This is a genomic window from Paenibacillus sp. Marseille-Q4541 (assembly GCF_018310695.1).
GTDB lineage: Bacteria > Bacillota > Bacilli > Paenibacillales > Paenibacillaceae > Paenibacillus.
Genome location: NZ_JAGXCY010000004.1, coordinates 228,148 through 285,818, shown reverse-complemented (window position 1 = coordinate 285,818; position 57,671 = coordinate 228,148). Strand labels below are relative to the sequence as shown.

55 protein-coding genes, 1 riboswitch and 1 other annotated feature (1 of these 57 running past the window's edge) are annotated in these 57,671 nt (G+C 42.7%); of the genes, 37 read left to right on the top strand and 18 right to left on the bottom strand.

Features of this window, described 5'->3' with window-relative positions; all coding sequences use genetic code 11:
- Both gnd and yunB read left to right on the top strand, forming a co-directional pair.
- A protein-coding gene (gene gnd / locus KFT32_RS07755) for a phosphogluconate dehydrogenase (NAD(+)-dependent, decarboxylating) (RefSeq protein WP_211746567.1) crosses the window boundary here: on the top strand, nucleotides 1-277 show its end. It extends 617 nt beyond the left edge of the window; the window shows 277 of its 894 coding nt (coding positions 618-894); its start codon lies off the left edge, out of view; the stop codon is at nucleotides 275-277.
- Nucleotides 278-432: 155 nt separating this feature from the next.
- On the top strand, nucleotides 433-1,284 hold the full coding sequence (gene yunB / locus KFT32_RS07750; protein ID WP_211746566.1) for a sporulation protein YunB: 852 nt from the start codon (nucleotides 433-435) through the stop codon (nucleotides 1,282-1,284).
- Nucleotides 1,285-1,376: 92 nt separating this feature from the next.
- Here yunB and KFT32_RS07745 read toward each other — a convergent pair whose 3' ends face one another.
- A complete protein-coding gene (locus KFT32_RS07745) occupies nucleotides 1,377-2,444 on the bottom strand; it encodes a M23 family metallopeptidase (protein ID WP_249435717.1) in 1,068 nt (355 codons plus the stop codon).
- Nucleotides 2,445-2,649: 205 nt separating this feature from the next.
- Between KFT32_RS07745 and lipA the strand changes: the two genes are divergently transcribed.
- Together lipA and KFT32_RS07735 are read left to right on the top strand one after the other, a co-directional pair.
- Nucleotides 2,650-3,537, top strand: coding sequence for a lipoyl synthase (gene lipA / locus KFT32_RS07740; RefSeq protein ID WP_211746565.1), 888 nt, complete (start codon nucleotides 2,650-2,652; stop codon nucleotides 3,535-3,537).
- A 58-nt stretch (nucleotides 3,538-3,595) separates the two neighbouring features.
- Nucleotides 3,596-4,087 (top strand): YutD family protein, encoded by a 492-nt coding sequence (locus KFT32_RS07735; protein ID WP_211746564.1) that lies wholly within the window; start codon nucleotides 3,596-3,598, stop codon nucleotides 4,085-4,087.
- A gap of 24 nt (nucleotides 4,088-4,111) precedes the next feature.
- On the opposite strand, the gene KFT32_RS07730 is transcribed toward KFT32_RS07735, so the two are convergent.
- Both KFT32_RS07730 and ylbJ read right to left on the bottom strand, forming a co-directional pair.
- Nucleotides 4,112-4,918 carry an NAD kinase gene (locus tag KFT32_RS07730; RefSeq protein WP_211746563.1) on the bottom strand — a complete coding sequence of 269 codons (807 nt, stop codon included), beginning with the start codon at nucleotides 4,916-4,918 and terminating at the stop codon, nucleotides 4,112-4,114.
- Between the two features lie 91 nt (nucleotides 4,919-5,009).
- Nucleotides 5,010-6,236 (bottom strand): sporulation integral membrane protein YlbJ, encoded by a 1,227-nt coding sequence (ylbJ, locus tag KFT32_RS07725; protein WP_211746562.1) that lies wholly within the window; start codon nucleotides 6,234-6,236, stop codon nucleotides 5,010-5,012.
- Between the two features lie 442 nt (nucleotides 6,237-6,678).
- Here ylbJ and KFT32_RS07720 point away from each other — a divergent pair, with 442 nt between their 5' ends.
- Nucleotides 6,679-7,059, top strand: a complete 381-nt coding sequence (locus tag KFT32_RS07720) for a globin domain-containing protein (protein ID WP_211746561.1) — start codon at nucleotides 6,679-6,681, stop codon at nucleotides 7,057-7,059.
- A gap of 61 nt (nucleotides 7,060-7,120) precedes the next feature.
- Here KFT32_RS07720 and KFT32_RS07715 read toward each other — a convergent pair whose 3' ends face one another.
- Entirely contained in the window at nucleotides 7,121-7,354 is a 234-nt protein-coding gene (locus KFT32_RS07715; protein ID WP_211746560.1) for a hypothetical protein, read from the bottom strand.
- Nucleotides 7,351-7,548: a YycC family protein gene (locus tag KFT32_RS07710; RefSeq protein WP_211746559.1), complete on the bottom strand. Its 198-nt coding sequence runs from the start codon at nucleotides 7,546-7,548 to the stop codon at nucleotides 7,351-7,353. The genes KFT32_RS07715 and KFT32_RS07710 overlap by 4 nt, the downstream gene beginning before the upstream one ends.
- Before the next feature lie 161 nt (nucleotides 7,549-7,709).
- On the opposite strand from KFT32_RS07710, the gene KFT32_RS07705 reads away from it, so the two are divergent.
- Together KFT32_RS07705 and KFT32_RS07700 are read left to right on the top strand one after the other, a co-directional pair.
- Nucleotides 7,710-9,506 carry a M3 family oligoendopeptidase gene (locus KFT32_RS07705; protein WP_211746558.1) on the top strand — a complete coding sequence of 599 codons (1,797 nt, stop codon included), beginning with the start codon at nucleotides 7,710-7,712 and terminating at the stop codon, nucleotides 9,504-9,506.
- A gap of 244 nt (nucleotides 9,507-9,750) precedes the next feature.
- A complete protein-coding gene (locus tag KFT32_RS07700) occupies nucleotides 9,751-10,155 on the top strand; it encodes an O-methyltransferase (protein ID WP_211746557.1) in 405 nt (134 codons plus the stop codon).
- Nucleotides 10,156-10,254: 99 nt separating this feature from the next.
- Here the strand turns inward: KFT32_RS07700 and KFT32_RS07695 are convergent, their stop codons facing one another.
- A complete protein-coding gene (locus KFT32_RS07695; RefSeq protein ID WP_211746556.1) occupies nucleotides 10,255-10,467 on the bottom strand; it encodes an alpha/beta-type small acid-soluble spore protein in 213 nt (70 codons plus the stop codon).
- 184 nt (nucleotides 10,468-10,651) lie between these two features.
- Nucleotides 10,652-11,632 (bottom strand): aldose 1-epimerase, encoded by a 981-nt coding sequence (locus KFT32_RS07690; RefSeq protein WP_211746555.1) that lies wholly within the window; start codon nucleotides 11,630-11,632, stop codon nucleotides 10,652-10,654.
- A gap of 186 nt (nucleotides 11,633-11,818) precedes the next feature.
- Nucleotides 11,819-12,067, top strand: a binding site (T-box leader).
- 64 nt (nucleotides 12,068-12,131) lie between these two features.
- Between KFT32_RS07690 and trpS the strand changes: the two genes are divergently transcribed.
- Nucleotides 12,132-13,112 (top strand): tryptophan--tRNA ligase, encoded by a 981-nt coding sequence (trpS, locus tag KFT32_RS07685; protein ID WP_211746554.1) that lies wholly within the window; start codon nucleotides 12,132-12,134, stop codon nucleotides 13,110-13,112.
- Nucleotides 13,113-13,115: 3 nt separating this feature from the next.
- Here trpS and KFT32_RS07680 read toward each other — a convergent pair whose 3' ends face one another.
- Entirely contained in the window at nucleotides 13,116-13,298 is a 183-nt protein-coding gene (locus KFT32_RS07680; RefSeq protein WP_211746553.1) for a hypothetical protein, read from the bottom strand.
- A gap of 123 nt (nucleotides 13,299-13,421) precedes the next feature.
- Here KFT32_RS07680 and KFT32_RS07675 point away from each other — a divergent pair, with 123 nt between their 5' ends.
- On the top strand, nucleotides 13,422-13,640 hold the full coding sequence (locus KFT32_RS07675) for an alpha/beta-type small acid-soluble spore protein (protein WP_211746552.1): 219 nt from the start codon (nucleotides 13,422-13,424) through the stop codon (nucleotides 13,638-13,640).
- Between the two features lie 146 nt (nucleotides 13,641-13,786).
- Here the strand turns inward: KFT32_RS07675 and KFT32_RS07670 are convergent, their stop codons facing one another.
- Nucleotides 13,787-14,776, bottom strand: coding sequence for a metal-dependent hydrolase (locus tag KFT32_RS07670; RefSeq protein ID WP_211746551.1), 990 nt, complete (start codon nucleotides 14,774-14,776; stop codon nucleotides 13,787-13,789).
- Between the two features lie 310 nt (nucleotides 14,777-15,086).
- On the opposite strand from KFT32_RS07670, the gene cyoE reads away from it, so the two are divergent.
- A complete protein-coding gene (gene cyoE / locus KFT32_RS07665) occupies nucleotides 15,087-16,019 on the top strand; it encodes a heme o synthase (RefSeq protein ID WP_349304879.1) in 933 nt (310 codons plus the stop codon).
- A gap of 225 nt (nucleotides 16,020-16,244) precedes the next feature.
- Nucleotides 16,245-16,859: an SCO family protein gene (locus KFT32_RS07660; RefSeq protein ID WP_349304878.1), complete on the top strand. Its 615-nt coding sequence runs from the start codon at nucleotides 16,245-16,247 to the stop codon at nucleotides 16,857-16,859.
- Nucleotides 16,860-16,915: 56 nt separating this feature from the next.
- Here the strand turns inward: KFT32_RS07660 and KFT32_RS07655 are convergent, their stop codons facing one another.
- Together KFT32_RS07655 and KFT32_RS07650 are read right to left on the bottom strand one after the other, a co-directional pair.
- Entirely contained in the window at nucleotides 16,916-17,275 is a 360-nt protein-coding gene (locus KFT32_RS07655; protein ID WP_211746602.1) for a toprim domain-containing protein, read from the bottom strand.
- A 129-nt stretch (nucleotides 17,276-17,404) separates the two neighbouring features.
- On the bottom strand, nucleotides 17,405-18,556 hold the full coding sequence (locus tag KFT32_RS07650; protein WP_211746549.1) for an MFS transporter: 1,152 nt from the start codon (nucleotides 18,554-18,556) through the stop codon (nucleotides 17,405-17,407).
- 181 nt (nucleotides 18,557-18,737) lie between these two features.
- Between KFT32_RS07650 and KFT32_RS07645 the strand changes: the two genes are divergently transcribed.
- The 12 genes from KFT32_RS07645 (at nucleotide 18,738) to KFT32_RS07590 (ending at nucleotide 33,880) form a co-directional block, all read left to right on the top strand.
- Nucleotides 18,738-19,172: a hypothetical protein gene (locus KFT32_RS07645; RefSeq protein ID WP_211746548.1), complete on the top strand. Its 435-nt coding sequence runs from the start codon at nucleotides 18,738-18,740 to the stop codon at nucleotides 19,170-19,172.
- A 42-nt stretch (nucleotides 19,173-19,214) separates the two neighbouring features.
- Nucleotides 19,215-20,366, top strand: coding sequence for a transglutaminase domain-containing protein (locus tag KFT32_RS07640; RefSeq protein ID WP_211746547.1), 1,152 nt, complete (start codon nucleotides 19,215-19,217; stop codon nucleotides 20,364-20,366).
- A gap of 39 nt (nucleotides 20,367-20,405) precedes the next feature.
- Nucleotides 20,406-22,454 carry a peptidoglycan D,D-transpeptidase FtsI family protein gene (locus KFT32_RS07635; RefSeq protein ID WP_211746546.1) on the top strand — a complete coding sequence of 683 codons (2,049 nt, stop codon included), beginning with the start codon at nucleotides 20,406-20,408 and terminating at the stop codon, nucleotides 22,452-22,454.
- Nucleotides 22,455-22,639: 185 nt separating this feature from the next.
- Nucleotides 22,640-24,682 carry a peptidoglycan D,D-transpeptidase FtsI family protein gene (locus KFT32_RS07630; RefSeq protein ID WP_211746545.1) on the top strand — a complete coding sequence of 681 codons (2,043 nt, stop codon included), beginning with the start codon at nucleotides 22,640-22,642 and terminating at the stop codon, nucleotides 24,680-24,682.
- 126 nt (nucleotides 24,683-24,808) lie between these two features.
- Complete coding sequence (locus KFT32_RS07625; RefSeq protein WP_211746544.1) at nucleotides 24,809-26,848, top strand: peptidoglycan D,D-transpeptidase FtsI family protein; 2,040 nt, start codon at nucleotides 24,809-24,811, stop codon at nucleotides 26,846-26,848.
- A gap of 275 nt (nucleotides 26,849-27,123) precedes the next feature.
- Nucleotides 27,124-28,074 carry a metal ABC transporter solute-binding protein, Zn/Mn family gene (locus KFT32_RS07620; protein ID WP_211746543.1) on the top strand — a complete coding sequence of 317 codons (951 nt, stop codon included), beginning with the start codon at nucleotides 27,124-27,126 and terminating at the stop codon, nucleotides 28,072-28,074.
- Between the two features lie 102 nt (nucleotides 28,075-28,176).
- The gene (locus KFT32_RS07615) at nucleotides 28,177-28,902 is read left to right on the top strand and encodes a metal ABC transporter ATP-binding protein (RefSeq protein WP_249435741.1); all 726 of its coding nucleotides are present in this window, start codon (nucleotides 28,177-28,179) and stop codon (nucleotides 28,900-28,902) included.
- 5 nt (nucleotides 28,903-28,907) lie between these two features.
- Complete coding sequence (locus KFT32_RS07610; protein ID WP_211746541.1) at nucleotides 28,908-29,837, top strand: metal ABC transporter permease; 930 nt, start codon at nucleotides 28,908-28,910, stop codon at nucleotides 29,835-29,837.
- Nucleotides 29,838-29,849: 12 nt separating this feature from the next.
- On the top strand, nucleotides 29,850-30,734 hold the full coding sequence (locus KFT32_RS07605) for a metal ABC transporter permease (protein ID WP_211746540.1): 885 nt from the start codon (nucleotides 29,850-29,852) through the stop codon (nucleotides 30,732-30,734).
- Nucleotides 30,735-30,951: 217 nt separating this feature from the next.
- Nucleotides 30,952-31,704: an HAD family hydrolase gene (locus tag KFT32_RS07600; protein ID WP_211746539.1), complete on the top strand. Its 753-nt coding sequence runs from the start codon at nucleotides 30,952-30,954 to the stop codon at nucleotides 31,702-31,704.
- Nucleotides 31,705-31,711: 7 nt separating this feature from the next.
- Nucleotides 31,712-32,197: a DUF456 domain-containing protein gene (locus KFT32_RS07595; protein WP_211746538.1), complete on the top strand. Its 486-nt coding sequence runs from the start codon at nucleotides 31,712-31,714 to the stop codon at nucleotides 32,195-32,197.
- 51 nt (nucleotides 32,198-32,248) lie between these two features.
- Nucleotides 32,249-33,880, top strand: a complete 1,632-nt coding sequence (locus tag KFT32_RS07590) for a putative polysaccharide biosynthesis protein (RefSeq protein ID WP_211746537.1) — start codon at nucleotides 32,249-32,251, stop codon at nucleotides 33,878-33,880.
- Nucleotides 33,881-33,929: 49 nt separating this feature from the next.
- Here the strand turns inward: KFT32_RS07590 and KFT32_RS07585 are convergent, their stop codons facing one another.
- Nucleotides 33,930-35,240, bottom strand: a complete 1,311-nt coding sequence (locus KFT32_RS07585) for a DUF2515 family protein (protein WP_349304877.1) — start codon at nucleotides 35,238-35,240, stop codon at nucleotides 33,930-33,932.
- A gap of 138 nt (nucleotides 35,241-35,378) precedes the next feature.
- Between KFT32_RS07585 and KFT32_RS07580 the strand changes: the two genes are divergently transcribed.
- The 8 genes from KFT32_RS07580 to KFT32_RS07545 all read left to right on the top strand — a co-directional run bounded on the left by KFT32_RS07580 (nucleotide 35,379) and on the right by KFT32_RS07545 (nucleotide 43,658).
- Nucleotides 35,379-35,723, top strand: coding sequence for a thioredoxin family protein (locus tag KFT32_RS07580; RefSeq protein WP_211746536.1), 345 nt, complete (start codon nucleotides 35,379-35,381; stop codon nucleotides 35,721-35,723).
- Nucleotides 35,724-35,967: 244 nt separating this feature from the next.
- Nucleotides 35,968-36,918: a COX15/CtaA family protein gene (locus KFT32_RS07575; RefSeq protein ID WP_349304876.1), complete on the top strand. Its 951-nt coding sequence runs from the start codon at nucleotides 35,968-35,970 to the stop codon at nucleotides 36,916-36,918.
- Nucleotides 36,919-37,122: 204 nt separating this feature from the next.
- A complete protein-coding gene (locus KFT32_RS07570) occupies nucleotides 37,123-38,889 on the top strand; it encodes a UbiD family decarboxylase (protein WP_211746535.1) in 1,767 nt (588 codons plus the stop codon).
- A 66-nt stretch (nucleotides 38,890-38,955) separates the two neighbouring features.
- A complete protein-coding gene (locus tag KFT32_RS07565; protein WP_211746534.1) occupies nucleotides 38,956-39,675 on the top strand; it encodes a Cthe_2314 family HEPN domain-containing protein in 720 nt (239 codons plus the stop codon).
- 179 nt (nucleotides 39,676-39,854) lie between these two features.
- Nucleotides 39,855-39,991, top strand: a riboswitch (SAM riboswitch).
- A 176-nt stretch (nucleotides 39,992-40,167) separates the two neighbouring features.
- Complete coding sequence (locus tag KFT32_RS07560; RefSeq protein ID WP_211746533.1) at nucleotides 40,168-41,184, top strand: methionine ABC transporter ATP-binding protein; 1,017 nt, start codon at nucleotides 40,168-40,170, stop codon at nucleotides 41,182-41,184.
- On the top strand, nucleotides 41,181-41,849 hold the full coding sequence (locus KFT32_RS07555) for a methionine ABC transporter permease (protein WP_211746532.1): 669 nt from the start codon (nucleotides 41,181-41,183) through the stop codon (nucleotides 41,847-41,849). The genes KFT32_RS07560 and KFT32_RS07555 overlap by 4 nt, the downstream gene beginning before the upstream one ends.
- 59 nt (nucleotides 41,850-41,908) lie before the next feature.
- Nucleotides 41,909-42,748: a MetQ/NlpA family ABC transporter substrate-binding protein gene (locus KFT32_RS07550; protein ID WP_211746531.1), complete on the top strand. Its 840-nt coding sequence runs from the start codon at nucleotides 41,909-41,911 to the stop codon at nucleotides 42,746-42,748.
- Between the two features lie 139 nt (nucleotides 42,749-42,887).
- Nucleotides 42,888-43,658 (top strand): SDR family oxidoreductase, encoded by a 771-nt coding sequence (locus KFT32_RS07545; RefSeq protein ID WP_211746599.1) that lies wholly within the window; start codon nucleotides 42,888-42,890, stop codon nucleotides 43,656-43,658.
- A 60-nt stretch (nucleotides 43,659-43,718) separates the two neighbouring features.
- Here KFT32_RS07545 and KFT32_RS07540 read toward each other — a convergent pair whose 3' ends face one another.
- Nucleotides 43,719-43,967 (bottom strand): NifU family protein, encoded by a 249-nt coding sequence (locus tag KFT32_RS07540; RefSeq protein ID WP_160034785.1) that lies wholly within the window; start codon nucleotides 43,965-43,967, stop codon nucleotides 43,719-43,721.
- Between the two features lie 81 nt (nucleotides 43,968-44,048).
- On the opposite strand from KFT32_RS07540, the gene KFT32_RS07535 reads away from it, so the two are divergent.
- Nucleotides 44,049-44,300 carry a YuzB family protein gene (locus KFT32_RS07535; protein ID WP_211746530.1) on the top strand — a complete coding sequence of 84 codons (252 nt, stop codon included), beginning with the start codon at nucleotides 44,049-44,051 and terminating at the stop codon, nucleotides 44,298-44,300.
- Nucleotides 44,301-44,316: 16 nt separating this feature from the next.
- Here the strand turns inward: KFT32_RS07535 and KFT32_RS07530 are convergent, their stop codons facing one another.
- Nucleotides 44,317-45,378, bottom strand: a complete 1,062-nt coding sequence (locus KFT32_RS07530; protein WP_211746529.1) for an NAD(P)/FAD-dependent oxidoreductase — start codon at nucleotides 45,376-45,378, stop codon at nucleotides 44,317-44,319.
- Nucleotides 45,379-45,575: 197 nt separating this feature from the next.
- A complete protein-coding gene (gene mqnE / locus KFT32_RS07525; protein WP_211746528.1) occupies nucleotides 45,576-46,682 on the bottom strand; it encodes an aminofutalosine synthase MqnE in 1,107 nt (368 codons plus the stop codon).
- 372 nt (nucleotides 46,683-47,054) lie between these two features.
- On the opposite strand from mqnE, the gene KFT32_RS07520 reads away from it, so the two are divergent.
- From KFT32_RS07520 to KFT32_RS07505, 4 genes are all read left to right on the top strand, one after another.
- Entirely contained in the window at nucleotides 47,055-47,414 is a 360-nt protein-coding gene (locus KFT32_RS07520; RefSeq protein ID WP_211746527.1) for a HesB/IscA family protein, read from the top strand.
- Between the two features lie 151 nt (nucleotides 47,415-47,565).
- Nucleotides 47,566-48,360, top strand: coding sequence for a hypothetical protein (locus KFT32_RS07515; RefSeq protein ID WP_211746526.1), 795 nt, complete (start codon nucleotides 47,566-47,568; stop codon nucleotides 48,358-48,360).
- A gap of 497 nt (nucleotides 48,361-48,857) precedes the next feature.
- A complete protein-coding gene (locus KFT32_RS07510) occupies nucleotides 48,858-52,526 on the top strand; it encodes a glycosyl hydrolase family 18 protein (RefSeq protein WP_211746525.1) in 3,669 nt (1,222 codons plus the stop codon).
- 248 nt (nucleotides 52,527-52,774) lie between these two features.
- On the top strand, nucleotides 52,775-53,161 hold the full coding sequence (locus tag KFT32_RS07505) for a VOC family protein (RefSeq protein ID WP_211746524.1): 387 nt from the start codon (nucleotides 52,775-52,777) through the stop codon (nucleotides 53,159-53,161).
- Between the two features lie 75 nt (nucleotides 53,162-53,236).
- Here the strand turns inward: KFT32_RS07505 and KFT32_RS07500 are convergent, their stop codons facing one another.
- Nucleotides 53,237-53,464: a hypothetical protein gene (locus KFT32_RS07500; protein WP_211746523.1), complete on the bottom strand. Its 228-nt coding sequence runs from the start codon at nucleotides 53,462-53,464 to the stop codon at nucleotides 53,237-53,239.
- Between the two features lie 290 nt (nucleotides 53,465-53,754).
- On the opposite strand from KFT32_RS07500, the gene ppk1 reads away from it, so the two are divergent.
- Nucleotides 53,755-55,848: a polyphosphate kinase 1 gene (ppk1, locus tag KFT32_RS07495; protein ID WP_211746522.1), complete on the top strand. Its 2,094-nt coding sequence runs from the start codon at nucleotides 53,755-53,757 to the stop codon at nucleotides 55,846-55,848.
- Here ppk1 and KFT32_RS07490 read toward each other — a convergent pair.
- Together KFT32_RS07490 and KFT32_RS07485 are read right to left on the bottom strand one after the other, a co-directional pair.
- Nucleotides 55,823-57,355, bottom strand: a complete 1,533-nt coding sequence (locus KFT32_RS07490; RefSeq protein WP_211746521.1) for a Ppx/GppA phosphatase family protein — start codon at nucleotides 57,353-57,355, stop codon at nucleotides 55,823-55,825. The genes ppk1 and KFT32_RS07490 overlap by 26 nt on opposite strands.
- Nucleotides 57,356-57,464: 109 nt before the next feature.
- Nucleotides 57,465-57,668 (bottom strand): hypothetical protein, encoded by a 204-nt coding sequence (locus tag KFT32_RS07485; protein ID WP_211746520.1) that lies wholly within the window; start codon nucleotides 57,666-57,668, stop codon nucleotides 57,465-57,467.
- Nucleotides 57,669-57,671: the final 3 nt, after the last annotated feature.

Sequence of the window (57,671 nt, the reverse complement as noted above, 5' to 3'; positions counted from 1 at the left end):
ATGGAACAATGGTTCTGTTATTCGTTCTTGGCTGATGGAACTTACAGAGCGTGCTTTCTCTAAAGATTCTAACCTGGATGAAATTCGCGGGGTTATGCATTCTTCTGGTGAAGGCAAATGGACAGTCGAGACTGCATTTGATTTGCAGGCGGCTACTCCGGTTATCGCGCTTTCTCTTCTTATGCGTTACCGTTCCCTTGAGAATGATACCTTTACAGGTAAAGTGGTAGCTGCACTACGTAACGAATTTGGCGGACACGCTGTTGAGAAGAAATAACAATAACAATTTTATTTGAGAAGAGAATTCCTTCGGGAGTTCTCTTTTTTTGTATATAGCATTCGAACCTGGATGACTTGAGGCTTGATCTTCTTTTTCTGGGTCAGGCTGCATACAGTAAAAAAGGAACCTCTCTCAAGGGAGGAATGCGAAGCATGGCATTCAAACGATCAAGGTGGAGAAAAAAACAGCGTCCGAAAACGGGGGGGCATTGGAAAAAGTGGGCCCTTATCATCGTGCTTGTCGTTGTGATTTTGACAGTGCAAACAGCTGCGTACATGGAGCGAAATCTGAAGCCGCCTATTATGCATCTTGCCAAGATTCGGGTCAAGCAGCTGGCTACAGAAGCGATTAACAAAGCGATAACGAGTCAAATTGCTGGAGGGAACCCATCTAATGATTTAATTGAGTGGAAAACCGATAGTAAGGGAAAAATCAGCGGTTTTATACTGAACTATGATGAGCACATGAGGATTACTTCGAATGCCTTGTCTGTCGTTCAGTCAACTTTGCAAGACATGAAAGCATTCAAGGACCATATTCCACTCGGGCAAGCACTGGGTAGTCCGTTATTATCTTCTTTTGGACCCCAAGTGCCCATTCGTATTGAGCCGCAAGGGGCTGTAAAAGTAGATCTCAGCACTAGGCAGCAAAACGCAGGGATCAATATGATTTTAGTAGAGGTGTACATTCATATCATTGCCGAGGTTGCAGTAGTCGTCCCACTCGATATGGAACCGGAAGTAGTGGATACGGAATTGCCGATCTCTTATCTGCTTGTTGTAGGGGATGTGCCTATGTATTATTACGATAATCAAGGGCGTCCTGTGGGAGAGAATGGTGCAAGTGCACCGAACATCGCCCTTCCATCTGTACCTTCTGGAACAGGATCACCTAATACAGGAGTAACGACACCCGATGTGGGTACAACCGTACCGAAGGAAGATGGAGGCAGTAATCTATACCTTGAAGAGCCAGCACCTCTTTTGCCTACAGGAAATGAGTGAGAATGTGTGTAGAGAACCTGATTCGTAGAAAAATGACTTGTACAGAGGACCACCATCAAACAGGGGTCTACCGTACAAGTCATTTGAAATAACTACGATGAAGTGTTCTTTTTCTTTTTAGATTTTAAAGCTTTACGTTCTTCATTCTCCCAATGCTTTAAAGAAGGATAGGGGTCAAAAGACCATTCTGTAAGGCCGGTATCCCGATAAATTCCGTAATGTAAATGAGGAGGGAATTTACCCTGAGTTCCCGGTTTACCATAGCCGGAGCTTCCTACCCAACCGATTGTTTGTCCGGGTGTAACAAGACTGCCTACATGCACGCCCTTATCGAAACCCGATAGATGTGCATAGTAGTGATAGTGGTTATCTAAGTCCCTAATCCCTACACGCCATCCTCCAAAAGGATTCCAGCCTTTGATCTCAATAATTCCATAGCAGGAACTTCTTACAGTCAGACCATGAGGAGCAAAAAGATCTGTCCCTTCATGAATTCGTCGGCCTCCCCAGCTGCGACTTGTTCCCCAAGTGCTGCGATAAGAGTAAACGGTGCCAAGGGGTAAAGGGAAAGCATGTTGGGTTAGATCAAGTTTATCAAAATGTTTGTAAATTCTTGCAAACTGCTGAATTCGCTGCACGGCTCTTGTGTTCTCGTAATAGTTCCACAATGAGATACCGATGTCATCTGCAGATAATCCATATTTGGAAGCAACATGAGCCATAGTGAAGAGTACATCCACATTGTTTTCGGGGTCTGCCATCTGATCGCCGGTTCCATCAAGACCAAGCCCTCCAAAGAGCGCAATAGATATAGGATCTTTATCCTGTTGATCCGGATTCAGAATTCCTGTCCAGCGACGGGGCTCAAAAAACACGCCAGTCAGTCGATCTTCGTGTGCCCGGTCCTTGGGATGAGCTGTTGTCATCGTTCGTTCGTACTGATCAATAGCTGCGAGATAATACCAGGGAACACCACTTACGGCACTAATTTGGTCATATAAGGTTCTGCGCTCTCTATAGATATCCTGTGCACTCGGCGGATTGACTGGTTTCTCTTCAGCCAGCGCAGTAACCGGTGCAAGAGAGGCAAAGAAAGAAAGTGTAAGTGTTACTTTCAAGCACAGAATGCGCCATTTTCGTTTTTTGTGTATCCGTATCAAGCGAGATCCTCCTCCTTTCTTCGTTTCAGCTCTAAGTTATATTTAGATTCACACAACAGCCTCTTTTTTATCCCTCTCTATAAAAAAAGAATCGTGTATTGGAAGAAGAAATGATAAGAAATGGAGGTTATTTCCATGACAAACGTGTTATAATGTGTCCGTGCGAATTTCCTAATACAACTCGATAAAGAAAGAAGGTACTTCCTTGGGAAGCAAAGTGAAAGAACCTAAACCAGAGTGGATTAAGATTAAATTGACCGCAGGCGAACATTATCAAGAAATTAAAACGATGATGCGCTCCAAAACGCTTCATACCGTCTGCGAGGAAGCACGTTGTCCTAATATTTATGAATGCTGGGCGAACCGCACAGCAACCTTTATGATTCTTGGAGATATATGTACGAGAGCCTGCCGGTTCTGCGCAGTAAATACCGGGTTACCTACAGAACTTGATTTAAAAGAACCAGAGCGTGTTGCAGAAGCTGCAGAACAAATGAATTTGCAGCACTGTGTAGTAACGAGTGTGGCGAGGGATGATCTCAAGGATGGAGGAGCATCTATCTTTGCAGAAACCATTAAAGCCATTCGTAGAAAGTTGCCCTTATGCAGTGTAGAGGTACTGATTCCCGACTTTATGGGCAATAAGGAAGCATTACAAATTGTAATGGATGCTAAACCGGATATTTTAAACCATAATATTGAAACGGTAGAACGTTTGTCTGACCAAGTTCGCGCCAAAGCAAAATACGAGCGATCCCTGGAGCTGTTACAAAGAGCGAAAGAAATGCAACCGGGTATTCCAACTAAATCCAGTATTATGCTTGGTCTTGGGGAAGAGTGGGAAGAGATTCTTCAAACGATGGATGATCTGAGAGCAGTGGATTGTAATATCATGACAATTGGTCAGTATCTACAGCCTTCGAACAAACATTTGTATGTTCAAAGGTATGTAACACCTGAAGAATTTGCGAAGCTTAAAGAGGAAGGCCTTGCGCATGGATTCAGCCATGTTGAGTCTGGACCGATGGTAAGAAGTTCATATCACGCACATGAGCAAGTAAAGTCTGCCGCGAATTCAAATTATGTAGTATAGTAGGTATAAGCCTTTGATACAGAAGAGGCGGTTCGGATAGAAGGGAAGGAAGACGGGTTTGATTCAGATCAGCGGCAAAACTTATGAAGTCTTGCAGGACTATAGAAACGGTTGGAATCCGGAAGCCTTTCGTGATCGGTATAGCGATGTCCTTGAACGATATGATTACATTATTGGGGATTGGGGCTATAATCAGCTGAGACTTAAAGGATTTTACCGAGAGAACCACCCGAAGGCGAATAAAGATACATCGATTACGGGAATGGTTGATTATATTAATGAATATTGTAACTTTGGTTGTGCGTATTTTGTGCTTCATAAGCAGAAGGAGCAAAAAGAATCGAAAGATTCTAAAGAGAAAGAATCCAGCGATTCTTCTCAGCCAAAGGAACTAAAAGAACCGAAAGAAGTAAAAGAACCAAAAGAATCAAAAGAAGTAAAAGAGGCTAAAGAGCCTAAAGAAGCTAGAGAACCTAGAGAACCTAGAGAACGCAAGCCTTCTAGGGAGAATAAAGAAAAAGAAGATACCATAACAAAAAGCGGATCCTGAAGAGGAGCCGCTTTTTGTTGTTTTTTAATCTAGAAAGGCTGTACGGACCCGATCCCAGAATGGGTAAGGGCGATATCTTGCAAAACTTACTTTCTGTCTGGAAACTTGACACCTTACAGATATAAGATCATCAATGGTCATATTGACATGATCAATGGTAAGTAGCAATCGTTGAGACTTTCTAGAAAATATATCACAATGATGGTGCTTAGGTAGTACTATGGGTGAACCGAGGGTACGATAAACCCGATTGTTAATTGAGGCGATTTCAGCAATTTGCATCGCTTCTATTGTAGGATGAACCATTGCGCCGCCTAAAGCTTTGTTGTAGGCCGTACTACCGGAAGGAGTGGATACACAAATTCCATCACCACGAAACATTTCAAAAGTAATGTCATTAATATCGACTTGTGCTACAACAGTACCATCGACACCTTTGAGGGTGAACTCATTCAGGGCAACCATAGAGGTTACACCTGACTTTCGGTGAATCTCAAGGTCTACTAGCGGGTACTCTACAATTCGTGGCTGCAATTGCTGGTTGGCATCTAGACCACTGCTCATAAGTCTAATGAGCTCATGAAGTTCATCAGCCTTCCAATCTGCGTAGAAACCGAGATGGCCCGTATGGACGCCGACAAAAGCAATATCTGGAATACGGTCTATAAACGTATGAAAAGCTTGAAGCATCGTTCCATCGCCGCCAATAGACACAACGATCTCAGGTGATTTGGCATCGAGTACAAAACCTTGCTCTTCTGCAAGCCTGTGAAACTGTTCAGCCAAATCCATAGATAAAGAGTCTCCTCTGTCCTGAACATAATATCTCAAGATGAAAGCTCCTTTGTAATGGGTATATCTTGATGATATCCAATTTTAGGACAGAAAACAATCGCAGCAACAGATCATGTTCATCTTTCCTTTAGCTACGAGGTCCTGTAGCAATATAACGCCGAATCCATACATAGGTAGTAGTCACCAGAACCAAAAATACGATGAAGACTAAGGCGAGTGCCAGTTGTAATGGGATCAGTTGTAGTCCGGTCAGGGGGAGAGAAGCAAGATCCGAAGGGTCAGATAGCTGCATCGAGCTCTGACTTTTCATAATTGGATTCCAGCATAAGAAAACAATTCCTGCTGCGAGCAAAGCGTGAACCGCTCTTGCCAACATAAAAGGGAGGTACCGAATAGGGGTGGAGTTCAAAATGCTCACAACCTGCGCATGAACAGATAGACCACCCCATGAAAGAATACATGCAGCAGCAGCGACTTTATACATAAGTGGCACCCCTTCTAGAGTTCCGGCATAGCGCGCGCCGAGCGTAACTTCAAATAACCCTCCGACCAGAGACTGAGACAATTCTTTAGGTAATCCGAAAAAATGAAGGACTTGTTCAAGGCTGGTATACATTCCGGTCATGAATCCTGCCTGCGTAAATAATTCAAGAATGACAGAAAAAAAGACGACAAGGCCGCCGACAACAATCATGAGCTGTAAAGAAGAGCTAATGGCTTGCTGGACAAGTTGTCCTAAGGAACGACCATCTTCCTCACGTGCGCGGTGCATTGCAAAAAATGCATTTTTTAAGCGATTACCTTCAGTATGCAATACCTCCGTTTCGGTGTCTTGGTGCTTCTTCTTACCATGAAAACGCATCATGAGTCCTACAATGAGTCCTGCTCCGTAATGAGCGATTGCCAGTATTCCTGCTACGGCAGGCAGTTGAAAGAAACCAACTGAGACTGCACCGATTAGAAAAATAGGATCAGACGTCGTTGTAAAGGCAACGAGGCGTTCCCCTTCTTCCCGTGTAATCTGTTTTTGTTCCCACAACTTGGCTGTCAGTTTAGCACCCACAGGATATCCTGAAGCATAACTAATGGCAGCCACAAAACCACCGGTTCCTGGAATACGAAATACGGGTCGCATAAATGGATGCAGGAGGGTGCCCATAAAATGAACAATACCCAGACCGAGCAAAAGTTCAGATATAACAAAGAAAGGAAATAAGGAAGGGAATAGTACTTCCCACCAAATGGATAGTCCGCGAACACCGGAATTCCATACGGATACAGGATAAATCACCATTAAAATGCATATACTAATCAGACCGAAGGTGATCATTAGAGGTAAGGCTAGACGTTTCATATGCAACCGTTCTCCCCTTTTTAGAAGCGTTCGCTTGATGTTGATAATATATGAGCCCAAGTGGACAAACAGGACAAAAAAATAAGTAAGCGTTTCCAAAAAAGCTGTAATTTAAGGAAATCTATGCTAATATAAATAGTAAATAAAGAAATAGATCAAAAGTCCTTTTTTGAAACGCCTAGTTTCTAAAATTTGATGGATGGAGTGGTGTCATGATGGGAGTAATTGCAGGGGTGCTCGTCTGCGCTATTGTGTATGTGATGCGGGAAGCTCATACCCATCCGGGTGAAGAAGACTGGCGCAGTTATTAATGGATAAGTGAAAGTATAGACCAAAATGTAAGAATAGCTGAAGTAAGACAAGAGTCCTAGAAAGGTAGGAGCTCTTGTCTTTTTTTGTTATACTATAGCGGTAACTTCAGCTTGAGAAAGAAGGCGAGAAAATGGATGCAAATAAAACGCTATATGAGAATTTAGGCGGGGCTGAGGGTGTGAGAGCACTAGTGGAGGCTTTTTATCCAAAGGTGCAAAAAAATGAACTTCTATCTCCGCTCTTCCCAGAGGATATAACGCCTGTTATGGATAAGCAGTATATGTTTTTGAGTCAGTTTTTTGGCGGTCCGTCCTTGTATTCTGATGCAAACGGTCACCCGATGATGAGAGCAAGGCATTTACCTTTTCCTGTCACAGAAGAGCGGGCTCAGGCGTGGTTGTCCTGTATGTATGAGGCATTAAAAGAAATGGATCTACCGGAATCTGTGGTTGATTTTACGATTCAAAGATTATCTGGTCCTGCATATCATTTTATAAATACACCTTCTTGAGCGACGGCGAGGGATAAGAAAAAATGCACTGGTATAAACACCGGTGCATTTCTTTTATAAATTAGGCTCTTAGCCGCTGATCGGCAAGTAGGTAATCCTGATCGTTATCGAGCAAGGTGACCTTGTTTTTGCAGCATGGAAAGACAAGCAGATGTTTCTTACCATCGTGTATTAAAGGCAATTCTTTGGGTTTTAAGGGGAGCAGAACATTCTCTGCCTGACAAAACGGACATTGCTGTACGTAAATATCACCCATTACAATATCATAGGGCCAGGTGTTTTCAAAAGGTATCATACGCTCTTATCCTTGTCCTTATCTGTGTTGGTAGTGGAGTTCTCCTCGGTACTTGGAGTTGACTCTTCTTTAGCAAGTTCAGCAAGCTTTTGCATGAGAATATGCTGCGGCATATGCATGAGATGCTCAATCGGAACACCCAGTTTTTTGGATAATGTAACTGCAGTCTCGGCGGAGATCTGTAAAGGTCTCATCTATGTTTCCTCCTGATCTGATATATAGGTTATAAGGTAATGAATGGAATCACATCTAACAAAAATTCTGATATAGTATTAGTTATACACCCTGAGCACTCGTTGTTCAAACCTGTTTCACAATGACTTTTCTTAAAATAAATAGAAGAGGTGGCGAATGTATGAATACAACACTGCGTCAAACATGGGATTTAGAATCAATTTTTAGCGGAGGCTCCTCATCGGAAACCTTTGCTGCTTATCTTAAACAACTAGAGCAGGACATTGCAACCCTAAATGCAGAAGTGACAGACGCAAAAGTTCCTGCAACACTCGAAGATACATATGCTTACGATGGGATTATTGAACAGCTTCAGGATACCATTGGACGTTTGTCGGAGGGTTCCGCCTTTGTATCATGTCTTGGAGCGGAAAATCAAGATGATAAAAAAGCGGTACAGCTTACAGGTAAAATTACTTCTTTACACGCTCAATTATCTAATGTAAAAACTCGATTTGATAGCTTGCTGCAACAAACGGAAGATAAGCTATGGGCCGAGTGGATTAAACGCGCAGAAGTAGAGCCGATTTCCTTTGTAATGAATGAGAGCCGTCAGAATGCTAAAGAGAAAATGGCCCCTGAATTGGAAAGTTTGGCGCTAGATCTTGCTGTGGACGGATATCATGGTTGGGGGGACTTTTACGATACGATCGTGAGTAAGGTGCGGGTCCCTTTTGAAGAGAACGGGGAAACGACTTATTTGTCCGCGGGTCAAGCAGCAAACAAAATGCAACATCCAGATCGTGCAGTACGTGAAGCTATGCTCGTGAATTGGGAAAAAGCTTGGAGCGATGCTGCAGATTACTGTGCAGATACCCTTAACCACTTAGGTGGTTTCCGCCTGAAACTGTATGAGAGAAGAGGATGGGACTCTGTACTCAAAGAGCCGCTTGGCATAAACCGCATGTCTGAGGACACGCTGGATGCAATGTGGAATGTGATTACCCGTGCGAAACCAGTGCTTGTAAAGTATCTTGAGCGCAAGGCAGAGCTTCTTGGAGTAGAACGTTTATCCTGGGCAGATGTATCCGCACCCATTGGACAATCTGCAGGAACGATTTCATATGATGCTGCTGCAGAAAGTATCGTTTCTCAGTTCCGTAAATTTAGCCCGCGTATGGCAGATTTTGCCCAAATGGCCTTTGACAAACATTGGATTGAGGTGGAAGATCGTCCAGGTAAACGTCCAGGTGGATTCTGTACTTCCCTTCCGGTTAGTAAAGAGACACGTATTTTTATGACATACGCCGGGACAGCATCTAACGTATCAACACTGGCGCACGAGCTAGGCCATGGTTACCACCAACATGTGATGGATGATATGGAAATACTGAATCAAAGCTATGCAATGAACGTAGCAGAAACGGCTTCCACCTTTGCTGAATTAATCGTGGCAGATGCCCTGATCAAAGAAGCAGACGAGAAAGAGAAGCTCGCCTTGCTGGAAGAGAAAATTCAAAATACGGTAGCTTTTTTCATGAATATCCATGCTCGGTTCCTATTTGAGACACGTTTCTATGAGAAACGTAAAGAAGGTCTCCTGAGTGGAGATGATCTGTCTGAACTCATGGAAGAAGCACAACGGGAAGCGTTCTGTGATTCTCTTGGATCGTATCATCCTACTTTCTGGGCATCTAAACTTCATTTTTATATTACGGGCGTTCCTTTTTACAACTTCCCTTATACTTTCGGCTTCATGTTCAGTACAGGAATTTATGCGCAGGCTCAAAAAGAAGGCGCGACTTTTGCTGAAAAATATGACAACTTATTGCGGGATACAGGGCGTATGACGGTGGAAGAACTTGCAGAGAAACATCTTGGTACAGATGTAACGAAACCAGAATTCTGGCAAGGGGCTGCCGATCTATGTATCGCGGATATTGAGCAATTTTTACGTATGACAGAAAGCCAGAAATAACAACATTTATATAGGACCTCGGCAATGATGCTGGGGTTCTTTTTTGTAGGTATTTGAAAATAAAAAGGTGTTTTAGGTGTCGAATTATGACAAAAATGAAGAGGAAAACAATAAAATATGCGCAAATGTTAGTAAATTTTACCTAATTTGAATTAATTTTGTTGTATATTAGAAAAATTTGTCATATACTGAGTCATAAGCCCTAAGTTTATGGGCTAAAAGTATAAGAGGATGGATGGTGTATATGGTCTCAATTGATCAACTTTCTCTACCTAGACAATTAGATATTGTCTTTAGAGAACTTGATGAAGAGCTCGCGGGGCTTGATTCAGGAATTGTTTTTGTACAAATCCGAAATAATGTAATAGGTAAATTCGGAATTAGACATTATCCTGTTCCTATGAAAAAAGGGATCGAAAGTTCCATAAACGGACTTACTGACTCCCAGAGATCTTCTTTCCGGCTGATGGCCTTAGAATCATTAAAGTTAAAAAGACACTGGACACATGGGGAGATCACATATGATTTCGCCGTTAGAAATGGAATGATTGTTGTAGATTCAACCTTAGAATCCAATTATAACTTAGCTAGCTTGATGATCCGTTATCCACGGAATACATACACCGATGTAAATGTAGGTCCATCTTAACAAGAACAAAGCGGTCCTCTCCAAGGAGAAGACCGCTTTGTTTAACCTGCTTAGGCTCCATTCTTGGAACCTAGCTAGATTTATGAGAAAATAACGACGTTATTGACGACCAGACAATTGTTGTTCAGCCAATTGTACCAGACGTTTTGTGATATAACCTCCGAGAGAACCAGTCTCACGGGAAGTGTAGTTACCGTAGTAACCATCTTGTGGGATTGTTACTCCAAGCTCTTGTGCTGCCTCCATTTTCAGTTGTTGGAGAGCTGCAGTTGCTTGAGGAACGACAAGGGTGTTAGAGCTTCTTCCTGCCATGTGTTGTCACCTCCTTTTCCTTTGTGAGTTTAGTATGGTTTTAGAGAGAGAAAATATACTCAAAAAAGAAGAAGGTAACAAGTGGAAAAAAGAGAGGGGGTAAATAGAGGTTCATTCCCGAAAAAAGGCCTTTTTAGATACAAAAAATAGACAGCTGAATCAGCTGTCTATTCGTTTCACCATATTATTCTTCTACCGAAGAAGGTTGCACAATTTCGATCTGAGTAAGAAGTTCAACGGTCTGACCTGGCTCCATATGAATTAAGCCGGTAAACTCAGCATCTTTCTCGATATTTGGCGCATCGGGTAACCAAGTGTAAGGTTCGATACATAGATAATCACTGCTCTCTCCTTTGGTAAACAACACCCAGTGCAGAAAAGTATCATTACTCGCTTTATATTTAATGGTGTAACCATCATTACGTTGTAGATAAGCGGTATCTTGTTCACGGTTTGATCTGAAAATTGTATCCAGATTCTGTCCAGCCATATTAATTCCATGTGGCAAATTAGATAATGTGCCTAGATTCTCAAACTCACCTGTTGGCAGTAAATCTTCGTTAATAGGATAAATCCCATTCACTGGAAGTGAAATATTCCAGCGTTCTGGCTCACCATCTAGCAGGAACCAAGTGTGATAACCCATTCCAAATGGGGCTGCATAATCTCCTTGGTGAGTAACACGAAGTTGCTGTGTCAAAGTAGAACCTTGCAGTCTAAACGTCATTGAAAAAGTCATAGGAACAGGGAAATGTTTCATCCAAAGTTCGTCTTCTTCTGTTTTCCATTCTGTTGTTACGGTGCACCCATCTTCATCTTCTTCAATGTCACTTACACACCAAGGCTGAGTACGATGGAGACCATGAATATGATTATTATTTACGGAATTTTGAGCAAATTGATACTCATGACCTTCATATTCAAAGTGACCCAGGTGAATACGCCCTGGTGGTATCAGCATCGGAACTCCAAAGTGGTACGGTTTCTGAAGGTAAAAGGCGAGATCTTGTTCGTCAGGTTTGCGAACGACTTCGCGATTTTGAATGCGATCATAAATGGATATAATGTTGTTACCGAGGCGGGGTAGCAGGGTGACTTCAAGATCACGGCTGTGTAAAGTATAGGTATCATAGCCGTTCCAAAGCCCTTTGGTCACTTGTTTCATTTTTTTTGCTCCTTTTCCCACGAAAGATCTTAAGCATGTTACACGTAAGTCTATCATAACAGATAATCGTCCTTGTGGTGGAAAAGCACGTGGATTTTTGAAATGAAAATAATGTAATCTTTGGATGTCGGATTTCATTGTTGACATTAGAACTTTAACCTGATTATGATAAGGCAATAATATAATTAATAATCGTTGATAGGGACAAGTAAGCTTAGTGATGGCAACTTTGCAGAAAGCCGGTGGTTGATGTGAACCGGTGTTGCGTACTTTGACTGAATGGACCCTGGAGAGCCCAGCCTAACGAGAAGTTCATTCTTCTTCAGTATGCTAGGACGAGTATTCCGCGTTAAGGAATATAAGGTTGCCCTTGTCTTTTTGTATTAAGAACATTGGCAGCGAATTAGGGTGGCACCACGGTCTCACGTCCCTTGCATGGGATGTGGGGCCTTTTTGTATTTTGTTTAAAGAATGAAGGAAACAATAGGAGGAATAAAGAATGAAAACAGTATTTTCGGGAATCCAACCCAGCGGAAAACTAACCCTCGGTAACTATATTGGGGCCATGAAAAATTTTGTGAAGTTACAGCATGAATATAACTGTAATTTTGTTGTAGTAGACCTACATGCGATCACCGTTACACAAGATCCAGCTGCACTACGTGAGCAATCCAAGGACGTAGCTGCCTTATATATCGCGGCGGGAATTGATCCAAGTAAAGCAAATGTATTCATACAGTCTCATGTTCCTCAGCACGCAGAGCTCGGATGGATGCTGACTACATTGACAGCGATGGGTGAACTTGAACGTATGACACAATTTAAAGATAAATCAGAAGGCAAAGATTCGGTTGGTGCGGGCCTTTTTGTATACCCTTCGCTGATGGCAGCTGATATTCTTCTCTACAACGCGGATCTTGTCCCGGTCGGAGATGACCAAAAGCAACACATTGAACTTACGAGAGATTTGGCACAGCGTTTTAACCATCGATATGGTGAATTCTTCACAATCCCAGAAATTTATACTCCGAAAGTGGGAGCACGGGTCATGTCACTGGATGACGCATCCAAAAAAATGAGTAAGAGTAATCCGAATCCAGGAAGTTACATCTCCCTTCTTGATTCTCCAAAAGATATTCGCAAAAAAATTAGCCGTGCGACCACGGACTCAGATAGTGTAGTCCGGTTCGATCCTGCGAACAAACCGGAAATCAGTAATTTGATGAGCATTTACAGCGAATGTTCCGGTCTCTCCCTGCAAGAGATTGAAAAGCAGTATGAAGGTCAAATGTACGGCGCTTTCAAAAAGGAACTTGCGGAAGTTGTTCTTTCTGTAATTGAACCGATGCAGGAGAGATTCCGTGAAATTCGTGAATCAGACGAACTCATGCGTATCCTGAATGAATCTGCAGAACGGGCGAGAGACACCGCTTCAGCTAATCTTTCAGAAGTGAAAAAGCGTATGGGATTTGTTCTATAATAATTAGTGCTGGTTTGCTCCAGAACGGTTGCGTTTCGCTTTAATAACGAATCCCCAGCCAATGTTGCCAATGGACAAGATACAAAATAAAAGAGCGAGCCATAGTGAGTGGGTAAGCATGATCGCTGTGACCATAAGAAGTAATATAGAAGAAGCGGCAAACCAAAGAGACAGACCTTTACTCATGTGAAAGTACCTCCAAAAAATATTTTTTTAAAAAGAGAATAGCTTTTCGAGAGAGAGCCATAATAATCTTGCAAGCTTGCAACAGCACATATAACGCGCGAGAAGCGAAAGGAGATTACACACATGGCATCAGGATCTCGTTCTAACAATTTGGTAGTTCCACAAGCGAACGCTGCACTTCAACAACTTAAAATGGAAGCTGCTCAAGAGCTGGGCGTAACAATTCCGGCAGACGGTTACTACGGTAACTACACTTCCCGTGAAACAGGTTCGCTGGGTGGTTATATCACAAAACGTCTCGTACAATTGGCTGAACAACAATTGGCTGGTCGCAGCAACTAGTTTCAAATAACAATCACATTAGTGGGCCTGACGGTATTTATACCGTTCAGGCTTTTTGCATTGTCTATGTAGCTGATTTTGCATGAAAGCGGTATATTCCGTCAAGCACGAAAAACGGCCCCAGAGGGCCGTTCATTATGGTGAGATTATATATGTGAGCCAAGAGAGAGCTTTTTCTCCATTTTGTCTTCACTAAGCCATCCGACATAAGTGCTGATAGGCTCATAATTTTTATCCATTACCATACAGGCAACAAACGGGTACTGTTTGCGGTGACGATATCTTACATCTCCCCATCTAACGATGTAGCCAAAACTTAATTCTTCTACCTCCGCAACTGCGAAGGAAGTGAAATAGAGGAATGCTTGAATGTCTGGATGGGATTTAGAAACTTCAACAGCCGGATGATCGGAAGAAACAGCATGCTTGCTCCAGACGAGTGTATGTCCATCCAGTTTTCCGATTTCATAACTTCCATCCTGATGTGCCTTAACTACATGCCAGCGATTTAAATGAATGGTAGGGATTACATAATATTTATCTTCGGGCACTTGAGAGGTATCCATCCTTCTTACCTGCTTTGTTCTAGTATAATGGACCAGAGTTCGCCAGATGTAATACAGAGCCAAGAACGAATACAAAACAATAAAGGTCGGAGCAGGATCAAAAATACCCAATAACCAAATCAAGATCGCTACTACATGAGTTACAAAAAGAACAGGGTCAAAAATATGAATGATGTTCCATGAGATCCACTTTTCTGTAAAAGGACGCATAGCCTGGGTTCCGTACGTGTTAAATACATCGGTAAATACGTGAACACATACGGCTATTCCTGTCCAAAGAGCGACATGTAGAATCGGTATGTCTCGAAACATCAAGCCAATAACCGCGGTAATCAACACAGTCCATATAAAGAGAAAGGGAATGGAGTGAGTAATGCCACGATGATTCCTTATATAGGAAGCATTATTCTTTTTTATTCGAAGTACCGTATCAATATCTGGGGCTTGTGAGCCCACAACGGTTCCAATCATGACGGCAATGGCCAGTTCCGGATTTGAGGCCACGACAGGATCTACGAAGCTAAGGCCTGCGAGACCGAAGCCCATAACAAAATGTGTAGCTGTATCCATGTAGGTACTCTCCTTTTTTATCTATACAAATAATGGAATTTATTCTAATGTTAAAGAAAGTTTCTAAATTATTTAATGCCCTAAACGGGAAAGCTGTATTCAATAGGTCAAATGGATTGTTCGTTATTTTGCCATAACTGAGCATGATATTCAAATAACTTACCTCACATGCGAAGAATTTGTCATATCCTATTCATATTTGAATGATCTTTGTCAAAGACTTTCGCATTTTGTTATGATAAAATTTATATCGGAGGCAATAATAACTTCCTCCACAAGAGACGTTTACCGTAAGGAGGATTTACAAAGCGTGAATAATAGATATCAGGCCTCTTCCGATACTGCAGCTATTCCTGCGCGGCAAACTCCGCCGCAAGAATCTGCGACATGGAAAGATTTTATTGTATTGACGAAACCGGGTATCCTGCGGACTAACCTTATTGCCGCTTTTGGTGGTTTTTGGCTTGGTTCACAATGGGATGTTGATTATTTGAAAATGATTATTACCATGATTGGAACGATGCTCGTAATGGCTTCTTCCTGCGTGTTTAATAACTATTTTGACCGTGAGCTAGATAAGAAAATGGAACGCACTCGTAATCGCGCACTACCCACTGGGAAACTTAGCCCGAAGGTAGTGCTTACGTATGCTGTCAGCTTAGGCATCCTTGGACTCGTTGTTTTATTTGCCTTTTCCGGCTGGCTAGCAGGAGTACTTGGCATTTTTGGAATGTTTATTTACGTCATTATCTACACATTATGGCTTAAACGTTCTTCTACTTGGAGTACATCCATAGGTGGGTTCTCCGGTGCGGTACCTCCCGTTATCGGATATGTAGCTGCATCGGGTTCACTTGACCTTGGTGCGTTACTTCTATGTGCCTTGTTATTTTTGTGGCAACCTCCACATTTCTGGGCACTCGCAATTCGCAAGGTAGAAGATTACCGAGCTGCTGGATATCCATTGCTTCCTGTAGTAAAAGGGATTGAAAGAACGAAAATTCAGATGATTCCTTATCTGATCCTGCTTGTTCCTGTACCGATACTCATGTATGTGTACAATTATACAGGCATCGTATTTATGGTAGTTACCCTCATTTTATCGTTGGTTTGGTTATTTTATGGCTTCCAGGGTTTCAAGGCAAAAGACACGGATGCTTGGGCCAAAAAAATGTTTTTCTTCTCCATTAATTATTTAACCATCAGCTTTATCCTTATGATCCTAGATACGGTTCATAAATAAGTCTGATACAATTCAAAAAGACGATATGCACTTAATTACACCAAGGAACTTTGGATTAATCATGAAATGAAAAGGAGACCCACTCCATCTCGGAAAGGGCCTCCTCCTTTTTTACCCTTTCAGCTTCAAAAATGTTACATAGTTTATGAATATTGTCAGTTACATACACTCAAATCATGGCCTCACTCATCACCATACACTTTTTAGGAGAGGGAGCGGATTTTCTTGATTTTCAAAAAATACATATGGACTTGGATTTTACTGTTGATAGCAGCAATTATGGCAGGTTATCTCATTTATAATGCGCTTGATTTTGGTACAGAGAAGTACCCGGAGTTAGGAAAAGTAGAATCGTTCACGATGGAGAATATTGATGGAAGTAATGTTTCTCTGGAAGACACCGAAGGAAAAACGCGTCTGTTTTATTTTTTCTTCACAAGTTGCCCTGATGTATGTCCGGTTACGACGTTTAGCATGTCTCAGATACAAGATTTATTAAAGGAAGATGGAACGTTTGGAAAGGATGCTTCCTTTGTCTCCATTACATTTGATCCAAAAGTAGATACGAAAGAAGCAATCAAAGAATTTGCAGATCGTTTCAAAGCGGATTATTCAGGCTGGTATTTCCTAAGAGGAGATGCGGAGGAGACGAAGCGACTAGCAAGAGAATCTTTCAAGATTCTCATTGAGGGAGATAAGGCGGATAATTTCGTACATGCTAATCTTATCGCGCTTGTAGATAAAGATAACAATATCCGCAAAATTTACAACGCCTCGGATGCAGAAGAAGCAGCACCAGATATTATTGCAAGAGATGTAAGAAACATTGTAAGAGAATAATTATTGTTGATCTCAAAATAAAAAGCTGTGTCCTTAGAGGGCACAGCTTTTTATTTTCACTCACTGATAAATAGGCTGCTCATGTTCGGATAAATAATGTAGTTAGAGAGGCCGGCTTTTTCTAGCTGAGCTATGAGATATTCATCCGGCGTACCTTCAACCCCTGCATAGCCACGTCTTGTATATATATGTTCTGCATCTGGAAAGGTGTCTCTGAGTACACCCCTGATGCGTTTGCCAGAGCTGTCGTTGTCCATAAACAGATAAACCTCATCAGATCTAATTTGCTTACGTAGAGTTTCCAGTTTAACGCTGTTTAGCGTACCATACGTACATAAAATAGAAATTTCGGGTTGTAACAGCCGGCGGAGTTTACTGCGATCATTTTTTCCTTCAACAATGACATGAATCGGCATCGTGTGCTTCACCTCTTGTTCATTTAGCATATGGACTCGAAATTCCCCGGGAAATGTTTATGTTCTATTTTATCGCATAGAAAGAATTTAATGCAAAATGGCCAGCCCGCTTTAGACTGACCATGTAGCCTAGATATGTTTTGGTTCACGTGTAATAGTTGAGGTACGAACTTGTTTGGAAAAAGGTAGAAATAGTAGACCAAGCATGAGAACAAGGAAAGCAAGGAAGTATGGGGACACACCCATACGAATTTGTGCGGCAACGATGGGACCCGCAAAAGAACCTAATGAAGTAGCGATAGATTGTATGGAGAAAATACGACCCAGTCTAACTCCACCGCTTAACTGTACAAACATGGAGGCAAGGGCCGGGAAAATAATCCCTTTAGATGTACCAAGGATATAAAGTACGAGCCACAAAGGCAGTTCGGGTACAGATGCAAGGAGAAAGAAACTAACTGCCATAAGTAAGACGCCTCCGGCAAGACGGAGTTTAGGCGAATACCGATTGAGGAATAGCAAACTTAATGTGCTGAGTGCGCCTAAACTAATGATGGAGAATAACAGCCCTGTTGATAATATGGAAGCAGAACCGCTACCACGAAGAGGAAGTTCGAAGAACAGAACCCCTTGTGCGCATGCGATCGTCAGTGGTAAAACAAAGTATCGCCAGGAGATGGGAAGGAAACGGCCTTCCATAACGGGAATCGCTTTTGTGTTCTGAATATCGGCCGCTTTTATGGACGGTATGGTGAAAAAGGCCATGAGTCCAGTCACAATCAGCAGAATGCCGAGACTCTGGAAAGCGCCTGAGAATCCGATGCCTGCAACAATGAAGGCCCCAGCTGCTGGAGAGACTACAGAAGCCAAGGTATGCACCACACCGTGACCAGACATATATTTCCCTTGAGTCGTCGGGTCGGAGGACAGCTGAGCCAGCAAGGTCATACAGGCTGGTGAAAGGAAGGCAAGAACAAATCCGCTGAGCGCGCGCAAGATTAGCAACTGCCAGGGGGTATCCACATACGCTTGAAGCAAGAGTAGAACTCCCGCGGTAGTCAGACTGAAAATAATATAACGTTTACTTCCATGCTTATCAATTTTTGTTCCAGCGATGAGATTCCCTGGAAGGTGGGTTAAAGAATAAATGCCCATCATCCACCCAATGAAGGTTGGGGCAGCACCTAAGGAAATGGCAAAAGGCGTGAGGATCGGATATTGCGCATGCAAATCAAAGAACGCTAAAAATAGAAACAAATAAAGCCAAATGGCCGTTTTCAAGGAAACAGCACCTCCTATTTCAATTCATAAGCGAGTGTATCGTATGATATACTTGTACGCCTGATTGGACAGTCTTATACCGTTTTTTTACGTGAACAGGGGCTTAGCTGACAGCGGTATCGGTAATCATGTATAATATTCGGGAACTCAAGTGAACTGAGTTCGGGAGGTGGTTGATCACATGGATTTGGAAGTATGGAAAGAGTTTGTGCAGCAAAATTGGTTAGTGATTATTGTGGCTTTAATTTTGTTGTTCATCGTCGTTAATGTGTTGAAGACGGTTCTCAAGTGGGCTATCGTTCTTATCATTGTGGCAGCACTGCTCATATACAGTGGCGTTTCATTGGATCAGATCAAAAACGTAGTGACTGATGTAGGCTCCTCTACGGTGGAAACGGTAAAAGTAGAAGTACAAGAATTGATGCAGAAAGAAGCAGAACAAGCAACGTATGTTCTTCATGAGGATGGATCTTTTACGATTACGAGTCCGAATGTAGAAGTTACAGGAACCCAAGGGAAAGACAAAGTGAAGGTGAGCCTGCGCGGTGTGTCTGTAGGTGAGTGGAGTGTAACTAATGCGGCTGTCAAACAATATATAGAAACGGCACGCAACTAAATCAAGATTAGCATAAGTAATGAGTAAAACAGGGGTGAATACATGTTCGAATCATGGATTGATAGCATATTGAACGGAAATGTGATCACACTTGTTCTGTTGGTCATTCTCCTTGTGTCACTGATACAGGGATTTACGAGAGGAGCCTCCCGCTCGGCGGGGACGCTTGTGAACTTAGTTACGGAAGGGATGTTTACCGTCATTGGTCTCGTTGGGGCCTTTCTTCTCTCGATGCGTTTGTCTCCGATCGTTCAAACTTGGCTATCACAATATAGCGAGAATATACCCAATCGCGATTTGAAAGTATGGGAACAAGTTTACTATACCGTCCTTACGGGGCTAACTGACTTTCCGCTGATGCGGTTTGCCGTACTCTTCATGATCAGTTATTCAGTTATACGTTTTGTACTTTCACTGCTTGGTGGTGTACTATCCGCATTGGGACTAGGTAAGCCAAATGCCAGATCTCGCAAGGAACCTGGGATTTTTAGTCGCTTGCTGGGTGCCGGATTTGGGGTTGTTGTCGGCGCTGCGAGAAGTATTTTGGTGATTGCACTGCTCTTTATAGTGGTGAGCCTGTATCCAGGCAGTTCTTTTAGCAATTATGTTGAATCTTCACCCATGTATCAGCAGGGCGCCAAAAAAGTAATTGAACCGATTTCGGGGAACCTGATCAAGGATCGACTTCCTGTCATTACTCAAGCTGCAAAGGACGAACTAACTGGCATCATGCAGCGAAGATATGAAGTCATTGATCGGAATATTCCGCAGGATATAGAGGGAGCAGCTGCCAAGGTAACAGAAAATGCGGGCACTGATGAAGAAAAGGCAAAGGCGCTCTATCAATGGATAGGTACCCGGGTTGAGTATGACTACGGAAAAGTAGATGATTATGAGCAAAGAGGCATCTGGAACGAACAGACACCTCAAGATACGTTCCTAACGATGAAAGGTGTATGTATTGATTATGCACGGCTGTATGCAGTCATGGCCCGATCGGAAGGTCTGGACGTAAGGGTTATAACAGGACTCGGATATAACGGACAAGGCGGATACGGTGCTCATGCATGGAATGAAGTGTATTTGAGTGAAAAAGATAAGTGGGTTCCTCTCGATCCGACCTGGGCAAATAGCGGGAATTGGTTTAATCCACCGAACTTCTATGATACCCATATCAAAGATCAGTCGGTGTAGTGCACTTGCTAGGCCGCAGTTAGAAAGGATAGTTGAGGAATGAGTAAAGAGGCAATAGATCCATATATGGAACAAGAGATTGCAAAGGAAAAAAGTTTTACTTTCCGATTAAATATCTTTTTTTTAGCTACATTTTTGATTTTTGGTGTACTGATCGTAAGACTCGCTTATTTGCAGTTGGTTCAAGGACCAACCTTGAAGAAAGAAGAAGCAAGCATCGCAACGAAAAGTGTATCAATTCCGCCGATTCGCGGTACGATATTTGACTCAACGGGTGAGAATCGGATTGCCTATTCGACCTCAACTCAGTCTTTGTATATGAGTCTAGATAAAAACTACACACTTGAAGAGAACAAAGCTGAACTGAAGGAATTAATATCGAATATCAAGAAAGTTTTTGATCAATATGGAGATCCGGAAAAAGCAATGACAGAGCAGGAAATTGAGACTGCCCTTGATATTTCCTATCGCAAAAATTACGGGTACACTCCGAGAAGGATTAAAACCGATCTAACAGATAAAGAAATAGCCTATTTTCTTGCTCATAAGGATGAGTTTCCGAATGTAGAAGTCGTGGAAGAAAACATTAGGCACTATGACGAGGATACAGTAGCAGTACAAACGGTAGGGTATATGAAGCCGTTTAGTTCGGTCATTGATCCTGATTATGGACTTGAGTATTATTTGAAGGCCAAAGAAGAAAAAGATCCTACACTGCAATATCTGGATCAGGAAGAAGTGGGATACGATGGTGTAGAGCTGATGTTCCAGGAAGAACTAAGAGGGACGAAAGGTCTTAAGACTTTCCCGGTTAATTCACAGAATCAGATCTCTGGTGAGGCAGAACTTACACCTCCTGAGAAAGGGAATAACGTGTGGTTGTCCATTAACAAGGAGGTACAGCTAGCAACGGAACAGGCGATTATGGATCAGCTTGAATATTTGCAAACGACAAGCAATCCTTCCGTGAGTGCGCCAAATGCCAAGACAGGATTTGCAGTAGCGATGGAAGTGGACACAGGACAGATTGTAGCGATGGCAAGTATGCCGGATTATGATTCGAACGTATGGACAGAAGGAAGCAAATCTCAAGAAGAGATTGATGCGATTGCTCCTTTTTCCTCCAATGGGACCATCCGTGAAGTATATCAGTCGTATGGCAACAAAGAAGAGAGTTATAAACATCCTTCTTCGACAGTATTATTGGGTTCAGTCATTAAGCCATTGTCTGTTTTGATTGGATTGCAAGAAGACTTGTTTACGACCTCCACATTATATAATGATCAAGGCGTAGGCAAGTTTGGTAAAAAAGGGTATGAGTCGTCCGTCAGAAACTCAGGAAATCACAGTTACGGTTTGATTGACCCGGCTTCTGCAATTGAACATTCCTCTAATGCATTTATGGTGGAGATGGTCGGTAACAAACTATATGAGAAATATGGAGCAGAAGGCGTTGACGTATGGGATCGGTATATGAAGGAATTTGGTCTAGGTGTATCGACTGAGAGTGGTTTACCTAATGAACAGTCCGGTCTGAGAGAATATGTTAATGAGGCGAAGAACAGCAGCTCGCAGTCAGCACTAGCGTATGCTTCTTTTGGACAGCAAGGAAAATATACTACGCTCCAGCTTGCTCAGTATACGGCGATGCTTGCCAATGAGGGGAAACGTCTGAAACCGCAAATCGCCAGCAAAATTACAGATGTAGAAGGCAATGTGGTCAAAGAATTCGGAGCAGAAATTTTGAATACAGTCGAATTTGATTCTACCTTTTGGGATGAAATAAAAAGCGGTATGAACAGTAATGCTCAAGGGTTTGAAGGATTTCCTTACGATTATGCCCGTAAAACCGGAACATCCGAGCAAAGTGTTGGTGGTGTAACGGTAGAGAACGGCGTGTTTATTACGTTTGCACCGAGAGATAATCCGAAGCTTGCGATTGCTGTTGTTGTGCCGGAAGGGAAATTCGGATCGAACAGTGCAGCTCCAATAGCACGTAAAATCTATGATGCTTATGATCAATATATTGGCTTAGACGGAACACCGAAGCTTGAGAAATCCCAAGATCAGAGTGAAACTTCAGAGTAAAGTGTGGATTCATATGAAATAGATCTCTTCTATAATAGCATGGCAATAACAGCGTGTACCTCTTTCAGAGGACCGCTGTTTTGTCGTCTTATGACGAAATTGTCACCAGCAGAAGAGAAATTAGGATAGCAGTTGTGGTAGAATAAAAAGACATCAAGGTGATAGAAAATAAAGTGAGGTATGGTATGACGCAGCAGCAAAATCACGAAAAGGAAGAACTATCCAACAAGCGCCGGTTTAGTTTTCGTCTAAACTTTTTCTTCTTTAGCTCTTTTATTATATTTTCGATCATTATTATACGGCTTGCCGTGCTTCAATTTGTCGAAGGACCCGAACTAGCACAGCAGGAAAGCGGTAGTGTAACCAAAAATATTCCTTTACTTCCCGTCAGGGGTTCGATTTTGGATGCTACAGGTGAGGTGAAACTTGCTTATTCGGAACCAATTCAGTCCCTCTATATTACCCTCTATAAAAATTATAGTGAGCCAACGGATGGATCGGTGAATAAGAACCGAGCAGAAGCACGGGAAATGGCGGAAAGACTTGCAGAAGTTTTTGAAGAATACAAAGATCCGAACGCGGAAACGATGACGGCAGATGACATTGAAAAAGCAATGGATCTTAATTATCGTCAGACGCATGGATATACGCCAAGGCTAATTAAGAGCAATTTATCGGAAAAGGAAATCGCTTATTTTATGCAGCATAAGAAAGATTTCCCTGGAGTTACTGTAATTGAAGAAACGGTAAGAAAATATGATGAGGATTCTGTTGCTGTTCAGGCAATTGGATACCTTAAGACATTTAAGACGTCCAAGACTTTGGAAAAATACAAAGAAATTGATGAGACCAATAAAGATCAGACCGATCCAGGACTTGTCTATTCTGAACTGGAATCGGTTGGTGCAGATGGTCTTGAAATGCAATACCAGGATGAACTTCGTGGTAAAGCAGGTTACAGTCAAATTCCAATCAATCCGTTAAATCTTCCAGAAGAAGGTACGGTCATTCAACCGCCAGAAAAAGGTCATGATCTTGTTTCTTCGATCAACAAAGAGATACAGGTGGAAACCGAACAGGCCATTCTGGATCAGCTTGATTGGCTTCATCGCAATCCTGTATCAGGTAGGTTGCATCCTAATGCGAAAACTGGCTATGCCGTAGCGATGGAAGTGGATACGGGGAACATTATCTCGATGGCTAGCATGCCGGATTACGATCCGAATGCAGAATGGGATTACGATAAAATTAAATACATCTACCGAAACGGAACGACAGAATCTTTCCCGCCAGATGATTCGAGAAGACGTATGGAATCAACGGTTCTTTTAGGTTCTACAATTAAACCGCTCACTGTTCTAATTGGTCTGAAAGAAGGGTTATTTAGTACCAGTACCCCTTATCAAGATCAGGGATATGCAACGATTGGTAGAGAAAATAGAAGGATCAGCAACTCACAAGGTCATGTATACGGACTCTTGTATCCAGATACTGCAATTAAGAACTCTTCGAATGCCTTCATGGTCGACATGATCGGTAAAAGATTGTATCAGAAATATCAGAGTGAGCCAAATCAAGGTCTGGATGTATGGGACAAATACATGAAAGAATTTGGTCTTGGGGTAGAGACCGGAGTGGATCTGCCGCGTGAATTTAAGGGGCAGATTGAATATTTGCAAGAAAACCAAACGGCGTTAACTGGCCTTGCGTATGCATCCTTTGGACAGCAAGGGAAGTATACGACCATGCAGCTTGCTCAATTTACAACGATGCTCGCTAACAAAGGGAAAAGGCTAGAACCACATCTCATCAAAGAAATTCGAGATTCCGAAGGTAACGTAGTGAAGAAAATTGAGCCTAAAGTGCTCAATGAAGTGGATTTTGCTGATGAACATTGGAGAACTGTACACCGTGGAATGTCCACGAGTGTAGATATGGCCTTTTCTGGTTTCCCTTATGACTTTGCTCGGAAAACAGGGACCTCTCAGCAGGATATTTACTACGAGGGAACGAAAACTCGGATTGATAACGGTGTGTTTATTGCCTTTGCACCGCGAGAAAATCCGAAACTGGCTGTAGCTGTAGTTATACCGGAAGGTGGATTTGGTTCGAGCAGTGCAGCACCTATTGCCCGCAAAATTTTTGATGCTTATGACAGAGTATATGGTTTGGATGGTGTTCCTAAAGGGAACAAGCAAGACGATACCGATACTTCACAAAATGAATAGATTTCTCTTTGAAACAGGCGTCTGTTGCAGAAATGCAAAAGGCGTCTTCTTTTTTGCAACTACGTGGTAAATGTTGGTATAATTAGAACATATGTACATACTGAGTTGTAGCTACGGAGGTGACAAATGGTTAATCGTTATGAGCAGGAAGAAGAAAATATGAAACTCGCGCGAAGACGCGTTTTTCGAATGAATGTTTCGTTTTTTGTCGCCTTTATCCTATTTTGCGTTCTTATTGTGAGGCTGGCTTTTTTACAGTTTGTAGAAGGGGAAGAGCTAGCAAGTTTGGAGCGAGGAGAGAATAGAAAAGCAGTACCTATGATGCCAGTTCGCGGGACAATCTTTGACGCAACCCACACTCCGCTTGCATACTCCAAGCCATCTCATTCTTTATATATGACGTTATATCAAAATTACGGGTCATCTAACGGAATTCCGACGGCTGCTCGAATTGAAATGAATGTGATGGCTCAAAAAATGGCTTCCATTTTTAAACAATACGGGGATAAGGATGCGGAAGAAATCACGTCCAAACAGATCATTGAAAGCTTAGATCTCAACTATTCCAAATCGGGTGGTTTCGTCCCGCGCCTCATCAAAAGCAATTTATCTGATAAAGAGGTAGCCTATTTTTTACAGAATAAAGATCAGTTTGAGGGGCTTCAAATTGTGGAGGAGACGATACGTAAATATCACAAAGATACGCTTGCCACACAAACAGTCGGATATTTATACAAATTTAAGGGTGCGAAGGACCATCCTTTATACAAGGAGATTGGAGAAAAAAATCTAACTGTGAGTGCGGAGAACCCTGGTTTATTTTATCAGGAGAATGAAAATGTCGGTTTTGGCGGGTTAGAATTGCAGTATCAGGAGGAGCTACGGGGAGAGTCTGGATATCAGCTTATCCCGGTAGACCCTCGTAACATGCCGATCGGACCAGGTGAGATGGTCGCCCCTCAAAAAGGAAACGATCTATACACAACCCTACATAAGGACGTGCAGCGTATTACCGAACAGGCAATTATGGATCAGATCAAGACCCTTCGAACGAGCGGGAAAAGTGAATCTAGAAATGCCAAAACGGGTTATGCTGTTGCGATGGAAGTGGATACAGGTCATGTGGTTGCTATGGCAAGCATGCCAGATTACGATACGAATGTATGGGAAAGCGGAGGCGTTTCGCCTAAAGTGTATGATGAGATTAAACATGTGTACCAAAACGGAACCATCCGTTCCTTTTTTCCTACAGACCAAACGAACACACCGGAGTCTGTCGTCCTTCTAGGTTCAACGATCAAACCGCTTAGTGTACTGATAGGTCTTGAAGAGGGGTTGATCAGCCCATCAACAATCTATACTGATCGGGGGGCCGCAGAATTTGGACGAGACGGTTCGAGAGTTAGTAACTCTGGTGGATCGGTAATGGGGAGACTGACGCCACAGGATGCGATCCGAAAATCTTCTAATGCTTTTATGGTGGATATGATTGGGGAAGGACTATATGAGCGATATGGCAGTAAAGGAGTCGATATCTGGGATAAATACATGAAAAAGTTTGGACTTGGTGTAGAGACAGGGATTGATCTTCCTAACGAATATCGGGGATATATCGAGTACAAACAGGAAGGGCAAACTGCGCTTGCTTCACTTGCCTATGCTTCTTTTGGTCAGCAGGGGAAGTACACTACCATGCAGCTTGCTCAGTATGCAGCGATGCTTGCGAACAAGGGCAAACGAATGGAACCTCATCTTGTCAGCGAAATTAGGGATGCAAATGGTAATGTTGTCCGCCAAATTAAGCCAAAGGTATTGAATGAGGTCAAATTTAGTGACGCTCACTGGAATCTGATCCGAAGCGGTATGGCAACGAACGTAGGAACGACCTTTGACGGATTCCCTTATGATTTTGCGAGAAAGACAGGCACGTCTCAGCAGACGATTTATCCGGGAAAAGGTCAAAAAGCAAAAACAGTGGACAACGGCGTATTTATTGGTTTTGCTCCCCGTGAAAATCCTAAGCTTGCGGTAGCCGTTATGATTCCGGAAGGTGGCTTTGGATCGGTCAGCGCAGCCCCGGTAGCTCGTAAAATCTTTGATGCCTATGATGAATATTATGGGCTGGACGGTACACCAAAGAAAAAGGAGGAAAACAAAGAAAAGTAAGAATAGTAAAGCATTTTTTTATTTATACAGTGTTAGGTACCCGTCATAGTTTGGAATTCAGACAAGCAAGAGAAAATTTCTCTTGCTTTTTTGTTTTGTCTCTAATAAGATTTGCATTAAGGAAACTTTATTGCGTATATATAATAAAAAGGGTTGTACGCAAAACTATTAGCCGGATATAAATAAATTGTTCTTAGTTAATTAACTTGTACATAGTGAAATGTATTCATTTTGTGCATGTCATGATCAATTAGATGAAAGAGAGGAAGAGATGAATGAGAAAGAAGAGCAGGTGGCTTCGCGTTGCTATAGCTGCAGCAGTAATGAGTTCAATGATGGTTTTGGCTGCATGTGGGGAGACAGGTGGAGAATCACAAGCAGGAGAAGGTAAATTGAAAATTACGACGACAACCGGGATGATTGCAGATGCAGCTAGAGAAGTCGGCGGTGAACACGTAGAAGTTACTGGCCTTATGGGACCAGGTGTTGATCCGCACTTGTACAAAGCTTCACAAGGAGATATCAAGAAATTAGAACAAGCTGACCTAATTCTGTATAACGGTTTACACCTTGAAGGCAAAATGTCTGATATTTTGATCAACATTGGCAAGTCCAAGCCAGTTGCTCAAGTAACGAAAGATATTCCGGAAAGTGAATTACTGATGGTCCCATATGGAGACAGTCAAGAGGCAGATCCTCACGTTTGGTTTGACGTTGCAAAATGGATTCGAGTCACCGATACGATTCGGAATACCCTTATTGAGGCAGACCCAGATCACACGGAAGATTATAATCAACAGGCTGATGCCTACATTACGGAACTAGAAGCTCTACATGAAGAGGTAAGTAAGAGCATTGCCTCCATTCCTGAAGCTTCCCGGGTGCTAGTAACGGCACATGATGCCTTCGGCTATTTCGGTCAAGCTTATAATATTGAAGTATTGGGACTTCAAGGGATCAGTACATCAGCTGAATATGGAGCAAATGATGTAAGTGAACTCCGGGATTTCCTGGTAGATAACAAAATCAAGGCGGTTTTTGTAGAATCTAGTATTTCACCAAAAGCGATGGAAGCTATCGTGGCAGGTGCGGAGGAGAAGGGACATGCCGTTTCGATTGGCGGTCAACTATACTCTGATGCCATGGGACAAGAAGGAACCGAGGAAGGGACCTATATTGGTATGGTGAAACATAACACGAAAACGATTGTTGAGGCGCTAAAGTAGTAAGAAAAAAGGAGAGTGGAGTAGATGGGCATTGTTTCGCAATATGATCTAAAAGTATTGACGGATCCCGTGGAAGAACATATTCCGTTTTCCGTTCGAAATATGGCTGTTGCTTATCATAAAAAGCCGGTACTTGAAGATATTACTTTTACTGTACCGGAAGGGAAATTGATTGGAATATTAGGACCAAATGGAGCCGGGAAATCTACCCTGATCAAGGCGGCGCTAGGGCTAGTGCCTACCATCAGTGGGGAGGTTAAAATTTACGGCAAATCTTACAAAGAACAGCGGAAAAGAATTGGATATGTACCTCAGCGTGAATCCGTAGATTGGGATTTTCCAACGAATGCTCTTGATGTCGTGATGATGGGAAGATACGGAAGGCTGGGCTGGTTCAAGAGACCTGGGAAAAAAGAAAAGGAAATCGCGCTCGATTGTTTGAGAAAAGTAGGGATGGGCGATTTTTACAATCGTCAGATCAGTCAGTTGTCCGGCGGGCAACAGCAGCGGGTATTCCTCGCAAGAGCACTTGCTCAGGATGCAGATATTTATTTTATGGATGAACCGTTTGCTGGTGTGGACGCGTTGACTGAGAAAGCAATTATAGCGCTGCTAAGCGATCTAAAGGAACAAGGGAAGACGGTGCTCGTAGTTCATCATGATCTTGCTACAGTAGAAGAATATTTTGACCATGTGATGCTACTAAACGGGAAGCTCATTGCTTCGGGACCAACCGACACCACGTTTACATCGGAGTTACTTCAAAAGACATATGGTGGTCGGATTGCTATGATTGGGCAATCGGCTCCTACGGGAAATGGAAGGTGAAATGAATGATGGACTGGGTACTTTCCATTTTGTCAGATCCGAATGCAAGATGGATCATGTTTGGCTCCATGCTGCTTGGATTTAGCAGTGGTATGGTCGGTTCGTTTACGTACCTTCGCAAACAAAGTCTGATTGGAGATACGCTGGCACACGCGGCTTTACCAGGTATTTGCATCGCTTTTATGCTAAGCGGAGTCAAATCAACCTTCCTATTTATGCTGGGAGCTCTTGTCACTGGTGTTATTGCGACGCTGGGAATATCGGTAATAACAAAGTATTCACGGATCAAACAGGATACAGCACTTGGGGTAGTATTGTCCGTGTTCTTCGGCGTAGGTGTTGTACTGTTAACTCGTATTCAACATGGTGATTATGGAAGCCAGAGCGGACTGGATAAATACATGTTTGGCCAGGCAGCCTCGATGGTCAGAAGCGATGTATATACGATGCTTGGAGTTTCTGTCCTTCTGCTTGTTATTTGCTATCTTCTGTTCAAGGAACTGAAATTGATTAGTTTCGATCCGGGGTTTGCTAGAGGGATGGGTTATCCTTCGGGATTGTTGGAGCAGCTAATGCTGTTCCTTACGGTCATTGCCGTAGTCGCTGGCGTTCAGATTGTCGGTGTCGTGCTTGTTGCTGCACTTCTCGTTACGCCAGCTGCAGCAGCAAGATATTGGACTCACCGGCTGGGTATAATGGTTGCTCTTGCAGGGCTGTTTGGAGCTCTTAGCGGAGCGATTGGCACCATCATTAGTGCCACAACACCAGATTTGCCGACAGGACCTGTTACCGTTCTCGTTGTCACTCTGTTGTTTGGTATATCTGTTCTTTTCGCACCGGAAAGAGGACTCATCGCAAAAGAAATTCGTAAATGGAAAACAAAAACAGACTACAAAGCGCAGCCAAGTAAGCATCAGGCTGAAGTTAGCAAATAGAGGAGGAGTATCATGTCAGGATTTTGGATTATGCTAACCGCGATATTGGTTTCCTCTGCTTGTGCTTTGCTTGGGAGCTTTCTTGTGCTGAGAAAGATGGCAATGGTCGGCGATGCAATCAGTCATGCCGTACTTCCTGGAATAGCCATTGCTTTTTTAATTAGTGGACGTGAGTCGCTCTGGATTTTGGCAGGAGCCACTGCTTTTGGTCTCCTTGCCGTTTTTCTGATTCAAACGTTACAGTCGAGCGGACTTCAATCGGATGCTTCGATTGGAATCGTGTTCACCTCTCTTTTTGCAATAGGTGTCATTCTCATCAGCCTCAACGCACAAAATATCGATCTCGATCTGGATCATGTTCTCTTTGGAGAAATTGCTTATGTTCAGTGGGATGTACTTACCATTGGCGGTATTGATGTGGGTCCTAGAGCCGTATGGATGCTAGGAATTACACTGGCTGTGATCTTGATTTTGCTTACCTTGTTTTATAAGCAGTTCAAACTTTGTTCGTTTGATCCTGCGCTTGCTGCGGCAAGCGGGATTCCGGTCGCGTTATTTCATTATTTACTCATGGGTATGGTATCCATGACTTCGGTTGCTTCTTTTGACAGTGTCGGAGCGATTCTCGTTGTAGGAATGCTGATCGTACCCGCGGCTACGGCCTACCTTTTGACCGATCGTCTTGGGCTTATGCTGTGTATTAGTGTTCTCGTAGGAGCAGTAAGCTCCATTACAGGATACTACACCGCCTATGTACTTGATGCTTCGATTGCTGGATGTATGGTTGCATCTGCGGGTGTTTTTTTCACCCTAGCCTTTCTATTCTCGCCGCTTCATGGGGTGGTCATCCGTAGGCTAAAGCGTGGGAAAGGGATCAAAGAAGCAAGTACAATTTAATAGGTTGTAACTAATAACTTTTATATTCGCTGTTTTCCAGAACAGGCGTAAGTGAACAACACTTGCGTCTGTTTTTTTTATGCATCGAAGCTATTAGAGCAAACCTCTTTTGTTGCAATCCCTTCTTTATGATAAAATGCGTTATGTAATGAGACTTATAATAGATAAATAAAGATGATGAAATGGGTAGATAGGAGAATAAAAGGAGGTTACTAAATTGAATAATCAATATCGATATAAGCTGCTTGCTCTAGATATGGACGGTACTTTGCTGACCGATGAACATGAAATTTCCCACGAGACGTCGAGCTGGATTCATAAGGCAATGAAAGCAGGTATTCATGTATGCCTATCCACTGGACGTGCAGCTCATCACGCGCTTCCCTATGGACAGGAACTTGGTCTTGAAACACCAATGGTTACTGTAAACGGAAGCGAGGTATGGAAATCGCCGAATGAATTGCAAGTAAGAACGCTGCTTGATCCAGAACTTGTATCCAAAATGCATGATATTGCTGTGAGGCATGATTGCTGGTTCTGGGCTTATACGGTAGATAAGCTGTATAACAGCGAACGCTGGGTAGAATCTATCATGGATCACGAATGGCTTAAATTTGGATATACGACAGAGAACAATGAAGTTCGCCATCAGATTTTAATGGAGCTTCAGGATCTGGGTGGTCTTCAAATTACCAACTCCTCGCTAGCAAACCTTGAGATTAATCCTGAGGGCATTTCCAAGGCTAGCGGTATCCAAGAGGTGTGCAATTTGCTTGGGATTACAATGGAAGAAGTAGTTGCAGTGGGCGATAGCCTTAACGATCTTGCAGTCATTCAGGCTGCTGGACTTGGTGTCGCTATGGGTAATGCACAGGATACGGTAAAAGAAGCGGCGGACCTCGTAGTAGGTACCAATAATGAAGATGGGATTGTGGAAGTGATACGCGACTATATTTTGAAGGAGGCATAATCGCCTGATGACAGTCTTAGGCTGGATCCTTGTTATACTTTTATTTGCGATTGGACTCGCGGGAGCCATTTTTCCCATACTGCCGGGCGCTCTCGCCATTTACTTTGCCTTTTTTGTATATGGTTGGTTCTTCGGGTTTGAACAATTCGGAGGCTGGTTTTGGATAATCCAGACACTCATCGTCGTAGTACTATTTGTTGCAGACTACGTAGTGAATGCCTGGGGCGTTAAAAAGTACGGAGGTTCTAAACTTTCGACGACATTAAGTACCATTGGCGTTATTATTGGACCGTTTGTTATCCCGGCTTTTGGACTTATTATTGGCCCATTTTTGGGTGCTTTTATTGGTGAACTCATTGGAGGGTCCAATGTAAGTAAATCAGCCAAAGTTGGATTTGGTTCCGTGGTTGGCTTATTCGCAAGTACAGTCATGAAGATTATTTTGCAAGTAGCCATGGTTGTGCTGTTTTTCATATGGATTGCCGTCAATTAAAAATAGGTTCCTAAACGTTTCGTTCGGGGGAAGGAAGAAGGGAAATGCGTTTTGTCTAAAAAGGAATCATTCATCAGGGGCACGATTATTCTTGCGGTAGCCGCACTCGTTGCCCGGGTACTTGGGCTTGTTCAACGGGTACCACTGGAGCATTTGCTCGGAGATGTGGGGGATGCCTCATTCGGGATTGCGAACAGTGTATATCTGATGTTACTTACCGTTGCTACTGCAGGTATTCCGAGTACGCTCAGTAAAATGGTTTCCGAGCGCTATGCGCTGGATAAACCAGAGGAAGCCAAACGGGTCTATCAGGCTGCGCTCATCTTTGCAACGTTTGCTGGTCTTGTGATGACGCTACTGCTGTGGTCCTTGGCTCCTTTTTATGCGACCTATATTGCTCAAGTGCCTGAATCAGCTACAGCCATTCGTGCACTGGCACCTGCACTGTTGTTATTCCCGACCATTGCCATGATGCGCGGTTATTTCCAGGGCCGTAACAACATGACAGCCGGGGGGATCTCGCAGATTGTAGAGCAATTCGCACGGGTAGGTACGGCTATATTGCTGGCTTTTGTTTTATTAAGAGCTGGTTATGGGGATACCGAAGTTGCAGCAGGTGCGACCTTTGGAGGTGTGCTGGGGAGTATCGGCGCATTTGCCGTTATGCTTTACTACACTCGCAAACAGATTCGGAAAGATAGGGAGAGTGGTCTTCAGAACCTGCCGGGAGCACAGATCCCTTTATCTCGGATTTATCGTGATATTTTCACGCTGTCGATTCCGATTGTTTTGTCATCATTAGCTGTTCCTGCCGTCAACTTTATCGATTCGTCCATTATCAAGCCATTGATTAGTGGTCAGGTTGGCTCCGACACGGCGACGGCGATGCTTGGTATTTTGACGAATCGGGCGCAGCCGGTTGCAGGGATTCCACCGATACTCGCCATCGCATTAAGCCAGTCGCTGGTACCGGTTATTTCAGCGGCTTATGCTAGAAAAGATGAAATGCATCTGCGGGGCCAGGTTACTCTCGCGATGCGTATTGCCATTATGACAGGGATGCCGATGGTCATTGCACTCTGTGTGGCTGCGTATTCTATTAATGGCCTCTTATTTAGTAGCTTGGATGGTAGTGGAATTGTGGCCTTGCTTACACTTGGTACGATTTTTCAAATTACCATGATGACTTCAAGTTCGATCCTGCTTGGTATTGGTAAACCTAGAATTACAATGGTCACGGTGTTTATCGGGATCATCATCAAACTTGCAGCCAGCTTTATTCTTGCGAACTTCTTTGGAATTTACGGGATCATTGCATCTACGGGGCTTGCCTTCTTCGTCATTACCTTGCTGAATATTCGAGTGCTCAAAAAGACGGTCACCTTCTCTATTCTGGGTAAAAGGTGGGCTGGATTCCTAATTACCGTCGTTATATCTAGTGCAATTGGATACGGACTTCATCAGCTTGGGTTATCTATGGTTGATATGATGCCGGCAAGAGTGGCGTTCTTAATTAACTGTATGCTCGTTGGCATTGTTGTTGTGATCAGTTATTTTGTTCTGCTTATTACGCTCCGCGTACTGCGAGAGGACGAGCTTAAAAATTATCCACGGATGATTCAAAGGGTACTTCGACCTCTGATGCGATTACAGCGAGGCAGAAAGCAAAGTAGTCAAGGCTAACATAAAAAAAGAACGATAGCGCTTGTTATACAGGGGCATCGTTCTTTTTTTATGTTAACTTATCGTTTTCTCTGATTTCATTCAAGTCATGAATAATCCCGAGTTTCCACAGAGCAAATCGATGCTGATGACTTACATCAAATACTCGGGGTCTTCTAGGGAGGTTGAGATGACCAAGGGTATCTGTTTGAGCTGTATGTGTCAGCCAATCTTCCCTCGTAATTTTTTCGTAAGGCATATCGTACCAAGCTTTATATAAGGTAGGGCTGTATAGTTTATTTCCATCAGGGAGCACTTCTCTATTACTTAGAACCGTTGTTAGAATCGGCTCCTCCAGTTTTTGACCATGAAGAGAAGTATAATACTTCGGCCAATATTCACTTCGCGAGCCTTCATGAGGAACCTCACTTGCATAAGCTGAAGCTCTCGTTAGTACCTGAGAATAACCGAACAGAAGGGCATACAGCGTTTTTCCAAATTCTATACGTTCATGAAGTTTGTTGAAATGAGTAATGGTTAGACCGACAAGCTCCTGATCAACACCAAGCGGAATAATAATATGATTCAGCCCGGCAAGTTCATGGGAACGAAAAGAGAGAGTCGACATGACGTGATGCTGATAATATGGATTTCGAATCACTCGGTTTTCAATGTAATTTTGTTCGTTAATAATAAGACCAACCGTCAGTATTTCACTGTTACGTTCCAGCCAGAACTGTTCCCAGAAGGGACTCATAAAGGCTGATACATGAAACTCGGATAGCAGATGAAAGTAACTGCGGCCATTCTCCCGGCTTTTCATATACAACAATAACTGCGGATAAGCATCCTGAAAAATAAGTGCATTACACCGTTCTAAGAGAAGATATACTTGTTTGTTATCCTGACTTTTCAGTACATTTTGCAGCAGTTCACTCTTAAGATCCGTCATATTATAGCCCCCGTTTCGGGACACAAAATGAGCAAGCAGCGCCCAGTGCAACTCAGGGTAAGCTTCATAACAAGCAAGATAAGCAGCTGTCCGCGTCAGGTTGCTCTGATTATGCCGCTGCGTTTGCTCCATGATCTCACGAACGATTTCGAGCTCTTCCACACTATAAGGATCCAGCTGACTTCCACGAAAGGCAACAGGTTGTACTCCGCAAGCGTGGACACTAGCCATCGTATGTTCCAGTTCATTCTGTATCCATATGGCAGATGAAGTGGGCCAAGAGAATATCCGAAGCGGATGTCGCAGCTGATTGGAGGAAAGAATGGCAGCACGTTTACCGCGAATCACTTCGGCTATGGTCAGTGGCATGGTTTTTACCATTTGCCAAATAGAGCGAAAGGGATGCATGGAAGATTGCTGATTGTTCACCTTGTTCAAACCTCCTTTTTGATACGGACTATGCCTGGTTATATAATAGTAGTATGTACGAATCATTTGACTTCCACTCGTTAGTTTGATTCACTAAAGTTTGAACATACAAGATTGTTGTTGAGAGGATGATAAAAAATGAAATTAATTACTTCTAAAGCCGAATTTGATGTGCTTACGCAGTCTTCCAACTTGACGGTAGCTGTTTTCAAGGCGGACTGGTGTGTGGATTGTAAATTTATCGATCCGTTCATGCCAGAGGTAGAGCAGGAGTTCTCTCAGCTGCTTACATTAATTGAAGTCGATGTAGAGCAAACAGACACACTCAGTCAGGAACAAAACATTCTAGGTATCCCTAGTTTTGTTGCCTATGCTGATGGCCGCGAACTAATCCGTTTCGTGAATAAAAACCGCAAATCTCGTGAGGAAATTGAAGATTTTCTGAGACGTGCGGTGGAAGTGTACCAAACACTGCGCAGCTAAACTTATCTTTGAATTGTTCACACCGTTCTCTTTACTAAAAAGAGAGCGGTGTTTTCTTTTGTGCTTGGGTATACTATATATGCCGAATCAATAGAGCAATGAGAAAAGTTACGTTCTATCAGGCGTTAAGATATTGTCACAATCGCTTTATGTTTCGGATTCCTTTATCCGTTATAATGAGAAGAGATTGCTGAATATTGTCAAAAATCAGCATGCGGTTATCCGCCACATTTCATAACAGCAGGTGAATAAGTTGAAGCATATCAGACTTTTAAAATGGATTAGTTTTGTGACTACTCTATTCATGTTTTTTGCAACATTCGGCGGGGGTGTAGTTACCCGTACAGAGTCGGGTCTTGGTTGCGGTAACGAGTGGCCTTTATGTCACGGACAGTTCGTACCTGCGCATACGCTCGCTTCGCTCATTGAATATTCACACCGAATCGTCAGTTCTTCAGCAGGGCTGCTTGCTATTACCACATTTGTACTCTTTATGTTGTTTGCAAAGCAGCGCCGTGATCTACAAATCTTTTCATTTCTGACTCTGTTTTTCGTTATCATTCAAGGAATGATGGGGGCACTCGCAGTTGTATTCTCTCAATCACCTCCTGTCATGGCATTGCACCTCGGTTTTGCATTTATTTCACTTGCCAGTGCACTCATGACGACCCTTGGGGCAAGGCAAGAACAGAAATTCGGAGGGCTTGCTAAGTTTGATCGTTTACCACGGGTAAGCAAACAATTCCGCAATCTGGTATGGCTCACAACGATTTATTCTTATATTGTTGTCTACACAGGAGCTTTTGTCAGTCACACGGATTCAGCTGGCGGATGTTCCGGTTTCCCACTTTGTAATGGTGCAGTTGTACCTGAACTATCTGGAGGGGTAGCGGTTGCCTTCTTACACCGTGTTGCAGCCTTCTTCCTAGTTCTAGTCATCGCCGTTCTTAGTCATTATGCTTATCGGCATAACAAAGGTAACCGGGAATTACAGGTGCTTGGTATTACTGCCATTTCACTTGTCGTTATTCAGGTACTTTCCGGTGTAGGTCTTATGCTGACGATGAATCGTCCTGAGATTTACATGTTCGTTGTTCTTGCACACATGACCATAATCGCTGTATTGTTCGGGCTCCTTGCGTATATGAGTTATGTCGTATGGAAGTTGGCGAAACCGGCTGGTGTCCATCGTTAAGGGGAAGACAAAAAAGATAAAAGACAGGGCGCATATCTATAGAAAAGTCTTAGACCAAAAAAGTAAAAGCGTCTTGGAATAAATTAGCCGGACAGTGTACAATAAATGCTGGTGCCTGTCCGTTAAGGCTACATATCGATGTAAATAACAAAGTCCACGAATTTGATTCGCAGGGCTTTGTTTTATAAAGGAGGATCTTCCAAATTGATTTATACGAATTTACGTGAGTTTGTGAACAAATTGAAACAGGAGAAAGACCTAGTCATTATTGATACACCTGTTGATCCATACCTCGAGATTGCAGAAATCCATAGACGTGTCATTGAGGAACAAGGACCGGCGTTGCTATTTACCAACGTAAAAGGTACTCCTTTTCCTGTGCTAACGAATATGTTTGGGACCAGTCGTAGAGTAGATATGGCATTTGGTCCAAGACCTGAAGAACTTATGAAATCAATTGTAGGCGCAACCAAATCACTGATGCCGCCGACACCAAAGGCATTGTGGAACGAGCGAAATCTTATTAAAGAGGGACTGAAAGTAGGGCTCAAAACGGTGCAACGAAGCGAAGCGCCTATTTTGTCTGCAAACCAGACTGCAGCTCCGCTTGCTACCCTTCCGAAAGTGACCAGCTGGCAGCTGGATGGGGGACCGTTTTTAACTTTACCGCTCGTATACACTGAGCATCCCGATGATCATAAAGATCACAATCTGGGGATGTACCGCATCCAAATTTATGATGACCATACAACGGGAGTGCACTGGCAGATTCAAAAGGGCGGCGGGTTCCATTATCATGAAGCCGAACAGCGTGGACAAGGCTTACCCGTGTCTGTCATTCTTGGCGGGCCACCTGCTCTTATTGCATCTGCGATCGCTCCAATTCCGGAAAAACTGCCGGAACTACTAATGGCCTCCTTGATCTTAGGCGATAAGCTGAAGATGGTGGAAGATCCTTATGGGGGACACCGGATGCCGGCGGAAGCTGAATTTGTAATTAAGGGGACGGTTCCTCCCCATGAACGGAGAATGGAAGGTCCGTTTGGCGATCATTTCGGTTATTATTCCTTGGCGCATGAGTTCCCTATCTTGAACGTGGAGCGGATGTGGCATCGCAAAGACGCAATCTACCCGATGACCATTGTCGGCAAGCCACGCCAGGAAGATTATTATCTCGGTGAATTCGTACAGCGGTTATTATCACCTGCTTACTCTATAGTGATGCCGACCGTCAAAGATTTATGGGCATACGCGGAAAGTGGTGTTCATGCGTTAGCTTCTGCAGTAGTCCGTGAAAGTTATTCTCGTGAAGCACTAGTTTCCGGATTTAGCATATTAGGCCAAGGTCAATTGTCCTTGACCAAGTTTTTAATTTTAACGGATCAGATCATTGATTTGTCTAATTTCACAACACTGATCGAAACCGTACTGGAGAGGTTTGATCCGCAAACCGATCTGTTTATTTTTGACCATACATCACACGATACGCTTGATTATACAGGTCACAAATTGAACCATGGAAGTAAGGCGATCCTCGTCGGCGTCGGAGAGAAGACGAGAGAACTTCCGCGTATTTACGAAGGCGGCCACGTTAATGAAATAACGGATATTAAACCTTATTGTGGCGGTGTACTTCTTGTCGAGGGAGCTTCCTATGAGGAAGAACCTGAACTTGCAGGGCGTATCGTAGAGCGTTTTGCTGCACTTGAACAGACTTGGCCATTGGTCATTCTGGTTGATCATGCACAGGAAGTAGCGAAGAACCAAATGTCATTCCTATGGACGGTGTTTACTCGCTTTAATCCGGCTAGTGATATGTATGCGGAAACTTTGGTTAAACGAAATCACATTGGATTTTCATTACCTATTGTCATTGATGCACGAATGAAACCAGGTTACCCGGAAGAAGTTATTCCGCGGGAAGATATTGTGGAACTGGTTGACCAGCGCTGGAAATCATATTTCGCTTAATTGAATATAAAATAGGGATTCTGTGTGCCTTGATGGGGGAAAATGAGGTACAGGGAGGATGTTCATATGCTGCGTACTTTATTGGGTGAGCCACCCCGTGTCAATTCGGGGCATTTGAAGGAAGCCATGGATGCAATGGCTCATATTCTGAAATTATTAATCCTTGAAATAAAAAAGAGTACGGACCCAACCCATGATTATCGTGAACTGGAAATATGGACCCGTGGTCTCATGACCTCTTTAGATGAACTGGAACAAAGTTCATTTGCCGCTTCTTTTTATGCGGCTAAGATTCATGCAACATCCACGGATGATATGGGTCCAGATGAAAAAGCTGATTATGCTCGGTATGTATACTTTTACAAGGATGGTTTCATTCGTATGTTTGCTGTGCTTGATAAACTGGGGAACGTACTGGATGATTGGTATCATTTGCAAACTTCCAAGCTTAAAGCCCATTTTTCCTATTTTACGGTGCTAAAACAGCTGGAGTATCAACCGGAACACAAGGGACTTCTTACGAAGTTATGCAGCTTGAAAGATGAGTACCATGAACCGATGAACCGACTTCGGAAACGCCGTAATACGGAAATTCATCATATGAATGTGGAGATGCAAGATGATTTATGGCAGAGACATCAAGCCCTACATGGGAAAATAAAGCTAGAGGATCTAAAAGCTTTTACTACCGATCTTGCGCTTGGAGTGGATTTGGTCTCACGAAGCTTGCTTGAATCTTTTGAGTACATGAATAAAACGTGGGGCAGACAAATGGTTCGCTCATAATTTTTCCCTTATTTTAGGTGCTAACAGTACTATTGTTTCTAATATCCTTAATTCCGATAAAATTATAATAATTTCCTTTGACAAGTGATGTGAAGTATCATATACTTTCACTTAGTTTCTGAAATATTTATTTCGTTTTAGAAATAACAACATTTAATAATATCAACAATTGCATATAGTTCTTATCGAGAGTGGCGGAGGGACAGGCCCGATGAAGCCCGGCAACCGATTCTTTATGGAGAGTAACCTATCCATATAGGATGACATGGTGCTAAATCCTTCAAGATCGTATTTATATGGTCTTGGCAGATGAGAAGGAATCGCTTTAGCCATTTGAAGCCCTCTTTTTCTGCGAAAAGGGGGGCTTTTTGTTTATATACGAGCCATGTATTACAAGGGTAAAAAGTGGATGATCCGGGTAAAACAACGTATAGGCTTCTGCTAAAGACTCACTCAAGAAATAGAATGACCGCAAGGCAAGGAGGTACCGTATTGATTGAATTAAAAAATATCCGCAAAGATTACGGACGAGGAAAACAAGTGACTACCGCATTGTCGGGACTTGATTTGTCGATTAAAAAAGGTGAAATTTTTGGTGTCATCGGTCATTCCGGGGCAGGGAAAAGTACGCTGATTCGGTTAATTAACTTGTTGGAACGCCCAACATCAGGAGAAGTTTATGTAGATGGCGTAAACATGACAAGTTTAAATAAACATATGCTTCAAGCTGAACGGCGAAAAATAGGGATGATTTTTCAGCATTTTAATTTGCTAAGTTCTGCTACGGTATATGACAACATTGCATTTCCGCTGCGTCTCGTAAAAACAGACAATAAGAAGATTGATCAGAAGGTCAAGGAGTTACTGGAACTTGTTGGACTGTCAGACCACAGTAATAAATATCCGGCTCAACTGTCCGGAGGTCAAAAACAGCGTGTTGGTATTGCAAGAGCGCTTGCAAGTGACCCACAAGTTCTACTGTGTGATGAGGCGACCTCAGCACTTGATCCGCAGACGACGAATTCGATTCTGAAGTTATTGCTTGATATTAATCAGAAATACAACCTGACCATCGTACTGATTACCCATGAGATGCATGTCATTCAGACGATCTGTGATCGTGTTGCTGTCATTCATCAGGGAGGAATCGTGGAAGAAGGACCTGTAACAGAAGTGTTCCTGAAGCCGCAACATCCAGTAACACAAGATTTTATATTGAAAGAAACTGAAGTTGGCGATTTGATGGCAGAAGCAATTAAGGCTTCTCATCTGGAGCATTCAGAGACAGTGAAAATCACCTTCCTTGGCAGCAAGACGTATGATTCCATCTTATCGCAGACGGTGCGTCAAACAGGAGTCGATTTTGCGATTCTTCAAGGAACGATCTCTACGATTAAACAGATGCCGTATGGTCAATTGACAGTTCGTCTGGAAGGACACCCTGAACAAATTTTAAGGACTGTTGAATCCCTAACTCTGCAAGGTCTTGAAGTGGAGGTGATGAAATGATGGGTCTTGATTTTTCCGTTATTAACTGGGATGAGATACAGAAGGCTACGATGGAGACACTAAGCATGCTGCTCGTATCCGGCATATTTACATTTATCATTGGACTGCCTGTTGGAATTATCTTATTTCTGACTTCTCGCTCTACTTCCAAGACAAGCCTAACGGTATATTCCGTACTTTCTTTTGTCGTGAATATCCTGCGCTCGGTGCCGTTCATTATTCTGATTGTGGCGATGCTCCCTATAACGAAAGCCATTGTAAGTACAACGATCGGTGTTGTGGGAACGATCCCTCCACTCGTGGTAGGTGCGGCTCCTTTCTTTGCAAGACTCGTTGAGACTTCCTTGCGGGAAGTAGACCGTGGAGTCATTGAAGCTTCGCAAGCGATGGGAGCATCAACAGGGCAAATTATTATGAAAGTGCTCATGCCGGAATCCCTGCCAGGATTACTTGCCGGAATTACAATCACGATTGTTACACTTGTCTCCTATACCGCGATGGCGGGGATGGTTGGTGGCGGCGGGCTTGGTGCCTTAGCAATCAACTATGGATATTACAGGTATGAACAAGAAGTCATGATTGTGGCGGTTGTTGTAATGATTGTGTTGGTTCAAGTCCTGCAAATGGCAGGGGATAGAATGGTTAAACATTTTACACGTAAGTAACGAATCTTCATTTATATAGTGTGCATTAAATTATCTAATATTAGGAGGGTTTAACGATTATGAAAAAATGGTTCTTATCCGCGCTTACACTTACATTGGTATTGGTTCTTGCTGCATGCGGCAACGATTCTGCTGGTAGCGATACAACAGGCAATGGAGACAATGGTCAAACAGAAAAGAAAGTAACCCTTCGTGTAGGCGCAAGCCCTGTACCGCATGCTGAAATCTTGGAAAAAGTAAAACCGCTCCTTGCTAAAGAAGGCATTGATCTGGAAGTCGTTATCTTTAACGATTATGTACAACCGAATGTACAGCTCTCACAAAACCAATTGGATGCAAACTTCTTTCAGCACAAGCCTTATCTCGACAATGAAAATGAAACACGTGGTTTGAAGTTGGTCGCTCTTAATAACGTTCATGTTGAACCTATTGGCGCTTATTCTAATACAATCAAGTCTGCAGATGAATTGAAAGATGGAGCTAAAATCGCAATTCCAAACGATGCAACAAATGGTGGACGTGCACTTATTTTGCTCGATAAAAATGGCGTTATTAAACTGAAAGACAACACAAATGTGGAATCGAAAATTAGCGATATTACGGAAAATCCGAAAAATCTAAAAATCGTTGAGCTGGATGCAGCAATGCTTCCACGTCAGCTGAATGAAGTCGATCTTGCGGTCATCAATGTGAACTACGCACTGGAAGCAGATTTAAATCCACTAGAAGATGCTTTGTTCATTGAAGATAAGGACTCTCCTTATGCCAACTTGCTCGTATCTCGCGAAGATAATCAAAATGACGAAGCCATTCAAAAATTGAATGCTGCTCTGAATTCACCTGAAATTAAAACTTTCATTGAAGAAAACTATGCGGGAGCAATTGTTCCTGCATTCTAAAAAAGTAAAATGATGAAAACCCGTTCTCTGCTACTAGCGAGAGGCGGGTTTTATTTCTTATCCTCCTCCTTTCTTTTCTTATCACTTCAGCTATATTATACTGGATAGGAACCGCTCTTTTTAGAAGGAGGAAGGGATGTTGGACAACAAAGTCGCCCTTATCACAGGAAGCGCAAAGGGACTTGGTAAAATGACAGCTCTTCGGCTTGCAGCCGAAGGTTATGATATTGCACTGAACTACGTGCATAGTCAGAAAGAAGCTGAAGACTTAAGTGCAGCAATCGAGAAGCTCGGTGTTCGTTCTATCGCGGTACAGGCGGATATATGTAAAGCGGAAGATATAGAACGGCTAATTACAACCGTAGAGCAAAAGCTCGGCGAAGTGGATATACTTATAAACAATGCTGGACCGTTCATCAGGGAACGGAAGCTGTTTTTGGAATATACGCAAGAGGACATTATGATGTTGATGCAGGGAAATTTGGTGGGTACCATGTTATTAGATCACCGTGTTCTTCCTAGTATGCGCCGAAAAAATTGGGGCCGGATCATCCATTTCGGATTTAGTCATGCGGGTGAAGCGAGGTCCTGGCCACAACGGGCCGTGTATGCGTCAGCCAAAGTAGGACTTGTTTCTTTTACAAAGACACTTGCGGTCGAAGAAGCACCTTATGGAATTACAGTAAATATGATCTGTCCTGGAGATATCCGAGGCGATCATAAAGAGATGACGATTGAACAAGTAAGTGGATTAATTGATGAGGAGACCCCTAGGGGGAGACCGGGAAGCGGAGAAGATGTAGCAAGAGTTATTCATTTTCTATGTCAGGAGCAATCGGACTTTGTCACGGGGAATATTATGGATATTTCCGGAGGTCTTGATCCCATTCGGCCAACAATTAAAGAATAAAAAAAGAGTCCCGCTTCTGAAATCGAAGCTGCGGGACTCTCTTATATACTGATGGGATTATTAGAATACTTGAACGACTTCTTGAACGCCTTCTACTTCTTCAACAAGTGCGCGTTCAATCCCTGCTTTTAATGTAATGGTGGAGCTTGGGCAACTACCGCAAGCACCCATTAATTTCAGCTTAACGATGCCGTCTTCTACATCAACCAATTCCACGTCACCGCCATCGCGCTGGAGGAATGGGCGAAGTTTATCAAGAACTTCTAGAACTTCATCATACATGGTGCTGCTTTGTACGTTTTCGCTCATATTTTCAACTCCTTTCCTTCCCTTTATTATAGTACAATTGAAGTCAAAATAAAATGGTCAAAACAAAAGCAGGTGAATAAATTGAGACCCATTATTGAATTTTGTACCAACAACATGCACTTCGGAACGGATGAGGTCTTCGAGGAACTAGAAGAAAACCTCGAATACGATGTTATTGAATACGGCTGTCTCACGAATTGCGGACAATGCAGTAACGCTCCATTTGCACTAGTGAATGGTGAAGTTGTCACAGCGAATAGCGCAAAAGAACTGCATGAAGCCATTTTGTCCAAAATTGCAGAAGCTGACGCATGGAATGACTTGGACCTTTGAGCAGCAGATTTATGAATTAACCGAAATGTCGTTTTGACATCCAAAGGACACCGCTTTTTAGAATCCGCGGGACTCGTCCCATCATGGATGTTTTGCCCATAAGCCCAAAACCGGATTTCTTGCCGAGTGCTCCTAGAGTACCGCGTAGCTTGAGAGCCTCGGTTTTGGGTTCTTCATTTTTCCAGAATGCATGAATGACATGAGCAATTTGTTCGCCTTGGGCTTCAGCTGCTTGAGCACTTGGCGCAAAAGGAACACTCGCACAGTCACCCACGACATAAACTTCAGGATATTCTGGAATCTGATAATATTCATTCAAAGAGACACGACCTTGTGGGTCTTTCTGAACATTCAAGTCACGAACAATTTTTACAGGCTGTATTCCTGCTGTCCATACTACCGTATCTGTTAAAATTTCTTCATCACGATTATAGATCGCTCCTGGTTCAACGCGGGATACCGAGATATGGTTTTTGAGCTCCACCTGATGTTCTCCAAACCATTCTCCTACATACGCTGACAAGCGCTGCGGGAAGGCAGAGAGAACACGTTCTCCACGGTCCAAGATGGTGACGTTTAGATCTGCCCGGCTTTCTCTTATTTCGGCTGCAATTTCTACCCCGCTAAGACCGCCCCCTACAATATGGACATGACCATACGGCTTGATTTCGTTAAGTCGAAGATAGGTTTCCCGTGTACTTTTGAAGCTTTGGATCGTACTGCTGAATTCCTCTGCACCGGGAACTCCGTGAAAACGATCTGTACAACCAAGTCCAATAACTAGCTGTTCATAAGAAAGCGGATCTTCACCATGAATTAGGATGACCTTTTCTTCCAAATTCACAGATTCTACTTCTCCATATTTATAAATAAGTTGATGATGGACAGGATATTGCACACGCAGGTCATAATCAGAAACAGTACCTGCTGCAAGTGCATAATATTCAGTTTTGAGACCTTGAAAAGGCATTCGATCAACAAGAATAATCTGGGTGTCATTTGGAATGGAGCCTTCAATTAGATGTTTAATTACGGTTAGACCGCCGTAGCCGCCTCCGAGGATAACGATATTTTTCATGACGAAATAACTTCCTTTCTTATGCTTTATGCATATACAAGATGTTAGATTTACGCTCGGTCATGAGTGAAAAGGCCGATGGGGTGAAGAATGATGAATTCTTATAAAAATAGGGGAAACAGTAAAGTGGATTCAGCTCTAGAAGAAAAGGGCTGAATCCATTGGGGAAAAATTAATGCATGTAAAAGAAAACAAAATTATTCAAAAACTTCAATCTCATTATAGAATGTATCACGTTCTACTGGAATACGGCCAGCACCTTTTACTAGCCAGATGAGCTCTTTACGAGTCAGTCCTTCAGGTGTTAGAGCGCCCGCAGCGTGACTAATCTTTTCACGTACAATCGTACCATGCACGTCCGATGCACCAAAGCTAAGCGCAACTTGTGTTAATTGAGGACCGATATTAATGAAGTAAGCTTTCACATGATCAATATTATCGAGCATGAGTCTGGAGATCGCAATGGTTTTTAGATCTTCGTAAGCTGAATTACGGCGCATGATACCGGCATTTTTGCTTTTCGGCTGCATGGAGAGCGGAATAAATACCATGAATCCATTCGTTTCATCCTGAAGTTCACGAATTTGGAGCATATGATTAATACGATCTTCATAGGATTCAACAGAACCGTACAACATCGTAGTGTGGGTTTTCATACCGAGCTGATGTGCCGTACGATGAACCTCAAGGTAACGATCGACATTGGCTTTCTCAACTTTCATCTTCTTACGGTATTCATCCGAGAGGATTTCTGCACCACCACCCGTGAGGGATTGAAGTCCGGCTTTTTGTAGTTCCTGCAAAACCTCTCTAATGCTGAGACCGCTAATGCGAGTGAAGAAGTCAATCTCGGCAGCCGTATACGCTTTAAGCGTAACATTCGGATACTTTTCGTTTAAAGCACGAAGGGAATCGACATAATATTGAAAAGGGACATGGTTGTTATGTCCGCCAACAATATGGAATTCTCTCACACCTGGGTGGATATGTTGTTCTACATAATCGATCATCTCTTGCCCGGAAAGCGTGTAGGAGCCTTCTTCTCCTTGGTCTTTACGGAAATTACAAAATGCACAGCGAGCTTCACATACATTCGTGAAATACAGGCTCATATTTTCAATGAAATAAACTTTTTTACCGTTTTTGCGAAGGTTAGCTTCGTTGGCAAGTTGACCAATCGTGAGCAGATCATCGCTTTCGTAGAGATAAACACCGTCTTCCAGTGTCAGGCGTTGACCATTTTGTACTTTTTCAACAATGGCTGCCATCTTGCTGTCCGTAAATGGTGTGATTAAAGTAGACATGCTGATTCCTCCTGAGTCATGACTTTATGTGTTTGCATAATAATGTTGGTAACTATAAGGTAAACCAATGAAAATAATTTTAAGAATGTGAAAAAAGTTACAACTGAAATTATGGCTGCGAACGCGTCTTTCTGTGACAATTCTTCGACATTTGCGATGTACAATTCCTTACTATTATAAACCTCACATTCCGGGGGTTCAATACATAGGAGTAAAAAGCTTGTTCCTTCTTTACCTTTAATTCCATGTCCATCTCTTGAGGTGCGGGATCAGGTGGAGTATAATTCTACGTAGTACACATCATTATAATTCTTTTACGTCACCTAGACGTTGGTTTATTAATATCATAATGGAAAGAAGGAGGTAACGATTATGATTACCATTTCAGATACAGCAGCAGAGCGCTTGAAAGAAATGTTGGAGCAGCAAGAATCACCGAATATGTTTTTACGTCTTGGTGTAACAGCAGGTGGATGCACTGGATTTTCATATGCAATGGGATTTGACGATAATGAAACGGATGCAGACCTATATATGACTGTTCAAGATATGAAGGTAGTTGTAGAGAAGGATAGCCTTCGTCTACTAGAAGGTCTTGAAATCGACTTTGAAGAATCCGGTATGACCGGAGGATTTACTATTCATAACCCGAACGCGATTGCAACATGCGGTTGTGGTTCAAGCTTCCGTACAGCTACAGATGCAGGAAAACCGAACGAAGAGCCTTGCTAATAGGATACACAATATAAAAAACACCCCCCATAACGAATTTGTTTCGTTATGGGGGGTGTTTTGTCTTTTTTAAACTCATCATAATGAGAGCATTCACCGATAATCTTTTATATAACCAGGGCTTTGTACATAGAAAAAGGAGAAAAACAAGATGTTGTATAACATAAATAGGGTCATAAGAACTATACTTATTATGCTGATTATTTTCGCAATTTTGTTACTATTGGTGAAAAAGGTGGCTGAACCTGCTTTTTCCGATTTAATAGCGGAGCCAATTTCAGAAAAAATAGCGAGAAAAGCTTCTGATTACTTGGAGATGCCGCCAACACCAGAGGATCTTGTACAGTTCAAAGAGGATGCAATTACGAATGGTTGGGTTGATCAGAATGGTCGGTTGAATCTTCAGTACAAGCAGCTTCCCGATGCTACAGAGGGTACAATTACCGTGTCGTATGGAGAGACTTTTATGAGGATGATGAATCTTCATTCTTCAACCGATAAGGTGATCTATTATCAGGAGCCACTCGAGGAGGAGTTTGTTGTCTCGACTACAGGGGCGCAACAGCAGATAATGAAACAGAATACGAAGCAGACTGATTCAACATCCTTAGAAGAGATCCCTCTCGTCGAGGGCATAGAAGGGATAACAAAAGATAGTAGCATCCAGCAGGAGAAGCAAGTTGAGACTGTAGAACAACAAAAGACTACATTACAGACAAAGGCAACAAACGAAACAGAGCAAGTAAACAGCGTGAACGAGGCAGCTGTTGATTTGCCTGAAGCCAACGCTTCCGCCAGTGAAAATGGGGTGGCTCTATATGTAAATGGAGTGTACTTCGATGCCTTTGTAAATAAAAAGGATGCTTTAAAGCTAGCGGCTTTTGTGGAAGACGCTAAAATTATTGATCTGGTTACGAGTCGTGTCGTGTGGGAAAGTGAAAATTAGTATAATTATAGAAAAACCACCTCGAAAGTCCGTTAACTCTGGATTGAGGTGGTTTTTTTGATGTGCGCTGTAAGCGAGTAACGAATTTATTTATACACAGGTCTATTCTAAGATAAGGAAATGTTATCCCACTAGTATGGAATAATCCCCCTTTTTATTTTTACCAACAGGTTCCATTATTAAAGCAATACCATTTTTTATTTTACTTGTGGTTTACAGAAAGGAGGGGAACGAGAGGTGACACTCCATGTGAGGAGTGCAGCCAAGTATTATGGACTATATTAAGGTAACCGCTTTCAATTTATGAGAATCTCCTTTTTCTAAGTTATCTTGTGATAGTAGTTCCTCCTATATGTACTTCTGACGTAAAATCCAGATTTATTTCCACTCTTGTATTTAACTTCTTCTAACTACATGTTACATCTACTTTTTTGGTCTTGAGAATATGACTTGCAGTCAACATTATTTATCAAATTGATAACTTAATAGAGGTGAAGATGGTGAATTTATATCCAAGGAAAAAAGAAATCAAATGGATGAATCCATTTCTTGCTCTTATCTTGCTTCTTACCCCCTTAGTTCAAGCACCTTATGCTCACGCCGAAGAAGGCATTTCGCCAGTTCAATCAACAATCACTGCTCCTACGGTAACGGAAGCGACTTATGATCAGGTCAATCCGGGTGCCCCTCAACATCTGAGATTAGCAGAAGGTGGACTCAAACATAATACAGCAAAAATCGAATGGGATTTCCGTGATGACCCAGATGACAATAACATTCAGATTTATTACGCAGATTCGAACGGATATATTAATTGGGGAAATTATTACACTCGTACGCTTACGGGTCTGAAACCAGAGACTACATATCGTATCTACATTACGTGGAATGCCGATAGCGCAAAGAGTAACGTGCTAGAATTCACTACCCCTGCGGACACAAGTGAATATCCGGATACACCGCTCACACCGCCAAGCGCACTCAGCGTTAGCGATGTTACCTATGATACGGTGAACCTCAGCTGGGGATCTAGTCCTGGAGCAGCGGGCTATGATGTCTACGTGAATGGAGGCTGGGCAGGCGGCAGCTGGGAGGAACAGGATACAACTTATAAGTACAAACCGGACGGTGGTCTAATCGATGGGAAGACATATAAGTTTGAAGTTGGAGCTCAGAAAGAGGGCTATCCTGTCTCCAAGAACAGCAATTCGGTTACGATCACATGGGGTGAGCTTGCAGCTCCTGAAGGGCTTAGTGTCATCACGGCTACAAGGTCTGAGGTAAGTTTAGGATGGGCACCTGTTCCTGGTGCAACGGAATACGAAGTGTACCAGAACGGAACACTTCTCGGAACGACTGCTGATGTGCGTTATGTTGCAGACAAGGTAACAGAAGGACAAACTTACAATTATAGCGTGATTGCCAAAAACAGTCTTTGGATTTCGGAAGCAAGCGCAGAAGTTTCTGCAGTACCAGGGAGCAGCTACAACAACATTTCTTATTTTCCTAACTGGGCTGTGTATGAAGAAGGACGTAACTTCCAACCTGAAGATGTGGTTGTTTCGAAGCTTACCCATGTGAATTATGCTTTTGCAGATCTTTGCTGGAGAGCAATCAATAGCAAGGGTGAACCTTGTCAGGATGCTAACATTCCACTTCAATCGGATTATGTTTTCGATGGAGAAATGATTATTGGAGATAAGGAAAAAGATATTGATAATCTTGCACGCTTCAATGCAATGAAATCCGAAAATCCGAATCTTAAAATGATGATATCTGTTGGCGGCTGGTCTTGGTCAGATAATTTTTCTAATATGGCCAAAAATGAAATTACACGCCGTGCTTTTGCCGACTCTGCAGTCGATTTCCTGAGAGCGTACAATCTGGATGGACTCGACATTGACTGGGAGTATCCGGTAGAGGGTGGAGAAGACAACAATTCGCGTGGTCCGGAGGATAAAGAAAATTTCACCCTTTTAATGAAAACCGTTCGTGAAGCATTGGATGCAGCGGGCTCAGAAGACGGCGTCTATTACTTACTTACGATTGCATCAGCCCAAGGTGATAATTTTGTGGTGAATGCGGATTTGAAAAACTCGGTTACTTATCTTGATTTTATTAACATTATGACGTATGACTACAGCGGAACATGGGAGTCTTTAGCGAACCACAACTCGCCACTATACTATGATCGTAATCTTCCCAAAAGCTCAGCTCCACGTAACAACGTGCTGGGTGGATTACTCGGCCATCTAAACGGAGGTGTGCCTGAGTATAAACTGTTAGCAGGTGTCCCTTACTACGGTAAAGGATGGTCTGGCTGTCCTTCCCCGGGAGAGTACACTACTTGTGAAGGGGAAATACCAAAAGGGTCGTGGGAACCGGGAACCTTTGATTTTTATGATATCCAAACTAACTATGTGAACAAAAATGGTTTCACTCATACCTGGAACGAAGCAGCCAAAGTATCCTACGTATACAATCCAACGACAGGAATTTTCATAACTTACAATGATGAAACAACAATGAAATATACAGCTTCCATGATCAAATCGCTGGACATTGCGGGGGCAATGAGCTGGGAAGTTACAGGTGATCGCAGTAATGCGCTGATCAATGAACTTGCTTACAACCTTCCGATGGATGGCGTAGTGAATACAGAAGAGCTTGCCGCACCAACGAATGTGAGCTTTGAAAAAGTAGAAGATCAAAAGTACTCGGTTCATTGGAATGCCGTATCAGGTGCGACCCATTATGAAGTGTTTTTAGATAGCGAATATATCGCAACAACGCAAAAAAACACGCACACGATTTCGGTAAATGCGAATGAGGACCACGTAGTTCGAATCCTTGCAACAAAGAAATCAGGCAATTCGGTTGAGAAAGTATCTAATTTTACAACAAAGAAAGTAATAGTCACTTCACCTGAGCCTTATCCACAGCCGAATCCTTCACCAGTGGTAACGCCAACACCAACTACACCAGCACTTGAATCAAATCAGTTAGAGGCGACGGTAGTTACAGAAGGAGATACAGCAAAGGTTACGCTAAATACGGAGAACGCTCTAAAAACGATTCGTGCCTCGGCACAAGCTGACTTCAAAATTGTGGTGAAAAGCAGTGCGAAACAGACAGAGATTACTCTTCAGCAGGCTGTGATTGCAGCAATCGCTAAGAAATCTGCTTCAGCAAGTCTTACCTTGATCGTAAATGGAGCTGAACAGAAAATCCCGGTGTCGCTAGTAACAGGAGCAGCGGATATCAGAGTAACCACCTCTGTTGCTTCGGAAACAGAAGCGAAAGCAATCGAAGCATGGATTAAAAACAACAAGATTGTACGTAAACTGGGACAGCTGAAGATAGAGCAAATAAGCGAAAAAGGGACAACAGAGGAGATCAAAGGGTTTGGTACCTCGTATGTCAGTGAGTTTATTATACTGGATGCAAAAGATGTAGATACCAAACACCTTGCTGGGTTTGTTTATATCAAAGCTACAGGTGAATTCCGTCCTGTTCCGACCTTGGTGACTCTGAGTGCCGATGGAACGGCTAAGGTTCAGATGCAGAAAACGGCAGGCGGTATTTATTTCTTGGCACAAAACAGCAGTGAATTTACAGGTTTCGTCTCTACTTGGGCACGAGCAGACGTGGAGCAAGCCATTAACAAGCAGATTCTACTTCCGGATATGAACGGAAAGATTCAAGTAAAAGAAAACATTTCACGTGAAGAAGTCATCTCCATCCTCGTAAGAGGACTGGGTCTAATACCGAATGCCAGTGAACAAAACTTTATCGATGTGAGTAATGAATCAAAGTATGCCAAGGAAATTGCCGCTGCCAAAGGAGCTTCCCTTGTAAAAGGTAAAACAAATGGTACGTTTGATGGCAATGCGGATATCACTCGTCAAGAACTTGCAGTCATCATTGCGAATGTCCTTCAATACGCTGGAAAACAGGAAGCCGCTAATTTGGCTGTGTTAGCACAGTTCGAGGATCAAGGTGATATTGCACCCTATGCAAAATCATCCGTTGCCATTCTTGTAGAAAAGAAACTGCTAAATGGTGTATCAGTGAGTCGACTTGCTCCGCAAAAAAATGTGACGAAAGAAGAAGCAGTCGTCTTAATTATGAGAACACTACGTGATTTGAATCTAACGAATAAATAATTATATTTCTTCGTTTAATGTACTGATAACCAAAAGAAGAGCTGATCCATACCATCACAGGTGGCATGGATCAGCTCTATTTTATTTGCAATAGTAGTTGGGTCATTTTCGGCCTAAGGAATTAAATGAATTCGTGAGTGGGTATCAACTTTGGGCTCTATTTGTGTTAGCATATCACTACAGGATATTTTGTTTTTCAGACACTTCAATTCGGGTTAAAAATGGGTATGGAAAAGAGGAATCACATCATGATTGAAATAGAACGAATTCACCATGTAAGTCTGGCTGTTCGAGACCTGACAAGAGCTCATCAGTTCTATGCTGAGAAGTTGAAATTCAAACAGATTGAGCGTCCTCCATTTCATTCAACAGGAGTCTGGTATGCCATTGGGGAAGGGCAGCAGCTTCATTTGCTTCAGTATCCTGAAGGAGAATCACTCCGAAATAGTGGAATAGATACGACAGATGGTCATTTCGCTGTATGGGTAAAAAGTTTCCAGAAGACGAAAGAATGGCTCGAATCCGTAGGAATTCCTTATGAAGAGAGACCAAACAGTGTGGCAGGATTCGCCCAAATCTTCATTCTCGACCCCGATCATAACATCATTGAGTTTGATGCTCCATATTTTTCATAATCGATACATGAGACAATAAAAAACGACTACATTACACCGATAAACTGCTTCGTGTTATGTAGTCGTAGCTATATATTAAACTTCCGTTTGAAATATAACGGTATCTCTCGAGTAATGGTGTTCCCTGCCATCGTCACTTCTTACACGGACTTTATCATTAGAAAACATCTCTACATACCCTCGAGCGATTTCGCAATAGACGCCTGCGGAATCTTCCTGCCAGACGGAAACGACGGTTTGAGACAAGGCGGCGGTAAAAAACTCTATGTTTTTTTGCAGTGTTCGGGATTTGTTGGAATTCATCGTATCCTCCTTCTATAAGGTGTCATTTACGTTCATGTATACGCTCTTAAGTGAGCTGACGTAAACACTTTACCTTCTCTCTACTCTATTGTAAAGCATTCGACAGAAATTGGGAGAACAAACTATCTGATCTTTGCTAACTCTTCATCCTATCTACGATATATATATGCAGCAAAATGAAAGATTTTACATAATGTTTACGTAAATTTAACACTCGGATGATGATTGACTGTTTTATGAAGGTTTACAATAGAGTAGGCTACAATACTGATATTACTGCGAGGGGTCTTATGAAAAACGAGAGCGTACGTATAGAAACGAAGAGTGAACATGAAGTGTATTCCTATTTGAACAGAGACTTAAGCTGGCTGGAATTCAACCGAAGAGTGCTTCAGGAAGCGCAAAATTCGGATACGCCTTTACTCGAACGAGTACGTTTCTTATCCATTGTTACTTCCAACCTGGATGAATTCATGAGTGTGCGGGTTGCCGAAACAAGAGAGAAGATGAAAGCTGAGCTGATGAAAAAAGACTTTACTGGGTACACCCCGACAGGTCTTTATAAACGATTAATGAAGCGTATTTCCAAAATGATTCAGGAACAGTATCGCTCCTATCGAGATCTTTTGAGACAACTTTCTAAAAAAGGCATCGTATTTATGGAGTATACGGATCTAAATGCAACCCAGCAGAAGGCGATGGAGCAATATTATCATGATATTGTTTTTCCCGTGCTTACGCCGATGGCTGTAGATCAGAGCAGACCTTTTCCACTTGTACACCATAAATTTGTTTATCTTGCTGTCGTACTTCGTAAAGAAGGAGATGACAATGAACTCTATTTTGCTATCGTTCAGGTACCATCCAATATTCCGAGAGTTATTAAAGTACCCTTACGTTCGAACAGCAAAAAGAAATCATTTATTCTTACGGAGGAGCTTATAAAGCATCATATTCATACCCTCTTCAGTGGGTACATACCAGAGTCGGTTCATGGCTTTCGGCTAACGAGAAATTCAGACCTCTATATTAATGAAGAAGAAGTGGAAGATCTGCTGGAAGAAATCGAAAAAGAACTGAGACGTCGTAGACGCGGAGCCCCAGTGTGTCTTGAGGTGGAACAGGGGATTCATCCTTATGCGCTTGGTCATTTACAGCATGAATTCGGTATTCAAGATGACCAGATGTTTGAAATGGAGGGACCGCTAGATCTGGGCTTCCTTGGTGGTTTTGTGGATCAGCTTGAAAGTTATAACCACTTGAAATACCCTAATCTGAAACCCGTATATCCGGAAGTCTTTAATACCGAAGAAAGTTATTTCAAAATTTTACGCAGGCAGGATGTTCTTCTCTACCACCCGTATGAATCGTTTGATGCAGTGACGGATTTTCTGGAAGAAGCAGCAGAAGATCCACAGGTTATGGCGATCAAAATGACTTTATATCGTGTCAATGGAGATTCAAGATTAATTCCTGCGCTTGCTCATGCAGCAGAGATGGGCAAACAGGTCACCGTTGTAGTGGAGCTGAAAGCCAGATTTGATGAAGAGCGAAATATAGCATGGGCTCGGAAACTTGAAAAAGCCGGCTGCCACGTTGTGTATGGCTTGTTAGGTCTCAAAACGCACGCCAAAATCATTCTTATCGTGCGGAGAGAACAGGATATGCTCCGAAGGTACGTTCATGTGGGTACTGGTAATTATAATGCGAGTACAGCTCGTGTATACACGGATATCGGCTTATTGACCTCGAATCCTCAAATTGGGGAAGATGCTTCACAGGTATTTAATGAAATCACCGGTTATTCAGCTGCTCAAGGGCTTGATGAGCTTCATATTGCACCGGTTGGACTAAAAAGTAAACTGTTCGAGATGATTCGGCGGGAAGCTGCCAATGCGGAAAAAGGCAAACCAGCAAAAATCATTGCCAAAGTTAACTCGCTTTCGAATCAGGAAATCATTGATGAACTATATGCAGCTTCACAAGCCGGAGTACAGATTCAGCTTATTGTAAGAGGGGTTTGCTGCTTGCGTCCGGGTCTTGAGGGAGTCAGTGAGAACATTCGGGTGATTAGTATTGTGGACCGTTTTCTGGAGCACTCTCGTATTTTCTATTTTGAGAACGGGGGAGATTCCGAGGTTTATCTTTCGAGTGCAGACTGGATGACAAGAAATTTGGATCGCCGGATCGAGCTGATGTGCCCGGTAAATGACCCGAAACTGAAACAAACTCTTGTGAATACGCTGGAGCTTTCGCTTAATGACAACGTGAAGGCTCGTCAGTTATTATCCAATGGAACGTATACACCGGTTAACAACAAGGAGCCTTTACTACGAAGTCAGTTTGAGGCAATTCAAATCAAGACATGGAAGAATTCGAGATAGACCATTTCATATCTAGTTTCCAAGTTTTTTCTACTTCTTTTTTTATATCTTCAAGTTCTTTCAGTTCAATAAACGGCTCTCTGCGGCAGATTAATTTCAATTGCAGAGTGTCGTTTATTTTGTTTACTGTCATTTTTTCAACGGCAGACCCTCCACTTCCGTATAAGGCAGAAGCAAGTCGCAGGAGTGAGCCGAGGCGTGCAACCCGTTTATTATCTTCAACCCGTAAAATATCCTTGTGATGTTCCATTTCCATAGGAGTTCTACTTTTAGGATGATAGTCGGCAATCATGGCAGTAATGATGGCTTCTCGGTGGCTCAGTCCCCAGACACCGTGGTTCTTAATCCAGTAGAGGGAATGCTGGCTCGCCCGGTGATGCTGAATTCGCTCCCCAATGCGATAGAGCATCGCGGAGGCGTATATAATTCGTTTATCAGATAGCGAGGATTCAGCTTCGAGCTCTTGATAGAGCTGTTCCATACAAGAACGGAGTTGGTTCATTTCCTCTGCCGGAGCAGAGGAGTTGAAATGAAGTAGATTCCAGATGCTTTTGGTCAGTACTTCCTGATTCATATATTCGGGATAATCTTTTTGCATCATTTCATAGAAAAGCCCATCCCGAAGCCCTGCACCGCTGACAATATAATGTGTGGACTCTAGCCATTCAAAAATAGTCTGCAACAATATAACACCTGGGATGATAAGGTCTGTCCGGTCCTTGGATAAACCCGGTGTTTTTTTGCGCTGATCAGAAGGGATGTAAGGGAGCGTATTATAAAATACACGAATATCTTCAGGCTCCATTCGGTAATTATGCATGACCGGAAGGGAGTATTCTTGCTTCTTCTGCGCCATCTTAGCAAGGGAACGTACCGTTCCTCCAAGTCCGACGAGCGGAAGTCCAGTGTGATCCTGTGTCCAGGAGTAGTCCTTTAGATAGGCATGTATGGAACTGCGAAATGCATCTACCATATCTCTGCTCCAGTAAGCGGACGAGCCATAACGAGCATGGGAGTTTACAGCACCGTAAGGGATGGAAAGGCTGTCTTTATATTGTCCGTCCAGAAAAAGGGTGATTTCCGTACTTCCACCGCCGATGTCGATAATAAATCCATCTGAAATAGAAAGCGATTCAATGACACCGAGAAATCCAAGACGTCCTTCGTCTTCTCCTGAGATTAGTTGTACTTCAAGACCGATTTCATTCCTGATCCATGTTGTAATCTCATCCCTGTTTCGAGCATTACGTATCGCGGCTGTAGCAGCTGCTCTGATGTTATTCACTCGATAACTTGCACATATTTCCTGGTAGCTGCGAAGCACCGGCAGAATGGATGCTATGGCGTCATAGCTAATGGTACCGTCGGGATCCACCTTCTGACTGAGTCTAGCAGCGTATTTTTTCTCATATAAGACACGGTGTGCCCCCATATGTAGTACTTCATAAATAACGAGCCTGATGGAGTTAGACCCGATATCAATAATTCCGAAACGATGAGACGTCATATAAGTACAGCTCCTTCTTTCCTTGCCTTTTTGTTATTGTAACCGAAAAAAGAATAGACGAAAAAACCATCTCCCATTTTCGGAGAAGATGGTTCCTTGCTGTAACGGGTCAATTATTGATGAATTTAATGACTTCTATAATAATGGCAGAAAAGATAACAGAAAAAACAATACAACCAATACCGAACCCGATATGTTTTTTGTCACGTATAAATTTAATTCCTGTGATAAACGTGAGAATGGTAACTGCGACTAAAACAATGACCATTGCAAAGTAGGCAATACCGTAGAATCCTTCAATAAATTGAGCCACGGA

Excerpts from the sequence above, each read along its gene's own strand:
- yunB (WP_211746566.1), top strand. The coding sequence starts at position 433 with ATGGCATTCAAACGATCAAGGTGGAGAAAAAAACAGCGTCCGAAAACG.
- ylbJ (WP_211746562.1), bottom strand. The coding sequence starts at position 6,236 with ATGAAACGTCTAGCCTTACCTCTAATGATCACCTTCGGTCTGATTAGT.
- KFT32_RS07720 (WP_211746561.1), top strand. The coding sequence starts at position 6,679 with ATGGATGCAAATAAAACGCTATATGAGAATTTAGGCGGGGCTGAGGGT.
- KFT32_RS07715 (WP_211746560.1), bottom strand. The coding sequence starts at position 7,354 with ATGATACCTTTTGAAAACACCTGGCCCTATGATATTGTAATGGGTGAT.
- KFT32_RS07710 (WP_211746559.1), bottom strand. The coding sequence starts at position 7,548 with ATGAGACCTTTACAGATCTCCGCCGAGACTGCAGTTACATTATCCAAA.
- KFT32_RS07705 (WP_211746558.1), top strand. The coding sequence starts at position 7,710 with ATGAATACAACACTGCGTCAAACATGGGATTTAGAATCAATTTTTAGC.
- KFT32_RS07700 (WP_211746557.1), top strand. The coding sequence starts at position 9,751 with ATGGTCTCAATTGATCAACTTTCTCTACCTAGACAATTAGATATTGTC.
- KFT32_RS07695 (WP_211746556.1), bottom strand. The coding sequence starts at position 10,467 with ATGGCAGGAAGAAGCTCTAACACCCTTGTCGTTCCTCAAGCAACTGCA.
- KFT32_RS07690 (WP_211746555.1), bottom strand. The coding sequence starts at position 11,632 with ATGAAACAAGTGACCAAAGGGCTTTGGAACGGCTATGATACCTATACT.
- trpS (WP_211746554.1), top strand. The coding sequence starts at position 12,132 with ATGAAAACAGTATTTTCGGGAATCCAACCCAGCGGAAAACTAACCCTC.
- KFT32_RS07680 (WP_211746553.1), bottom strand. The coding sequence starts at position 13,298 with ATGAGTAAAGGTCTGTCTCTTTGGTTTGCCGCTTCTTCTATATTACTT.
- KFT32_RS07675 (WP_211746552.1), top strand. The coding sequence starts at position 13,422 with ATGGCATCAGGATCTCGTTCTAACAATTTGGTAGTTCCACAAGCGAAC.
- KFT32_RS07670 (WP_211746551.1), bottom strand. The coding sequence starts at position 14,776 with ATGGATACAGCTACACATTTTGTTATGGGCTTCGGTCTCGCAGGCCTT.
- KFT32_RS07655 (WP_211746602.1), bottom strand. The coding sequence starts at position 17,275 with ATGCCGATTCATGTCATTGTTGAAGGAAAAAATGATCGCAGTAAACTC.
- KFT32_RS07645 (WP_211746548.1), top strand. The coding sequence starts at position 18,738 with ATGGATTTGGAAGTATGGAAAGAGTTTGTGCAGCAAAATTGGTTAGTG.
- KFT32_RS07640 (WP_211746547.1), top strand. The coding sequence starts at position 19,215 with ATGTTCGAATCATGGATTGATAGCATATTGAACGGAAATGTGATCACA.
- KFT32_RS07635 (WP_211746546.1), top strand. The coding sequence starts at position 20,406 with ATGAGTAAAGAGGCAATAGATCCATATATGGAACAAGAGATTGCAAAG.
- KFT32_RS07630 (WP_211746545.1), top strand. The coding sequence starts at position 22,640 with ATGACGCAGCAGCAAAATCACGAAAAGGAAGAACTATCCAACAAGCGC.
- KFT32_RS07625 (WP_211746544.1), top strand. The coding sequence starts at position 24,809 with ATGGTTAATCGTTATGAGCAGGAAGAAGAAAATATGAAACTCGCGCGA.
- KFT32_RS07620 (WP_211746543.1), top strand. The coding sequence starts at position 27,124 with ATGAGAAAGAAGAGCAGGTGGCTTCGCGTTGCTATAGCTGCAGCAGTA.
- KFT32_RS07615 (WP_249435741.1), top strand. The coding sequence starts at position 28,177 with ATGGCTGTTGCTTATCATAAAAAGCCGGTACTTGAAGATATTACTTTT.
- KFT32_RS07610 (WP_211746541.1), top strand. The coding sequence starts at position 28,908 with ATGATGGACTGGGTACTTTCCATTTTGTCAGATCCGAATGCAAGATGG.
- KFT32_RS07605 (WP_211746540.1), top strand. The coding sequence starts at position 29,850 with ATGTCAGGATTTTGGATTATGCTAACCGCGATATTGGTTTCCTCTGCT.
- KFT32_RS07595 (WP_211746538.1), top strand. The coding sequence starts at position 31,712 with ATGACAGTCTTAGGCTGGATCCTTGTTATACTTTTATTTGCGATTGGA.
- KFT32_RS07580 (WP_211746536.1), top strand. The coding sequence starts at position 35,379 with ATGAAATTAATTACTTCTAAAGCCGAATTTGATGTGCTTACGCAGTCT.
- KFT32_RS07565 (WP_211746534.1), top strand. The coding sequence starts at position 38,956 with ATGCTGCGTACTTTATTGGGTGAGCCACCCCGTGTCAATTCGGGGCAT.
- KFT32_RS07555 (WP_211746532.1), top strand. The coding sequence starts at position 41,181 with ATGATGGGTCTTGATTTTTCCGTTATTAACTGGGATGAGATACAGAAG.
- KFT32_RS07550 (WP_211746531.1), top strand. The coding sequence starts at position 41,909 with ATGAAAAAATGGTTCTTATCCGCGCTTACACTTACATTGGTATTGGTT.
- KFT32_RS07540 (WP_160034785.1), bottom strand. The coding sequence starts at position 43,967 with ATGAGCGAAAACGTACAAAGCAGCACCATGTATGATGAAGTTCTAGAA.
- KFT32_RS07530 (WP_211746529.1), bottom strand. The coding sequence starts at position 45,378 with ATGAAAAATATCGTTATCCTCGGAGGCGGCTACGGCGGTCTAACCGTA.
- mqnE (WP_211746528.1), bottom strand. The coding sequence starts at position 46,682 with ATGTCTACTTTAATCACACCATTTACGGACAGCAAGATGGCAGCCATT.
- KFT32_RS07520 (WP_211746527.1), top strand. The coding sequence starts at position 47,055 with ATGATTACCATTTCAGATACAGCAGCAGAGCGCTTGAAAGAAATGTTG.
- KFT32_RS07515 (WP_211746526.1), top strand. The coding sequence starts at position 47,566 with ATGTTGTATAACATAAATAGGGTCATAAGAACTATACTTATTATGCTG.
- KFT32_RS07510 (WP_211746525.1), top strand. The coding sequence starts at position 48,858 with ATGGTGAATTTATATCCAAGGAAAAAAGAAATCAAATGGATGAATCCA.
- KFT32_RS07505 (WP_211746524.1), top strand. The coding sequence starts at position 52,775 with ATGATTGAAATAGAACGAATTCACCATGTAAGTCTGGCTGTTCGAGAC.
- KFT32_RS07500 (WP_211746523.1), bottom strand. The coding sequence starts at position 53,464 with ATGAATTCCAACAAATCCCGAACACTGCAAAAAAACATAGAGTTTTTT.
- ppk1 (WP_211746522.1), top strand. The coding sequence starts at position 53,755 with ATGAAAAACGAGAGCGTACGTATAGAAACGAAGAGTGAACATGAAGTG.
- KFT32_RS07490 (WP_211746521.1), bottom strand. The coding sequence starts at position 57,355 with ATGACGTCTCATCGTTTCGGAATTATTGATATCGGGTCTAACTCCATC.